Genomic DNA, 55,001 nt, shown 5'->3' with positions numbered 1-55,001 from the left:
TCGGCAGGCACCTGCGATGCTCCTTGCGCAATTTCGGCCAACACTTCCTGGGCCGTTTCGTAGGCCATGCCAGGCACGTCCAGCAGATTGGCCAGCACGCGCAGCACTTTCCAGCCCGGACGTGTGTCTTCGAGCGGACGCACCACGGCGTGGAAGCTCTGGATCAGGCCTTCGGCGTTCACGAACGTGCCCGGAGTTTCCGAGAACGGCGCGATAGGCAGCAGCACGTCGCTGATGTCCATGTTGGCCTTGAAAGGGCTCAACGTGACCACCATCTGCGCACCAGCCAGGCCCTTGGCACCGCCGGCCGCGTCGAACGCGGGTTCGGTGTTGAGCAGCAAAGCCGCCTTGAGGCCGCCTGCAGCCAGCATCTGGCCGGCGTTCAGGCCACCGCGTTGCGGCTGGGCCTTGACCCACTGCGCACCCACGGTGTTCGCGGCTTCGGTCAGGTAGCCGACGGTTGCGCCGGTCTGTTCGCCGATCCACTGCGCCAGGGCCAGCAGGCTAGACGCATGTGCATGGTGGGCAGCGGCATTGCCGAGCAAAATGGCCTTGCGCTCGCCCGACAGCAGCGCCTTGGCGATCGCCTGGGCCTGTTCGTTCGAGGCGGCGACTTGCACCGGAGCGTCCACGCCCTTTTCCTGGGCCACGGCGGCGGCCACATCGGCCAGCGCCTGTTCCCAGTCGGCGGCATTCACCACCGATTGCGCGACGGGCATGGCCCAGTCGTATTCCTGGCCGTTGATCGCGTGCACCTTGCAGCCCTTGCGGGTCGCCTGGCGGATGCGCTGGGCAAACAGCGGATGGTCCTTGCGCAGGTTGGAGCCGACGATCAGCACCGATTGCAGCACCGACAGCGAAGCCATCGTCGTGCCCAGCCACTGCACGCCCGCAGCGGGAGCGAACTCGGCGTGGCGCAGGCGGTGGTCGATGTTGTCGCTGCCCAGGCCGCGCAGCAGTTGGCCCGCGAGGTGCAGCTCTTCGAGCGTGCTGTGCGGGCTCACCAGCGCACCGATGGAGTTCGCGCCGTGGTCCTGCTTGATCTGCTGCAGGCCGTTGGCGACGTATTCGAGGGCGGTCTGCCAGTCGACTTCCTTCCACTCGCCGCCCTGCTTGATCATGGGGCGGGTCAGGCGCTGGTCGCTGTTGAGCGATTCGTACGAGAAGCGGTCGCGGTCGGCGATCCAGCATTCGTTGACGGCGTCGTTCTCGAACGGCAGAACGCGCATCACGCGGTGGTTCTTGACCTGAACGATCAGGTTGGCACCGGTCGAATCATGCGGGCTCACCGACTTGCGGCGCGACAGTTCCCAGGTGCGGGCGCTGTAGCGGAAAGGCTTGCTGGTCAACGCGCCCACGGGGCAGATGTCGATCATGTTGCCCGAGAGCTCGGAGTCGATCGTGTCGCCAGCGACCGTGGTGATTTCGGAGTGCTCGCCGCGGTGGATCATGCCCAGTTCCATGACGCCGGCCACTTCCTGGCCAAAGCGCACGCAACGGGTGCAGTGAATGCAGCGCGTCATTTCCTGCATGGAGATCAGCGGGCCGACGTTCTTGTTGAACACCACGCGCTTTTCTTCTTCATAGCGCGAAGCGCCGCCACCGTAGCCCACGGCCAGATCCTGCAGCTGGCATTCGCCACCTTGGTCGCAGATCGGGCAGTCCAGCGGGTGGTTGATGAGCAGAAACTCCATCACCGACTGCTGGGCCTTGATGGCCTTTTCGCTCTTGGTGCGCACGATCATGCCCTGCGTCACCGGCGTGGCGCACGCGGGCATCGGCTTGGGCGCCTTTTCCACGTCGACCAGGCACATGCGGCAGTTGGCCGCAATGGAAAGCTTCTTGTGATAACAGAAGTGAGGAATGTAGGTACCGGCCTTCTCGGCGGCATGCATGACCATGCTGCCCTCGGTAATCTCTACCTTCTGACCGTCCAGTTCAATTTCAACCATATGCTTGTCTCGCGATCAGGCCGCCGTGGCGGTCTGTTTGGAAGCGCTCTGGATCTTCGCTTCAAACTCTGGGCGGAAATGCTTGATCATGGCGCGCACCGGCATCGCTGCCGCATCGCCCAGCGCACAGATCGTGCGCCCCATGATGTTCACGGACACCGAGTCCAACAGCTCGATATCCTCAGGCCGGCCTTGGCCGTTCTGAATGCGGTGGACCACGCGCCACAGCCAGCCCGTGCCTTCACGGCAAGGCGTGCACTGGCCGCAGGACTCATGCGAATAGAAGTACGACAGGCGCAGCAGGCACTCGACCATGTCGCGCGAGTCGTCCATGACGATCACGGCGCCCGAGCCCAGCATGGAGCCGGCCTTGGCGATCGAGTCGTAATCCATCGTGCACTGCATGATCACGTCGGCAGGCAGCACGGGCGACGACGAGCCGCCGGGGATCACGGCCTTGAGCGTGCGACCCTTGCGCACGCCACCGGCGAGCTCGAGCAGCTTGGAGAACGGCGTGCCCATGGGCACTTCGTAGTTGCCCGGCATCTCGACGTCACCGCTGACCGAATAGATCTTGGTGCCGCCGTTGTTGGGCTTGCCGCATTCGAGGTAGGCCTGACCGCCATTGCGGATGATCCAGGGCACGGCCGCGAAGGTCTCGGTGTTGTTGATGGTCGTCGGCTTGCCGTACAGACCGAAGCTCGCGGGGAACGGCGGCTTGAAGCGGGGCTGGCCCTTCTTGCCTTCGAGCGACTCGAGCAGCGCGGTTTCTTCACCGCAGATGTAGGCGCCGAAACCATGGTGGGCGTGCAGCTCGAAGCTGAACGCGCTGCCCATGATGTTGTCGCCGAGGAAGCCCGCTGCGCGCGCTTCTTCCAGCGCGGCTTCGAAGCGGTCATAGACCTCGAAGATTTCGCCGTGGATGTAGTTGTAACCCAGCGTGATGCCCATGGCATAGGCCGCGATGGCCATGCCTTCGATCACGATGTGCGGGTTGAACATCAGGATGTCGCGGTCCTTGCAGGTACCGGGTTCGCCTTCGTCCGAGTTGCACACCAGGTGCTTCTGACCGGGGAACTGGCGGGGCATGAAGCTCCACTTCAGGCCCGTGGGGAAGCCCGCGCCGCCGCGGCCGCGCAGACCCGATTCCTTCACGGTGGCAATCACCTGGTCCTGGGTCAGGCCTTCGCCGCCGTCCTGGGCCAGGATCTTGCGCAGGGCTTCGTAGCCGCCGCGCGCGACATAGTCCTTGAGCGACCAGTTGCTGCCGTCGAGACCCGCATAGATTTGCGGCTCGATGTGGCGGTCGTGGAAGCAGGTCTCGTTGCCCGACGATGCAAAGCGGGCGAGAACGTCTTGTGCTGCCTGGCTCATGCTTGACCTTCCGCGGCGCGCAGGCCGTCGACCAGCTCGTCGAGCTTGTCGTTGGTCATGAAGCTGCACATGCAGCGGTCATTGACCAGCATTACCGGCGAGTCGGCGCAGGCGCCCAGGCACTCGGACTGCTGCAGCGTGAACATGCCGTCGGACGTGGTCTCGCCCATCTTGATGCCCAGCTTGGATTCGAGGTGGTGCAAGGCCTTGTAGCCATCGCGCAGCTGGCACGGCAGGTTGGTACAAACGTTGAGCTTGTACTTGCCTGTGGGCTGCTGGTTGTACATGTTGTAGAACGTGGTCACTTCATGCACGGCGATCTGGGGCATGCCCAGGTACTCGGCAATGATGGCCTCGTTCTCGGCGCTGACCCAGCCCTCTTCCTGCTGGACGATGGACAGACAGGCCATCACAGCCGATTGTTTCTGGTCGGCCGGGTACTTGGCCACCTCGCGCGCAAAGCGCGCTTTAGTCGCTTCAGTCATCATCGGTCAATCTCTCCGAACACGATATCCATGGTGCCGATGATTGCCACGGCATCGGCAATCATGTGGCCGCGGGCCATCTCATCGAGCGTCGCCAGATGGGCGAAGCCGGGCGCGCGGATCTTCAGGCGGTAGGGCTTGTTGGCGCCGTCACTCACCAGATAGATGCCGAACTCGCCCTTGGGATGCTCGACGCACGCATAGGCTTCGCCTTCGGGTACGTGGAAGCCTTCGGTGAACAGCTTGAAATGGTGGATCAGCTCTTCCATGTTGGACTTCATCGACTCACGCGATGGCGGCGCCACCTTGTGGTTGTCGGTGATGACCGGACCGGGGTTGGCGCGCAGCCAGTCGACGCACTGCTTGATGATGCGGTTGGACTCGCGCATTTCAGCCACGCGCACCAGATAGCGGTCGTAGCAGTCGCCGGTCACGCCCACGGGCACGTCGAAATCCATGTCGGCATAGACTTCGTACGGCTGGGTCTTGCGCAGATCCCAGGCAATGCCCGAACCACGCAGCATGGGGCCGGTCATGCCCAGGTTCAGCGCGCGCTCGGGCGTCACGACGCCGATGCCCACGGTGCGCTGCTTCCAGATGCGGTTCTCGGTCAGCAGGGTTTCGTATTCGTCCACGCACTTGGGGAAGCGCTGCGTGAAGTCGTCGATGAAATCGAGCAGCGAGCCCTGGCGGTTGGTGTTCAGCTGTTCGATCGCCTTGGCGTTCTTGACCTTGCTGACCTTGTATTGCGCCATGCTTTCGGGCAGGTCGCGATAGACGCCACCCGGACGGAAGTAGGCGGCGTGCATGCGCGCGCCCGAGACCGCTTCGTACATGTCCATCAGGTCTTCGCGTTCACGGAACGTGTAGATCAGGATGGTCGAGCTGCCGCAGTCATTGCCGTGCGAACCGAGCCACATCAGGTGGTTCAGCAGGCGCGTGATTTCGGCGAACATCACGCGGATGTACTGCGCGCGCTTGGGCACTTCGAGGCCCAGCAGCTTCTCGATGGCGAGGCAATACGCGTGCTCGTTGGACATCATGGACACGTAATCCAGTCGGTCCATATAGGGCAGCGACTGGATGTAGGTCTTGTGCTCGGCGAGCTTTTCGGTCGCGCGGTGCAGCAGGCCGATGTGCGGATCGGCGCGTTGCACCACTTCGCCGTCGAGCTCAAGCACCAGGCGCAGCACGCCGTGCGCTGCCGGGTGCTGCGGTCCAAAGTTCAGGGAATAATTTTTGATTTCAGCCATGTGCGTCTACTCAAGATGCAAAGCATCTCAATGCAGGCCTCCGTACTTCTCTTCGCGGATGATGCGCGGCGTGATTTCACGCGGCTCGATGCTGACGGGCTGGTACACCACACGGCGCTGTTCGGCGTCGTAGCGCATTTCGACATGGCCGGACAGCGGGAAATCCTTGCGGAACGGGTGACCGATGAAACCGTAGTCGGTCAGGATGCGGCGCAGATCGTTGTGGCCGTCGAAGACGATGCCGAACAGGTCGAAGGCTTCGCGCTCGAACCAGTTGGCGGAATTCCACAGATCGCTGACCGAAGCCACGACCGGGAAATCGTCATCGGGGCAGAACACGCGCACGCGAACGCGCTGGTTCAGGCTCACCGACAGCAGGTGCGACACTGCGGCATAACGCAGGCCGTCGCGGCCGACTTCGGCATAGGCCGAGTAGTCGATGCCACACAGGTCGATCAGCTGCTCGAAACGGCAGTCGGCATGGTCTTTGAGCACCGACATGGCCTGCAGGTAATGCGCTGCGGCCACTTCCACGGTCACTTCACCCAGGGCCACGGTCACGCTGCGGGCGCGATCGCCCAAAGCAGCAGCCACCAGATCCCGAAGTTTTTCGGGCTGAATTGCAATTGCGGTCATCATCGAGCCTTTAAACGCGGGCGATGGTATGGGTGCGGCGAATCTTCTGCTGCAGCTGGATGATCCCGTAGATCAGTGCTTCGGCGGTTGGCGGGCAACCGGGCACATAGACATCCACAGGGACAATGCGGTCGCAACCGCGCACCACGGAATAGCTGTAATGGTAGTAACCACCACCATTTGCGCAAGATCCCATGGAGATGACCCAGCGCGGTTCCGACATCTGGTCGTAAACCTTGCGCAGGGCCGGAGCCATCTTGTTGCACAGCGTACCGGCAACAATCATCAAGTCAGATTGTCGCGGGCTGGCGCGGAACACTTCGGCGCCGAAACGGCCGAGGTCATAGCGCGCCGCGGCGGTATGCATCATTTCAACCGCACAGCAGGCCAGACCAAAGGTCATGGGCCAGAGCGAACCGGTCTTGGCCCAATTCACCACGGAGTCATAGCTCGTGGTGATGAAGCCTTCCTTCATCACGCCTTCGATCATCGTGTTTCCTTATTGAATACCGGTCATTCCCAGTCCAGCGCACCTTTTTTCCACTCGTAGGCAAAGCCGACGACCAGAATGGCCAGAAAGATCACAACAGCGGCGAAACCTGCGAGACCCACTTCTTGAAGCGACACTGCCCAAGGAAGGAGAAAAGCGATTTCCAAATCAAACAGGATGAACAGGATGGCCACGAGGTAGTAGCGCACGTCGAATTTCATTCGCGCGTCTTCAAAGGCCTCGAAGCCACATTCGTAAGGGGAGTTCTTGGCATCGTCCGGACGATTGGGGCCAAGCAGATAGCCCAATGCCAGAGGCAGGATGCCGATGGATGCACCCACCAGGATGAACAGAAGAACGGGGAGATACTGATCGATGTTCATCTGGGGCTCACACCTTCATCAAAGGCACGCCCAGTCACGATCACAGCCTGATCATCTGGGCAGGCTTTTGTATATATTATGGTGCCGTCGGCGAGACTCGAACTCGCACAGCTTTCGCCACTACCCCCTCAAGATAGCGTGTCTACCAATTTCACCACGACGGCTTCGTCTCAATCTTTTTTTCCGGGAAGCTAGAGGTGTCTTGTAAGACTTTGACCTCCCGGACAATCTAAGTATTCTACTCTGAAAAACCCCTAGTAAAAGAGATTTCTCAGATTTTTCAAATTACTTGGTCGGGATCTGCGCCGCGCCTTCAGCCGGGGCTGCGGGCACCACGGCAGGCGCATCGCCGGCCGCAGGAACGGGCACGCTCACGGCCGCGCCTTCGAGCACGCTGCCTGCGGTCGGAGCACGATGGTTGCCGATATAGGCCAGGGCCAGCGTCGCCACGAAGAACACCGCGGCCAGGATGCCGGTGGTGCGCGACAGGAAGTTCGCACTGCCCGAAGCACCGAACAGGCTGCCCGAGCTGCCGCCGCCAAACGACGCGCCCATGTCGGCACCCTTGCCGTGCTGGATCAGGATCAGACCGATCATGGCCAGTGCGGTCAACATCTGGATGGCCAGGATCACGCTTGCAAATGCATTCATTTTTTTCAACTCCTCAACTAAACAATTAAAGTGCAGCGCGCCTCAGTCGGCGGCGGCAATGATCTGCAGAAAATCGGCGGCCTTGAGCGCCGCACCGCCCACCAGACCACCATCGATATCGGGCTGGGCCAGCAGCTGCGCGGCATTGGCCGCGTTCATGCTGCCGCCATACAACAAGGCAATGTCTTGCGCATGGGTCGTCGCCGCAGCCAGCTGGGCGCGCAGCACGGCATGCACTTCCTGTGCCTGCTCGGGCGTTGCCGTGCGACCGGTGCCAATGGCCCAGACGGGCTCGTAAGCCACGACCAGTTCGGTCACGCAATGACCGACCGCGTGCACCACGGCAGCGAGCTGGCGCTTGACCACATTTTCGGTTTCACCGGTTTCACGCTCGGCAAGCGTCTCACCGACGCAGACGATGGGCGTGATGCCCGCGGCCAGCGCACGCTGGGCCTTGGCGGCCACCACGGCATCGGTTTCGCCATGGTACTGGCGGCGTTCGGAATGCCCCACCAGCGTATAGCGCACGCCGAATTCACGCAACATTTCGACCGAAGTCTCGCCGGTATAGGCACCGACCGCATGCTGCGAGACGTCTTGCGACGCGAGCGCGATGCGGCTGCCTTCGACCAGCGCCTGCACCTGCGCCAGATATGGCGCGGGCACGGCGACCGCGACGCCGCAGCCGGCATCTGCCGCCTGCGCCGCCAGGCCGTCCTTGAGCGCGGCGATCAGTGCGGCATTGGCAGCCAGGCTGCCGTTCATTTTCCAGTTTCCGACGATGAGTTTTTTCTTCATGGTTACCATGTCAAAACGATTTTTCCGGTGTGCTCGCTCGATTCCATCAGCGCATGCGACTGCACGGCTTGCTCGGCGGCGAATTGGCGAAAGATCACCGGGCGCACCTTGCCCGATTCCAGCCAGGGCCAGACATTTTCGCGCAAGGCCTTGGCGATTGCGCCCTTGAAGGCCACGGGGCGCGGACGCAGCGTCGAGCCCGTGATCACGAGGCGCCGGCGCAGGACCAGGCTCGCATCGAACTGCGCCTTGACGCCGCCCTGCACTGCAATGATCACCAGACGCCCGTCTTCCGCGAGACAGCCGACTTCACGCGCCACATAGTCGCCACCAACCATGTCGAGGATCACGTCCACGCCCTGGCCTTCGGTGATGCGCATTACTTCGGCCGCGAAGTCCTGGGTGTTGTAGTTGATCGCGTGCTGCGCGCCCAGCGCCAGGCAGTTGTCGCACTTGGCATCGGTGCCCGCAGTGACGATCACTTTCGCACCCCAGGCCAGCGCCAGCTGGATCGCGGTCACGCCTATGCCGCTGCTGCCGCCCTGCACCAGCAGCGTTTCGCCCGGTTGCAGCGCGCCGCGCTGGAACACGTTGCTCCACACCGTGAAGTAGGTTTCGGGCAGCGAAGCGGCCTCGACATCGGACAGTCCCTTGGGCACGGGCAGGCATTGCGCCACGGGAGCGACGCAATACTCGGCGTAACCACCACCGGCGACGAGCGCGCAGACACGGTCGCCGACCGCGATGCCCGCAGCCGCCATGGCCTGGGCATCGCCGCTTTCGACCACGCCAGCGACTTCGAGGCCGGGCAGCTCCGAAGTGCCTGGAGGCGGAGCGTAACGGCCCTTGCGCTGCAGGACGTCGGGGCGGTTGATGCCGCTAGCCGCAACCCGGATCAGCAACTCGCCAGCACCGGCCACAGGGGCCGGATGCTCGGTCAGCCGCAGAACCTCAGGGCCTCCGGGGGATGTGATTTCGACAGCGCGCATGGGAAATCTCACGAAAAAGGGAAAGGAAATCAGGCAGCCAACTGCAGGCCTGGCAGAAACCAAAAAATCGGCCTCCCATTACGGAGGCCGATTTCTCAGCGGAGCAGCGGTTTATTGCTGCTGTTGCTGCTGCTGGTCGTTGGCACGCGGAGCGCGGGGCTCACGCTGTTCGCGCGAATCACCACGGGGTTCGCGCGGCTCGCGGCGCTCGGCGGGAGCCGGACGATCGCTGCGCTGCTCGCCTGCGGGACGCTCGGCCAGGGCCTTCATGGACAGCTTGACGCGGCCCTTTTCGTCGGTTTCCATGACCTTGACCTTGACGATCTGGCCTTCACGCAGGTAGTCATTGACGTTCTCGACGCGCTCGTGGGCGATCTGGCTGATGTGCAGCAGGCCGTCCTTGCCGGGCAGCAGATTGATCAGTGCGCCGAAGTCGAGGATCTTGGTCACGGGACCTTCGTAGACCTTGCCGATTTCGACTTCTGCAGTGATCTGCTCGATGCGCTTCTTGGCTTCGTCGGCCTTGGCGGCTTCGGTCGCGGCGATGGTGATCGTGCCGTCTTCGTCGATGTTGATCTGGCAGCCGGTCTCTTCGGTCAGCGCGCGGATCACCGAACCACCCTTGCCGATCACGTCACGGATCTTCTCGGGGTTGATCTTCATGGTGTACAGCTTGGGAGCGAAGTTCGAGACTTCGGTCTTGGCTTCGCCCATGGCTTCCTGCATTGCGCCCAGGATGTGCATGCGGGCTTCCTTGGCCTGGGCCAGTGCGACCTGCATGATTTCCTTGGTGATGCCCTGGATCTTGATGTCCATCTGCAGCGCGGTGATGCCGTTGGTCGTGCCGGCCACCTTGAAGTCCATGTCACCCAGGTGATCTTCGTCACCCAGGATGTCGGTCAGCACGGCGAAGCGGTTTTCTTCCTTGATCAGACCCATGGCGATGCCGGCCACGTGGGCCTTCATAGGCACACCGGCGTCCATCAGTGCCAGGCAGCCGCCGCAGACCGAAGCCATCGACGAGGAGCCGTTGGACTCGGTGATTTCCGACACCACACGCATGGTGTAGGGGAATTCTTCCTTGGTGGGCAGCACGGCGATCAGCGCGCGCTTGGCCAGACGGCCGTGGCCGATTTCGCGGCGCTTGGTCGAACCCATGCGACCGACTTCGCCGGTGGCGAAGGGAGGCATGTTGTAGTGCATCATGAAGCGGTCTTCGTACTCGCCGGCCAGCGCGTCGATGCGCTGTGCGTCGCGTTCCGTGCCCAGCGTGGCCACGACCAGCGCCTGGGTTTCGCCACGCGTGAACAGGGCCGAACCGTGGGTGCGGGGCAGCAGCGAGTTGCGGATTTCGATGGGACGCACGGTGCGTGTGTCACGGCCGTCGATGCGCGGCTCGCCGGCCAGGATCTGGCTGCGCACGATGCGTGCTTCGATGTCGAACAGCATGCCTTCGACCTTGACTTCGTCGAACACCACGCCTTGCGCCGTGAGACCGGCCTTGACCGTGGCGTAGGCATCGCGGCAAGCGTGCGTGCGGCTTTGCTTGTTGCGGATCTGGTAGGCGCTGCGCAGGGCTTCTTCACCCAGGGCACCGACTTGGGCGATCAGCGGCTCGTCCTTGGCAGGCGCTTGCCAGTCCCAGACGGGCTTGCCGGCGTCGCGCACCAGTTCATGGATGGCGTTGATGGCGATGCGGCTTTGCTCGTGGCCGAAGACCACGGCACCCAGCATCAGTTCTTCCGACAGCTGCTGGGCTTCGGACTCGACCATCAGCACGGCGGCTTCGGTGCCGGCAACGATCAGGTCCATCTGCGAGCCCTTGCGCTGCGTCTGGCCGGGGTTGAGCACGTACTCGCCATTGATGTAACCCACGCGGGCTGCACCGATGGGGCCGCTGAAAGGAATGCCCGAAATGGCCAGCGCGGCCGAAGAGGCGATCAGCGCGGCGATGTCGGCGTCGACTTCAGGGTTCAGCGACACGGTGTGGATCACCACATGCACGTCGTTGTAGAAACCTTCGGGGAACAGCGGACGGATCGGGCGATCGATCAGGCGGCTGGTCAGCGTTTCGTGTTCGCTGGGCTTGGCTTCGCGCTTGAAGAAGCTGCCGGGGATCTTGCCTGCGGCGTATGTCTTCTCAATGTAGTCCACGGTCAGGGGGAAGAAATCCTGGCCCGACTTGGCCTTCTTCGAAGCCACGACCGTCGCCAACACCACGGTGTCGTCGATGTTGACCAGCACCGCGCCGGATGCCTGGCGTGCGATTTCGCCGGTTTCCAGAGTGACCGTGTGCTGGCCCCATTGGAAAGTCTTGGTCACTTTGTTGAAAATGCTCATATTCGCTCCTAGATTAATAGCTAGCTATTCATAGCCAGCAATAGTTTGGAGGACAATTCAGAACACGATGCCATTCCAGCAGACCAGTACCTTGCGGACCCCGCACAGGGCTGTTGGAATGACATAGCTTCGCTCTGTTATCCATCCTCCGAAGTAAAAAACGCCTGAGCTAGCAGGCTAACTCAGGCGTTTTTATCTCTGACTCAATTTACTTACGCAGGCCCAGCTTGGCGATCAGCGCGGTGTAACGGTCTGCATCGCGGGACTTGAGGTAGTCCAGCAGCTTACGACGACGGCTCACCATGCGCAGCAGGCCGCGACGACCGTGGTGGTCCTTGGCGTGTTGCTTGAAGTGGGGGGTCAGTTCGTTGATGCGAGCGGTCAGCAGCGCGACTTGCACTTCTGGGCTGCCAGTGTCGTTTTCAGCACGGGCATTGGCCTTGACAACTTCGGCCTTGATAGAGGATGCGATCATTTGTTTTTTCCTGTATGTGGAGCAGCGCGAACGCGCCCCTTGATGACTTGCGCCGGCGGCTGGAACGGCCATCGGCGTGCGTCTTGCACCATGCAAAACCCCGCGATTATAGCGCGCTGCATTTTCGGCCATCAACGGACTGGTGCTTTGCCCGATGCGGTCAGGGTCGATTGCCCTGAGGCCTGCGGCGGCGGCGCAGAATTTTCGCCGTCCGTTTTTTCCATTGAAAGGCCTGCCATGCCTTCCACGATGATCCTGGGCGCAGTCGCACTGGTGCTGTTCCTGGGCGATGCTGCGGCGGCTGCGCCAGCGACCGGCGCCAGCGCGCAAGATACCGAACGTCGCCAACCGCCAAGCCGGCGCAAGCCCCGCATCCTGCACCTGCCCAGCCCTTCGGAAGAGAGCCAGGCGCAGCGCGACCGGCGCCTCACACGCGAGTGCCGCGGCCTGCCCAATGCGGGCGCCTGCCTGGGTTACGCAGCTGCGGCAGCGGCGCGCCCGCGCGGCGCCGGTCAACGCCGCTGACGCGGGTGGTTCGCTCCGCTGGTCGGATGCATCCTGCCGCCTGTCGTCAATCTGCTGGAAGAGGATGGCTTTGTGTGCTGAAGTGCAAGCATGAAGGTCCGATCTTCCTGCCCAGCAACTGTTTGCCGGCGCCGTGCGGCAGGGCTGACTTTGGTCGAAATTCTCGTGACCCTGTCGATCGTGGCGCTGCTGACGACGCTGGCCGTGCCCTCCTTCAAGCCTTTGCTCGACCGCTGGCGCGTGCGGCAGGCAGAAGGCGCGGTGACCGACGTCATACGGCTGGGGCGCACCGAAGCCATCAAGCGCGGCGGAAACGTGGTGATCCAAAAGATGGATAACACCACCGACAACTGCGTGACCGCTCCCCGGACCATCGACTGGGGCTGCGGCTGGCGGCTGTTTGTCGACAGCGACGGCAACGGCAGATACACCCAGGGAGAGGAAGTGCTGCTCAATGCGCGCGTGCCTGCGGGAATGGGCGTGACGCATGTCCTCGGAGCCGCGGGAAGCGACGCCGACACCATCGCCATCAACCGTTGGGGCAACATGGACGGCATCAACGCCAAGAGCTTCATCGTCTACCCCTACGCGGAAGGAACGGACTCCAAAGCCGCGCGCACGCTGTGCGTTTCCGCAGGCGGGCGCATCAACTGGAAAGCAGGTGCGACATGCTGAAACGCCACCAGCGCGGCATCACGCTCATCGAGTCCCTGGCCGCCATCGTGGTCATGGCGCTGGGCGTGCTCGGCATCCTGGGCGTGCAGATGCGCACGCTGGCCGACAGCCAGACCAGCGTGCGGCGTGCCCAGGCGGTGCGCATGATCGAAGACCTGAGCGAACGCATACGCATGAACCCGCGTGGCCTGGCCGAACTCAACCAATATGTCGTAGCCTGGGACAGCAAGCCGCCCAAGGCCGGCAACTGCGCGGCTGCCGCCTGCACCAGCGCCAATCTGGCGACCGACGACAGAAACCTGTGGCTGGCCAATGTCCAGCAAACGCTGCCGCTGGGCGATGCCACCATATTCCTGGCGGCCGACGAAACCAACAATGCCAACCGCCGACAGCTGGGCGTGATGATCAGCTGGCGCGAGAACGAAAAGCTGCCCTCGGGCAGCTCCGCCGCAGACAAGACCGAGCAGGCCACGTACCGCGCAGTGCTGCAGCCCGTGGCCACGGGCGCCAACAAGCCCGTCTGCCCGCCCGACCGAAGCTGCCATCTGCAGTACATCCAACCCAGCGCGCGCTGCCTGCCTTACAGCGCGGGCGCGGCGAGCGCCAGCCTTGCCATCTGCCCGGGCTGACGCCATGCGCAACCTGCACCACATCCGCCGCCCGCAGCGCCAGTACGGTCTGAGCATGATCGAGCTGCTGGTCGGGCTGACCATAGGCTTGCTGACCATCTCGGTGGCCATAGGCACACTGGTGATATCGCGCCAGGTGTCGGGCACGGTCAACGATGCGAGCCAGCTGCAGCAACAGGCGGCGCAGGCATTTCGCAGCATAGGCCAGCAGGCGCGCCAGGCAGGCTCGGTGCGCCTGAACCTGGCGATCGCCAAGGAGGGCACGCAGCCCATAGACCCCGGCGACAACGTGGCGTTCGAAGTGCCCAAGGGGATCACAACGGTGGGCGGAAAAAGCGCTCCGGGAAAGAACGAATACCAGCTGGTGCTCGGTTACCAGAACTACAACGAAAACGTGGTCGGCAGCGCGACGCAACAGTCGATGTTCCGCGATTGCCTGGGCCAGGCGCCGTCGGCCAGCGCCCTGCGCAGCGGCTTCGTGCTGGAGAAGGCCGCGGGCGCGACCAGCGGCGAGCTGCGCTGCGCGGGCACCAATGACGTGAGCCAGCCCGTGATCGCCAATGTGGCCGATTTCCGCGTGCGCTTCGTTGAACAGCAGGCCAATGTCGCCACCGGCCTTCCCACCATGCAGTACCGCACGGCCGAAGCAGTCGCCGCCGATGCCTGGCCGCGCATCTATGCGGTCGAGATCTGCCTCGAAATGGAAGGCACGGAAAACCAGACCGACACCGGCGCCACCCAGTACGTGAACTGCGCCAACCAGACCGTCGCGCGCGGCAGCCGGCTGCGCATGGTGTTTCGCAATACCTACCAGATCCGCAGCCAGGGCCGCCCCAGCATTCCACCGCCATGACTTCCTTGCGCCAACGCCAGCGCGGCGTCTCCTTGCTGATCGTCATCGTCGTCGTGCTGCTGACGATGCTAATGACCGTCTGGGCGTCCAAGACGGCGCTGCTCAACGAGCTGATCGTCGGCAATGACGCCGACTACCAACGCGCGTTCGAAGCCGCGGAGGCCATGCTGCAGGACGCGGAACAGGACATTCTGGGCCAGAACATCGACGGCAGCGCCTGCGTGCCCACGAGCGACACCAAGATCTGCCGCACTGCGGGCAACATCTGGTTCATTGCCGAGGAAAAGGATTTCGTCGGGCTGCTGACCACGCTCGAAGCCGCGGCCAACGTGCCGTGCATTGACGGCATCTGCGCCAAGCGCATCGACAAACAGGACTTCTGGAACGACAAGGCCCTGCTCGAGAAGATGCGCGCCCAGGGCGCACGCTATGGCATGTACACCGGCGCGCAAAAAGGCAACTACAGCAATCCCATCCTGCAGGCCACGGGCGACGGTAAAGGCGCGTGGTACTGGGTCGAGGTCATGCCCTATGCCAGCAGCGCGGGCGCGCTGATCACCAACAACCCGCGCGCCGAGCAGCTGAATCTCAATCTGAAACCGGCACTGGTCTACCGCATCACGGCCATTGCCCAGGGGCTCAAGTCGGGCACGCAGGTGGTGCTGCAGTCGACGCTGGCGCGGCAGAAAATCAAGGACTGAGGGAGCGCATATGAACAAGACATCCCTTTTGCAAGGCGCCGTCCTGCTGGCAGGCGCCGCATTGCACGGGGCGCCCGCGCTGGCCGCGCAACTGGGCCTGGTGCAATATCCCGCGGGCACCGCAAGCCGCGAGCCCGCCCCCAACGTCATTGTGTCGGTCGATGACTCGGGAAGCATGGGAACCTCGGGCATCAACACGCTCAAGGCCGCGCTGCGCCAGACGTTTGCGCCGGAGAATGTCGCCGACGGCCTGATACGCCTGAGCTGGCAGTCGATGAACAGCGATTGCGACACCATTCCGCTCAACACGACGAACTGCAAGAACGCGCTCAAGAGCCTCAAGGGCACGCACCGGACGAACTTCCTGAGCTGGGTAGAGACGCTCACGCCTGCGGGCGGCACGCCTTCGCATCGCATGGTCAGGAATGCGGGCGACTACCTCAAGCGCACCGATCTGGGCATCAACAGCCCCTGGGCCTCCGACCCCGGCACCAAGGAAGCGCCGCTGATCAGCTGCCGGCGCTCGTACCATATTTTCATGACCGACGGCGCCTGGAACAGCGGCACGGCAACCGTTGCGCAGCACGTAGACGGCGACCGCGACCTGCCGGCCTACCAAGCCATCAACAACATAGGCAACATCGACAATACCGCGATCACCTTGGGCGACGGCAGCACCGCCTACAGTCCGACGGCAGCGACCTCGCGCATCTACAAGGACGACTGGGGCTTCAACACCACCACCACCGTCGAACGCGAGTGCACGCTGCTGCTGTTTTGCAAGGACGTCACCAAGACCACGTACGGTCTCAACACGCTGTCCGATCTGGCTTTCCACTACTGGGCCACCGACCTGCAGCCCGGCATCGCCAACGAAATCAAGCCGCTGATCAAGAAAAGCGGCGAGGAAACCTTTACGTCAGGCTCGGGCAGCAGCCTCAAGACGACGACACTGCCGCAGTTCTGGAATCCCAGGAACAACCCCGCGACCTGGCAGCACATGACGACCTACACCATCGGTTTCGGTGCGGGAGCCTCGGCATGGACCGGCAGCCCGACATTTGGCAGCGACAGCTACTCCGGCGAACTCAACCGCCTGGTCACCGGCGACCTCACCTGGCCTTCGCCGTTGTGCGGCAGCGGCAACACCGGCAGCGGCAACAGCGCCTGCGACGGCAGCACCGGCTATGGCGCAACCGCCAAGGACAACGGCCGGCGCATCGAGCTGTGGCATGCGGCGCTCAACGGCCGCGGCAAGTTCACGCCCGCGCCCACGGCAGACGAGCTGACCAAGGCCTTCAAGGACATCGTCAGCAACATTGTCGAAGACACTTCCACGCCGATCACGAGTTTCACCAGCGCTTCCTCATCGGTGACCCGCACCGGCACCTCGCAATACTCATCGGGTTACAACGCCGACGGCTGGACCGGCTATGTGCGCTCCGACACGCTGGCCCAGGGCACGGCGGCCGTGACGCCCAACACCCTCTGGGGCGTCAAGGCCGGCGTGGCCGCACCCGCCAATGCCATGACGACCGCCGACAAGCTCGATGCCCTGAGCGCCGGCGACATCACGAACCGGCTGATCCTCACCACCGCGACAGCGACCGCGACCAACAACGCCGAAGCGCCCGTGTCATTTACCTGGGCGAATCTGGGCACTGCGCAGAAAGCCGCGATCAAGCTCACCGTGGCCGAAACCGACGCGACCGCAACGGCACGCGTCAACTTCCTGCGCGGCGACCGCAGCACCGAAGGCACAGGCACCGTGCGCGTGCGCAAGTCACGCCAGGGCGACATCGTCAATTCGGCGCTGTGGTACGTGGGCCCACCCGTGAGCAACCTTACCAATGACGGCTATCGCGCTTTCGCCGCCAAGCAGGCCGCACGCATACCCATGGTCTATGTCGGAGGCAACGACGGCATGCTGCATGGCTTCTCGGCCCTCAATGGCGCGGAAAAGATCGCCTATGTGCCCAAAGGCGTGGTCGCCAACCTCAAGGACCTGGCCACGTCCGGCTATACCCACCGCTACTACGTGGACGGCTCGCCGTTCAGCGGCGATGTCGATATCGGATCGAGCGGCACGCCCAACTGGCGCAGCATGCTGGTCGGCACGCTGGGCGCAGGCGGCAAGGGCTATTTCGTGCTCGACATCACCACGCCTGGCAGCACCGCGCCCACGGGCACCACGGCGGTGGCCAGCAATTTCTCCACGGCCAATGCGGCGAGCCTGGTGGTCATGGACAAGACCGCCGTCGCCGGAGATGCCGCCACGGGCGATGCCGCCGACATCGGCCACATCTTCGCCGCGCCCGTCGTCGAGGACAACAACCCGCAGAAATCCACCCAGGTCGTGCGCCTGAACAATGGCCGCTGGGCGGTGATCATGGGCAACGGCTACAACAGCCGCAACGAGCGCCCCGTACTGCTGATCCAGTACCTCGATGGCACCAAGGAACTCAAGACCATCGTGGCCGCAACGACCGGCGACAACGCGGCCAGCAACGGCCTGTCGGCGCCGCGCCTGGTGGATATCGACGGCAACGGCACGCCCGACATCGTCTATGCGGGCGACCTGCGCGGCAATCTGTGGAAGTTCGACATCGGCTCCGCCGACCCGGGACAGTGGAACACGGCGTTCAGCAGCCGTCCGCTGTATTCGGCGGTCTACACCTCGGGAAATTCGAGCAGCGTGCAACCCATCACCGCCGCGCCCGTGGTCAAGCTCAACGACCGCGACGGCCTGGGTCTGATGGTCGCGTTCGGCACCGGCCGCAACGTCACCGAAGGTGACCGCACCGACACGTCGGTGCAGTCCATCTACTCGGTGCTCGACAGCACGGTCTACAAGTTCGTCGACGGCAAGCTCGCCGTCGACTCGGCCAAGGGCGTGGTCCAGCCCGTGGGCACAGGCTGGTCCAATCTAGTGCAGCAGACCATCTCCAACGTCGCGATTCCCGGCACGGGAAGCAGCAGCGCGCGCACCTTCTACACGGTGAGCCAGAACACGGTCGCGTTCTCGGGCACCAATGCGCGCAAGGGCTGGTACCTGCATCTGCCGGTGACCGGAGAACGCCTGCTCAGCAGCCCTTCGTTCTACGACGGCAGCAATATCCTGGAAGTGCTGACCGAAGTGCCGGGCTCGGGCAGCAGCGTGCTCGAGGAAAGCTGCTCGCCGCCGGCCACCTTGCCCAAGGTGTTCCGCACTTTCATCAACATCATGGACGGACGCAAGCCCAGCGTGCAGCTCATGGACACCAACGGCGACGGCATCTACAACAGCACCACGGACAAGGGCACCTCGCGCATGACGGCTTCGGTCAAGGAAAGCAAGTCCAGCAACCAGAACAAGGAAATCCGCACCGGCTCCGACAACATCGTCGATTCGTTCAGCAAGCTGCCCGAACAACCGCTGCGCCCCAGTTGGCGCCAGTTGCGCTGATGCAGCGCCAGCCCTTCAGAAAGGCCAGATTCATGCGACCTGCTTCCTCTCGCGGCTTCACGTTGATCGAAATGTTGATCGTGGTGGCTTTGGTCGGCATCCTGACGGCCGTCGCCATTCCCAGCTACCAGGAATACATGCGCCGCGGTGCACGCTCCGAAGCCAAGGCCGGCCTGTTGCAGGCCGCGCAGTGGATGGAACGCGCCGCAACGGTTTCGGGCGTGTACCCGACCGCCGCCAACACCAACAATGCGAATTTCTTTCCCTCCGGGCTGCGCAGCGTGCCGTCCAACCGCTACGCGATTGCCTTGCCGGCGGCCGACAGCACCAACGTCGCCTTTGTGCTGACCGCCACGCCGCAAAATGCCCAGACCGGCGACAAATGCGGTACGTTCACGCTGGCACAAAATGGCGAGCGCAACAACACCGGTATGAAATCGGGTACCACCTCCGCCGACTGCTGGAACCGCTGAGCACGCGGCAAGCCCTGGCGCTTGTGCGCTAGGATGGCGGCCACATGACGGCCACTCCTGACTTTATGCAACAAGCGCTGGCGCAAGCCGCTCAGGCGCTCTACTCCAGCAACCCCAACCCGCGCGTCGGCTGCGTGATCGTCGCGCCCGACGGCCGCACCGTTGTCGGTCAGGGCCATACCCAGCCGGTAGGCGGCCCCCATGCCGAAGTCATGGCGATGCGCCATGCCGCGGCGCTGGGCAACGATGTGCGCGGCGCGACCGCCTATGTGACGCTGGAGCCCTGCGCCCACCAGGGCCGCACCGGCCCCTGCTGCGACGCGCTGGTCGCGGCCGGCATAGGCCGGGTCGTGGCCGCGCTCGAAGACCCTAACCCGCTGGTCGCGGGCCAGGGCTTTGCGCGGCTGCGCGCCGCGGGCGTGCACGTCGAAGTCGGCGCCGGCGCGAACGAAGCGCGCGAACTGAACATCGGCTTTCTGAGCCGCATGGTGCGCAAGACTCCATGGGTGCGCATGAAAGCCGCGGCCTCGCTCGACGGCACCACGGCGCTGGCCAATGGGCAAAGCCAATGGATCACTTCGCCCGAAGCGCGTGCCGACGGCCACGCCTGGCGCGCCCGGGCCTGCGCCGTGCTCACGGGCATTGGCACGGTGCTGCAGGACAACCCGCGCCTGGACGTGCGCGGCATCGAGACTGCGCGCCAGCCGCATGTGGTGATCGTCGACAGCCGGCTGCAGACGCCACTGGACGCCAAGCTGTTCGTGCCGGGTCGCAACTGCTACATCTACACCGCCAGCGACAGCGCGGCCAAGACCGAAGCCCTGCAGGCACTGGGAGCGATCGTCATTCGCCTGCCCAACGCCCATGGCAAGGTCGACCTCGCGGCCATGCTGCGCGACCTGGGCCGGCGCGCCATCAACGAGCTGCATGTCGAAGCCGGCTTCCAGCTCAACGGCTCGCTGCTGCGCGAAGGGCTGATCGACGAACTGCTGCTGTACCTCGCGCCCAAACTGCTGGGCTCGGGCCGCGGCATCGGCCACATCGGTCCGCTGACGGCGCTGGCCGAAGGACCGGAACTCGCATTCCACGATGTCACCAGCGTGGGCCCGGATATCCGCGTGCTCGCACGTTTTGCGCAGCGGCCCGCATTCTGAACCTTGTCTTTCCCCTACTGCCACAATCAAGCACATGTTTACTGGAATCATCACCGGCATGGGGCGCATTGCCGCCGTGCAGTCGCTTGGCGACACTCCGGCCCACGGCAAGCGCCTGGTCATTGAAACGCCCGCGGGCTACCTCGACGATGTCGGCCTGGGCGACAGCATCGCGCTCAACGGCGCCTGCATGACCGTCACCACGTTCGACAAGTCCACGCACACGTTCACAGTCGACATCTCGGCGGAATCGCTGGACAAGACTTCGGGCCTGGCGCAGACCGGCCCTATCAACCTCGAAAAGGCCTTGCAGGCCCATGACCGTCTCGGCGGCCATCTGGTGTCGGGCCATGTCGACGGCCTGGGACGCGTGACCCACTTCGCGCCGCTGGGCGAAAGCTGGGAACTGCGCATTCATGCGCCGGCCGAACTCGCGCGCTATGTGGCCTACAAGGGCTCGATCACCGTCAACGGCGTGAGCCTCACCGTCAACCAGGTGCGCGATCAGGCCGACGGCTGCGAGCTGAGCATCAACCTGATTCCGCACACCGTCGAAAACACCGCGCTGGGCGTGCTCGCCGCGGATTCTCTGGTCAATCTGGAGATCGACCTGATTGCGCGCTATGTAGGCCGGATGATGGACCGGCCCGCTCCCAGCGCCTGATCCTCGCGCAAGCCAGCCTTGTCTTACAAGAAAGCCTGGCAACTCCAGCTATACCTAGGGCAGCGGGGCCGGCGTGAAGCCAGCCCTCCATCCCACCTCAGCTGCTCCTCTCCTTATGCCTACTGCCCCCGAATACCGGCTGGACAAGCGCCCCCGTGCCAGGAGCCTGCGCTGGCGCGGGGCCTTGTGCACCGTGCTGCTGACCCTGGGCCTGAGTGCCTGCGGCAGTCTTCCCCAGGATGTGGTCCGCCCCGTGTCCCAGGCCTGGGAACAGCCCGCGCAGACCGCGCTCGGGCAATGGGTGCGCCAGCGGCATGCGGCCGACAAGGCACGCCACCCCTCGGCCTTCATGCTGCTTGCCGGCGCGCCAGCGGCCTATGGCAGCCGCCTGGCACTGATCGAAGGCGCGCAAAAAACGCTGGATCTGCAGTACTACGCCATCCATGCCGATGCGAGTTCGGGTCGCCTGCTGCGCGGCCTGGTCACGGCCGCCGAACGCGGCGTGCGCGTGCGCATCCTGCTCGATGACTTCCACAGCGTGGGCAGCAACGCCCAGGTGCTGCGCCTGGCCTATGTGCCGAACATCGAAATGCGGCTGTTCAATCCGGTACCCGGACCCCGCAATTCCACGATGCTCCGTGCGCTCAGCACGCTGACCGACTTTCACCGCGCGCAACAGCGCATGCACAACAAGCTGTTTCTCGCCGACAACGTGATCGGCATCGCGGGCGGACGCAACCTGGGCGATGCCTATTTCGACCAGGACGACAGCGGCAACTTCATCGATCTGGACGTGATGGCCGCCGGCCCCATCGTGCAAGACCTGTCGCGCAGCTTCGACAGCTACTGGAACAACCAGCGCGCCTATCCCGTGCAAGCGTTGATCAGCCGCGAGGAACTCGAACGCATGGAAACGTCGGAGCAGGCCGCGGCGCGCAAAGCCGCGCAGGCCAAGCTGCCGAACGGAAGTGTGGCAGCGGCGGCCGTGCCTGCGGGCGAAACTGGCGACAGCCTGCTGTCCTCGGCCGAGGCGGCGCCCGCCGACAAACCGTCTTCGACCATCTGGGACCAGACGCCGATGGATCTGGACCAGGCGCCCTGGGTCTGGGCCAGGGCCGCGGTGCTGGCCGACAAGCCGACCAAGATCGCGCTCGAAGGCGAAGGCCCTACCCCTACGGCCGCAAGCGCCGCTGCGGCGGCAACGGCCGCCAGCCAGCCCGACCGCGCCCAGGACCCGCCCGAAACAGCGGCGGCGACCAGCGCGCAAGCCCCGGGCCTGCGGCCCGGCACGGGCACCATGGCCGTGCGCTCGGGCGGCAGCCTGGCGGCCGTAGGCCTGCAGGCCGATACCGTGGTCGATGGCCTGCTGACCTTGATTCGCCAGGCACGCCGCGACCTGCTTGTGGTCTCGCCCTACTTCGTTCCCGGCGACGACATGAAGCAGGCATTCGCCGCGGCGCGCAAACGCGGCGTGCGCGTGCGCGTGCTGACCAATTCCCTGGCATCCAATGACGCTCCCGTGGCCCATGCGGGCTATGCGCGCCATCGCAAGGAGCTGCTCGCCATGGGCGTGCAACTCTACGAAATGCGCAGCGAGCGCGCGGGCCTGCGCGACAGTCTGTCGTCAGGCAGCGGCGCCGGCGCCTCGCGCGCCATGCTGCACTCCAAGCTGCTGGTCATCGACGGCGGTCTGGTCGCGGTCGGCTCCATGAATCTCGACATGCGCTCGCAACTGCACAACACCGAGATTGCCTTGCTGATCGCCAGCCAGGCCTTGGGGCGCGTGGCCACCGAGAACATCGAAGCCGGTCTGGCCGAAAGCGCCTGGAATGTGGTGCTGACCGACGACGACCGCCTGCTGTGGCGCGCCCCTCAGGGCAGCGGCCTCGAGGACGCGCACTCCGAGCCCGACGCGAGCCTGCCGCTGCGCTGGATGCTCAAGTTGCTGGGGCCGCTGGCGCCCGATCACCTGCTGTGACGCGGGCCAGGCCTAGCCCCAGCGATTCGGCAGGTCTTCCACCCAGCGCGAGATGTCGCTCTGGTCGGTCTGCACGCGCACTTCCTGGAACGCGATTTCGGCTTCGGGATAACGCCGGCGCAGCAGGTTGAGCCATTGCTTGAGCCGGCCCGCGCGCTGGCGCGGCTCCAGGTCTTCGCAGACCATTTCCCAGAACCGCGCGATCTGCGGCAGCAGCGACGCCCAGCTGACTTCGACCAGCGCCGCCTGGGCCTGCGGCCCTTCGACCGCGGCGCGTATGGCCAGCGCCAGGCCCGGGTCGGCCACAATGCCCCGGCCCAGCATCAAGTCATCGCAGCCCGACTGCGCGCGGCAGCGCAGCGCTTCTTCCACGGTCCAGATTTCGCCGTTGGCGATCACCGGCACGTCAACGGCTTCGCGTATGCGCGGAATCAGCTCCCAGTATGCCGGCGGCCGGTAGCCATCGAGCTTGGTGCGTGCATGCACGACGATTTCGCAGGCCCCGCCCTGGGCCATGGCCTGCGCGCATTCGCGCATCAGCCCGGTGTCGTTGAAGCCCAGGCGCATCTTGGCCGATACCGGCAGATGGGCAGGCACGGCGGCGCGCACCGCGCCCACCACGCGCGCGATATGTTCGGGGTCCTGCAGCAAGGCCGCACCGCCGCCGTGGCGATTGACGACCTTGGCCGGGCAGCCGAAATTGAGGTCTATGCCTTCGGGGCCCAGCCGCGCAAGGTTGGCGGCATTTTCGGCCAGGCTTTCGGGGTCCGAGCCCAGCAGCTGGGCGCGCACCGGCACGCCGGCCAGCGTGCGGCTGCCGTTGCGCAACTCGGGCATGGTGCGCAAATACACCTTGTCGGGCAGCACGCTGCCCGTGATGCGAATGAACTCGCTCACGCAGCGATCGGCGCCGCCGACACGCGTCAGCACATCGCGCAGCACAAAATCCAGCAGCCCTTCCATGGGCGCAAGCAATAGCTTCATCGTTCCACCCTGCGCACCAGAGCCTGGCACAGCCCTCTCACCCGATTCATCATAGAAATTTCCACAGTCACACTGATTTGACCCGCATTGTCGCGCCAGCGCCTATGCCCCGGCGCGCCGCACGTCACAACCGCGTCATCTGCATGGAGTGCAATCAGCGTTTCTCGGATTGATGGTCTGCCCATGCTGCTGTACAAGACGACCAAAGCCCAACAGGAACTGGCACCCGGCTCGCGCAGTCTGAACCTGCGCCAGCGCTCGTTGCTGCTGCTCGCCGAAGGCACGCCGTACATTCAGCTCGCACAGATGTACCACGGCCAGGGCGAAGCCCTGGTGACCCAGTTGCTGGAATCCGGCTATCTGGAATCCCGCGCCATGGAGATGGCCCTGCCGGCGCTCGAGCCCGCAGCCATGCCCGAGCCACCGAGGCCGGCCGAGCCCGCCGCGGCGCCAGCGATGACGCTGGCCGGCACACGCATGTATCTGTTCGACATGGTCGAGCGGCTGTTCGCGAATCGCCAGCAGGCGCTCGCCGATCAGTTGCGCCAGGCCTTGCGCGAAGCGCGCGACGAGCAAGGCCTGCGCGGCGTCTGCGACGCAATGCTCAGCGCCGTCGCCGAACATGCGGGCGCGCAACGCGCGCTGCAGCTGAGCCAGCAGCTCACCCATCTCGTTCCTGACTGGAGCCTGGAATCGCATGATCAAGCACCATGAAAAAAGCCGGGGCTCCCATGGGAACCCCGGCTTTGCGGATGGCATGCAGGCAGTGAATCAACGCACGGCAAGACGCCACAGCGTGGTGACTTCGGCGGCGCGCGCAGCGTGCAGCGCATCGGTGGTGTCCGCCACCTTGCCATGCTGAGCCTTGGCGTCGAGACGACCAACCACCTTGAGGCCGGCGGCATCGATCCAGCCGGTCAGCTCTTCGCGGCTGCGCAGTCCCAGGTGCTCGGCCAGATCCGACAGGATCAGCCAGGCTTCGCCGTCGAGCGTCAAATGCTCGGCGACGCCGCTGAGGAATCCGCGCAGCATCTTGCTGTCCTGATCGTAGATCGCGTGCTCGAGCGCCGAGCTGGGCTTGGCTGGCACCCAAGGTGGGTTGCAGACCACCAGCGGCGCACGGCCTGCGGGGAACAGATCGGTCTGCAGCAGTTCGACCTTGTTCAGGCAGCCCAGCGTCTGCAGGTTCTGGCGCGCGCAGTCGATGGCGCGCGGCGACATGTCGGTGGCGACGATGCGCTTGACACCGCGGCGCGACAGCACGGCCGTGAGCACGCCCGTACCGACACCGATGTCATAGGCCAGCGTCTGTGCGCCCGGCGGCAGCGGCGCTTCGGCGACCAGGCCGACATACTCGGCGCGCACCGGCGAGAACACCGCGTAGTGCGGATGGATGCGGTTGTTCGGTGCAATGCCCAGGGCTTCGACTTCGACGCCCTTCTTGCGCCACTCGTGCGCACCCACCAGGCCCAGCAGTTCACGCAGCGGCGTGACGATGGTCTGGTCGAGCTTGCCGGGCTCACCCCAGCCTTCGATGATGGGCTGGCGCAGATCAGGCGCACGGCGCAGGCTGATCACGTAATCGGGTTGCAGCTCGATCAGAATGCTCGACAGCACGCGCGCGCGCTGGGCCTGCGCCTGACGGTGCAGGTGGAACGCATGCGGAAAAGTCTCTTCGGGCAGGATTTCCTGCTTTTGCGCGGCCTGGCGCTTCTGGTGCCTGGCCTTGGCCGACGACTTGCGCGGATCGCGCTCCTGGCGACGCATCAGCGCCTGCAGCAGCAGACGCGCGTTCTGGAAGTCGCCACGCCACAGCAGCGAGGTTCCTTCACAGGCCAGACGATGGGCCGCATCGGCAGACAGGGTGTCGTCGGCAATGACCACCTTGCGGGGTGCCGCGAGACCACTTTCGGAGCGCCAGACAGCGCTGCGCTCCTTGTTTTTTTCATGCCAATGCAGCATCGGAGCTTTCAGTTCAATGGGCGCTTGAGGCGCACTTCTTCAATCTTGATACCACCAATGACAGCAGTCTTGGCGGTCGACATTTCGCGCTTGAAACCGGCCATTTCGTGGAAGCGCAAGGCGCGTTCATTGCGCAGCGGCACCCAGGCGGTGACATTGGTGCAGCCTTCTTCGGCCAGGCCGTCGCGGGCTGCGTCCCAGAGGGTCACACCCACGCCTTGGCCCCAATGCGAGGGGGCCGCGTAAATGGCCCAGATCTCGCCGGTGGTAGGACGGGACTTCTCATCGCGCGAGCGATCGAAGCCGACAAAGCCCACGATCTTGTCGCCATCGATGGCGACCTGGACCTGGGGCTCACAATATTCAATGGCTTCACGCCAGTACGCCTGGCGCTTTTCAACCGACGACATGGATTTCAACTGATCGTCAGGAACCAGCCCTCGGTATGCCTCCGTAGCGGAAGCGGTATGGATCTGTGCAATGGCCTTGGCATCGCGAAGCGTGGCGGGACGAACCTGGAAACTGGACATGGAAATACCGAAACGAAAACAGGTGAAAATGGGGAAAAGCGGAATTGTCGCCGCAAACGTTTTTTCGCCTACTGGCGCGAATGTGTAGCCATTCACGCAAGTACGGCTGTCTTGATTGCCTTGCCCTGCCAAAGCCGATGTGATAACGCCTGCAAAACAGGCAAACACCGGCGTCGGCCTGACCAACCCGGACAGGCTTCAACGTTCGATGGATGGAGACAAAAAATGCCTTGCTCGGGCCTGAACTCCTGCAGATGACGCAGGCTGTACAGGCGCTATAACCAGCGCCGGAGCAGCCCCATCACCCGGTCAAGCCGAGGCCCGTAGGGAGGATAGAACAACGCTCCCATGGACCAGCGCGACTGCAGCAACACCGACTTCTGGTGGCTGAACCGCAAAAAGCCTTGCTCTCCATGGTACGCCCCCCAGCCGCTGTCGCCAACCCCGCCAAACGGCAGGTTGTCGTGCGCTATGTGCATCAGGGTGTCGTTGACCGTCACCCCGCCGCTGACAGTTCGCCGGAGTATACCGTCCCGGACATTTTCATCGCTGCCGAACCAGTATAGGGCCAATGGCCGGGGTCCGGCATTGAGCGCCGCGACCACGTCATCGAGGCGCTCGTAAGTGATCACGGGCAGGATGGGACCGAAGATTTCTTCCTGCATCAGCTGCATTTCCGAGGTCGCGCCGAACACCAGCGCGGGCGGCATCTGCCGCTCGGCGGCGTCGCTCCACAGACTCGCGGCGGCTTCGCCGGGCTGGGCCTGGGCCGGCCCCATCACGTCGACGCGCGCGCCCAGCGACTGCGCCTGGCGCAGCATCTGGCGCAGCCGCGCCAGATGGCGCTTGGTCAGGATGGACGCGTAATCGGGGTTGCCGATGATGGTCGGGTAAAGCCTTGCGACGGCAGCGCGGTAGGCCTGGGCAAACGCCTGTTCGCGCCCGCGCGGCAGCAGCACATAGTCGGGCGCGATGCAGGTCTGGCCCGCATTGAGCAGCTTGCCGTGGGCGATCTTCAGCGCGGCATCGGCAAGGTCGCAATCCTGCGCAATCAAACAGGGCGATTTGCCGCCCAGCTCAAGTGTCGTGGGAGTCAGGTGCACGGCCGCGGCCTGGGCCACGCGCCGGCCCACGGCCGTCGACCCGGTGAACACCAGGTGGTCGAACGGCAGGCCGGAGAACTGGGTCGCGATGCTCGCATCGCCCTGCACCACGCAAAACTCGTCGGGCGAAAAGAACTGGTCGACCAGCGCCGCGAGCTGGGCCGACGTATGGGGAGTGAGTTCGCTGGGCTTGAGCATCACGCGGTTGCCCGCGGCCAGCGCCGTGATCGCCGGCGCCAGCGCGAGCTGCACCGGGTAGTTCCAGGGCGAGATCACGCCGACCACGCCCAGCGGCTGGCGCTCTATGCGCGCGCGCGCCGGCCGCAGGTACAAGGGGGTGTGCACGCGCTGCGGCCGCATCCAGCGCGCCAGCTTGCGCAGGCACTGGTTGAGCAGGTTGCGCAGCACGAAGAAATCGGCCACCTCGGTCAGGCGCGGCGAGCGCATGCCGAAATCGGCCTGCACCGCGGCAGCGAGCACCGCCCCATGTTCGTCGAGCATCTTGCGAATGCGCAGCAGGCGCTCGCGCCGCACCAGCAACGGTACCTCGACCTGGCTACGACTGGCCTGGTGCTGGGCCTCGAACAAACGATGGAGATCGGCAGGGATCATCAAAATGCGCGCTCACAAAAACAGTAGCCAAAGACATCATCGCTGCGCCCCAAAATTGGGAGCACCGGGCAGAACGCTCAGGCGGCCTCCCCTGCACCACGGGATGCAAGGAAAAAGCCGCGGCCCGCGCACCTGCGTGGACCAGGCCGCGTCAGCGGCTCAGGGCGTGTTCCTGATCTCGCGCGGCTGCACGTCGACGACATCGTCGTTGCCGCGCAGAATGCCGCCGCGGTGGCGCAGGCTGTCGGCAGCGGTGTCCGCGGCGGGTGCCGCGGCGCCCGCCGCCGTCCAGGTGCTGCGCGAACGGTAGACGGTACTCCAGGCCGCACCCGGGCTCACGCCCATGACCCACGGAGTGACCGGTCGACCTGTGAGCTTGGCCCAGAGAGCGCGCGCGCCCCAGACCAGCGCCAGCAAGCTGGCCGCAGCCAACAGGCTGAGGAAGAACACGGTCGCGGCGATGAGCAGGAAAATGCGCACCGACCAGCGAAGCACCAGAGTCACGAATTCATTCAAAGTGAGGCCCCTTTCTCGCCGACCAGGAGGTTTACTCCCGGTCAGCCAATGTAAATTGGAATACGCCCGGCTCGAGCACCGGATCCACCTGCACCGCGATCACGCTCTTTGGCGGAAAACGCCCTTCGAGCAGCAAGCGCGACAGCGGGTTCTCGATGCGCTGCTGTATCGCCCGTTTGAGCGGACGCGCACCGAACACCGGATCGAAGCCGACCTTGGCCAGCTCGTCCACAGCCTGGGGCGAAACCTCGAGCACGAGGTCCATTTTCGCCAGACGCTTCTCGAGCAACTGCAGCTGGATCCGTGCAATCGATGCGATATTTTTCGCATCCAGCGCATGGAACACCACAGTTTCGTCGATGCGGTTCAAGAATTCGGGTCGGAAATGGTTTTTTAGTTCCCCCCACACCGCATCCTTGATGTCGCTCGCGTCTTCACCGGCCATGGCCTGGATCAGCGGCGAGCCGATATTGCTGGTCATCACGATGACGGTGTTCTTGAAATCCACGGTGCGGCCCTGGCCGTCCGTGAGGCGGCCGTCGTCGAGCACCTGCAGCAGCACATTGAACACGTCGGGATGGGCTTTTTCCACCTCGTCGAGCAGCAGCACGCTGTAGGGCTTGCGGCGCACGGCTTCCGTCAGGTAGCCGCCTTCCTCGTAGCCCACATAGCCTGGCGGTGCGCCGATCAGGCGCGCGACCGAGTGCTTTTCCATGAATTCGCTCATGTCGACGCGAATCAGATGGTCTTCGCTGTCGAACAGGAAGCCCGCGAGCGCCTTGCACAGCTCGGTCTTGCCCACGCCCGTGGGGCCCAGGAACAGGAACGAACCGGTGGGACGGTTGGGATCGGACAGCCCCGAGCGCGAGCGCCGGATCGCGTTGGCCACGGCGGCAATCGCCTCTTCCTGGCCGACCACGCGCTCGTGCAGCTTGTCTTCCATCTTCAGCAGCTTGTCTTTCTCGCCCTGCATCATCTTGGCCACGGGAATGCCCGTGGCGCGGCTCACGACTTCGGCGATTTCCTCGGCGCCGACCTGCGTGCGCAGCAACCGGTGCGCGGGCGCACCGCTCGCACCCACGCCGTCTTCATGGTCCTGCGCTTCCTTGAGCTGCTGCTCCAGCGCGGGCAGCCTGCCATATTGCAGCTCGGCGACCTTGTTGAAGTCGCCCTTGCGCTTGAGTTCCTCGATCTGGATGCGGATCTGGTCCACGTCCTTGCGGATCTGCTCCGAACCCTGGGCGCTGGCTTTCTCGCTCTTCCAGATATCTTCCAGATCGGCGTACTCGCGCTCCAGATTCTCGAGCTCTTCCTCGATCAGCGACAGGCGCTTTTGCGAGGCCTCGTCCTTTTCCTTCTTCATCGCTTCGCGCTCGATCTTGAGCTGGATCATGCGCCGGTCGAGCCGGTCCAGCACTTCGGGCTTGGAATCGATTTCGATCTTGATCTTGGCCGCGGCCTCGTCGATCAGGTCGATGGCCTTGTCGGGCAGGAAGCGGTCGGTGATGTAGCGATGGCTCAGCTCGGCCGCGGCGACGATCGCCGGGTCGGTGATGTCCACGCCATGATGCGCTTCGTACTTGACCTGCAGGCCGCGCAGAATGGCAATCGTGTCCTCGACGCTGGGCTCGTTGACCAGCACCTTCTGGAAGCGCCGTTCGAGCGCCGCATCCTTCTCGATGTACTTGCGGTATTCATCGAGCGTGGTCGCGCCTATGCAGTGCAGCTCGCCGCGCGCCAGCGCCGGCTTGAGCATGTTGCCCGCATCCATCGCGCCGTCGGCCTTGCCCGCGCCGACCATGGTGTGGATTTCATCGATGAACAGGATGACCCGGCCCTCTTCCTGGCTGAGTTCCTTGAGCACGGCCTTGAGCCGTTCCTCGAAGTCGCCGCGGTACTTGGCGCCCGCGAGCAGGCCTGCCATGTCGAGCGACAGCACGCGCTTGTTCTTGAGGCTTTCGGGCACTTCGCCGGCCAGGATGCGCTGGGCCAGGCCTTCGACGATGGCGGTCTTGCCCACGCCGGGCTCGCCGATCAGCACGGGATTGTTCTTGGTGCGGCGTTGCAGCACCTGGATCGCACGGCGGATTTCCTCGTCGCGGCCGATCACCGGGTCGAGCTTGCCGCTGCGCGCGCGCTCGGTCAGGTCGAGCGTGTATTTCTTGAGGGCTTCGCGCTGGCCTTCGGCTTCGGCGTTGTCGACGCTGTTGCCGCCGCGCACGGCTTCGATCGCCGACTCCAGGCTCTTGCGCGACAGGCCGTGCTGCTTGAGCAGCTGACCGGCGCGCGTGTTGCTGTCGCTGAGCGCGAGCAGAAACAGCTCGCTGGCGATGAACTGGTCACCGCGCTTGAGCGCTTCCTTTTCGGTGGCCTGCAGCAGCCGGCCCAGGTCGGAGCCGACCTGCACCTGGTCCTGCACCTGCACCTTGGGCAGGTCGTCCACGGCTTTTTGCGTCGCGGTCTGCAAGGCGCTGACATTGGCGCCCGCGCGCGAAAGCAGCGAGCGCGGGCCGTCATCCTGTTGCAGCAGCGCCAGCAGCAGGTGCAAGGGGTCGATGTTCGAATGATCGCTGCCCAGCGCAAGCGTCTGGGCCTCGGACAGGGCTTCCTGGAATTTTGTCGTCAGTTTGTCTATACGCATGGGTGAAATACCTCCGAATTGCTCCACAGGTGGGGGAGATCCCCTCTATTTCAAGCCAAAACCGCCGCGTCCAGCTGCCAGACAAAGGCCCGACCACGCCCGCTGCGGACAGTTCAGCCGCCGTCCGCTGCAGGCGTCCAGCGCGCGAGCGCGGCGTCGTCGGCGCTGCGTGCGTCGACCCAGCGCGCGCCCTGCGGCGTCTGCTCCTTCTTCCAGAACGGCGCCTGGGTCTTGAGATAGTCCATGATGAACTCGCAGGCCTCGAACGACGCGCCGCGGTGGGCCGCGCTCACAGCCACCAGCACGATCTGGTCCAGGGGCTGGAGCAGGCCCACGCGGTGAATCACGCGCGCGCCAAAAATGCCAAAGCGCGCCATCGCCTGCTCGACGATGGCCGCAATCGATGCCTCGGTCATGCCGGGATAATGCTCGAGTTCCATCGACGCCACGGCGTCGCCGTCGTTGCGGTCGCGCACGCAGCCGACAAAGCAGCAGACCGCGCCCACGCGCGCATCGGCGGCGCGCAGCGCGGCGAGCTCGGCGCTGGCGTCAAAATCCTGGGGCTGCACGGCGATATGCACCGCCGCCATATCCTTCATGGCGCACGGTGCAGCCGCGGGGCCGACAATAGCGCCAGTTCCTCTTCCACCACGGTGGCCAGCTGGCGGTTCTCCTTGGTGTTCGGCAAGCCGACCACCAGGGCCTGCAGACGCTGGAGATCACCCACCGTGGGCGCCACCTTGATCTGCGCGTGGGCTGCGCCGGCATTGCCGGCGCGTATCAGGCCAAACACTTTGTTGGCCCATTCATTCTTGTTGTGCGCCATGGCGCCCTCTCATAGTCAAAACGGCAATGCCATTTTCGTTAGCATTGACTCGCACTGTAACCTTCAGACCATGGCCTCTCTCGCAATCACCACCAGTCACTACAAGCTTTTCCCGTCGCCGCGCAATGAACACCGCGTGGTCTTCGAGTATGAAGTCTTCGTTCCCTACCCCTACGCGCTGATCGATCTGCCCAGCTTCGACTTCAAGGGCAAGTACAGCCTGTTCGCGGCCTGCCGCATCAAGGACATGAAGATGGGGCAGCTCGCGACTTTCGAGCAGGTCGACGACGCCATCCATTTCGAGAAGAACTTCACGCCCGATTGAGCCCATGTCCGAAGGCAACCAACTGACCGTGGCGCCGAGCTTTGCCGCGCTTTACGCCGACCGCAGCGGCCGCGTGCGCACGCCCCTGGCCGAAGTGCTGGCGCGCTATGAATTCTGCGAAGACCTGGCCAGCCATCTGGTCGAGCAGGCGCAAATCCTCTATCACCGCGAAGCGCCCTCCGAATCCGGCGTGCTCCAGGGCATGCATGCCGCGCTGCGCGTCGACGACACGCTGCTGAGCGCCGCCGAGGCCGGCTGGGTGGTGCAGCGGCTCGCGGAGCTGCTGGAGTGGAAGTGCCCGGCGCTGGGAGAGGCCGAAGGCGGCAGCGTCCAGGGTTGAGCGGTCGTCAGACCGAATCCGCAAGCCTGTTGAGCATTCTCTGCACCTGACCGTGCGTCCACTCGCCACCACGCGCCGCCGCAATGCCGCGGCGGTTGAGCTCGGCAGCCATGGCGCGGTGAGTCAAGCCTTGCGCCTGAAACTCGGCAAACAGCGGCTGCACCTCGCGCGCAAACGCATCGGCCGTCTGCGTGCGCTTTTCGAGCGTCGCCTGCAGATTGCGCGAACCCGCGCTGCCCAGCACCACGCCGCGCGCCTTGGCGTCGGCCAGCGCGGCGCGCGTGCGCTCGCTGACCGAAAGCGGTGTCGAAGACTCCTTGGTCATGCTCAGCCTCCGGTCACGGGTGGAAAGAACGCGACTTCGTCGCCTGCGGCCAAAGGCGCGGACTCGTCGCTGAGCACCTGGTTGTGCGCCATGCGCACCGCCTTGCCGCGTGCCAGCGCCTGCGCTGCGGCGCCGCCGCGCGCGATCAGTTCGTCGCGCAGCGCACCTAACGTGGCCGCGGCCGTGCAACAGGTTTCGGAGCCCGTGCCCAGCGCTTCCCGAATGGACGCGAAATAACGCACGGTGACCGTGATCGGGGTGCTCATGCCATCAGCTCCGCAAAGGACAGGAAGCGCACGGTATCGCCGCGCGCGATGGTGTTCTCGGGCGGGTTGTCGACCACGCCGTCGCCCCAGGCCGCCGAAGTCAGCAGGTTCGAGGTCTGGTTGCGGAACAGCTCCAGCCCGCCGGCTTCGTTGTAGCGCACGCGCAGGAACTCGCGCCGGCGGTCGCCGCGCGGCCAATCGAAATCGGCGCGCGCCGCAATGCTGCGCGGCGCGACATCGGCCACGCCCTGCAGGCGCAAGAGAAACGGTCGCACCAGCAGCAGGAAAGTCACGAAGCTCGACACCGGGTTGCCCGGCAGTCCCATGAAATGCGTGGCGCCGAGCCGGCCATAGGCAAACGGCTTGCCGGGCTTCATGGCGATTTTCCACAGACCGAGCTCGCCCAGTTGCTCGACCGCGGGCTTGATATGGTCTTCCTCGCCCACCGACACGCCGCCGCTGGTGAGGATCAGATCATGCGCAGTCGCTGCGTCACGCAGCGCATTGACCGTCGCTTCGCGCTGGTCGGGAACAATGCCCAGGTCGGTGACTTCGCAGCCCAGGCGCTGCAGCATGGCGCGCAGAAAGAAACGATTGCTGTTGTAGATGGCGCCGGGCGGCATGTCTTCGGGGCGCACGCTGCCGGGCATGACCAGTTCATCGCCCGTGGAAAACAGCGCCACGCGCGGCCGGCGCGCGACTTGCAGCTGGGCCAGGCCGATGCTGGCCGCCAGACCCAGTTCGGCGGGCGTGAGCCGCGTGCCGGCGTCGAGCACCACGGCGCCGCGCACGATGTCGTCGCCCGCGCGCCGCACCCATTGGCCGGCCTTGGGCGGGGCATTTACGCGCACGCTGCCGTCGGGCTGGGCTTCGCAGTCTTCCTGCATCACCACCGCGTCCGCGCCTTCGGGCAGCGGCGCGCCGGTGAAGATGCGCGCCGCCGTCGCGGGCGCGAGCGGCTGGCCCATCTGGCCCGCGGCTATGCGCTGCGACACCGGCAGCAGCGTGCCCGCGGCGGCGATATCGCTGCTGCGCACGGCGTAACCGTCCATTGCGCTGTTGTCGTGCGGCGGCACCTGCAGCGGCGACACCGCCTGCGCCAGCAGCACGCGGCCGTCGGCGTCGAAGGTGCTGACCTGCTCGCTGCCATCCAGCGTGCGCGCCTGCGCCAGCACGGCGGCCAGCGCTGAATCAAGGGAAGTCAGGGAGTCGCGCATATCAGCTTTCATTCAGGGGACCGGTATTCGAAGCGTGCGCCTTCGGCAATCAGCCAGTCGGCGACGGCATCGGGTCGGTTCAGGTCCAGCAGGGTCAACGGCACGGGCAATGCGGCCGGCAGTTGTCCGGGATCATCGGTGGCCAGCGCCAGCACGCCGGCGTCTTCGGTGCAGCGCAGCGGCCGCTCGGGCGCGCCCGCGTCAGGCGCACGCCAGACTTCGATCTTGGGCAGGTCGCCATGCTTGAAGCCTTCGACCAGCACCCAGTCGACGCCGGCGTCCAACTCCGCGAGCATGACATGGATATCGAGCGCGCCCGGCGCTTCGAACTCGCGCATCAGCGCCAGCCGTTGATCGGAAACCACCAGCACCTCGAAGGCGCCGGCCTGGCGGTGGCGCCAGCTGTCCTTGCCCGGCTGGTCGATATCGAAACGGTGGTGCGCATGCTTGACGACCGACACGCGCAGGCCGCGCAGGCGCAAGGTGGCAATCACCTGTTCGACCAGCGTGGTCTTGCCCGCGCCGGAATAACCGGCAAAGCCGACCACTTTCATGGCCGGCTTTCCATGCACATTGGCATCAAGGATGCACTCAGTCGCAATGCTGAACGATATAGGCCTTGACCTGCTCCACATCGGCGGGCAGACGCTGCACGCGCTTGGGCAGGTCTTCGATGCCGATGAACTTCGCCGGGCGGTCGGGCTGGCGGCCCAGCGCTTCTTGAATGGTCTCGGCGAACTTGATCGGCAGCGCGGTTTCGAGCACGATCATGGGCACCTTGGACGCCTGGTCGCGCGCGACCTTGACGCCGTCGGCGGTATGGGTGTCGATCACCATGCCGAAGCGTTCGGCGACATCGCGAATGGTCGCCAGGCGATCGGCATGCGTGCTCTTGCCGCTGACGAAACCGTAGCGCGTCGCGGCCTCGGCGAACAGCGGATCGGCGCTCAGATCGAAGAAGCCGTCGCGTGCCACGCCCTGGTCGAACAGCGCGCGCGTGCGCTCGCCATCGCGGCCCAGCAGGTCGAACACGAAGCGTTCGAAATTGCTGGCCTTGCTGATGTCCATCGACGGGCTCGAAGTCTCGTACGTATTGGCGCTGCCGCGCACGCGGTAGATGCCGGTGCGGAAGAACTCGTCGAGCACGTCGTTCTCGTTGGTCGCGACCACGAGCTTTTCGATCGGCAGGCCCATCTGGCGCGCCACATGGCCCGCGCAGACATTGCCGAAGTTGCCGCTGGGCACGGCGAAGCTGACCTTCTGGTCATTGCTCTGCGTGGCCTGCAGGTAACCCGCGAAGTAGTACACCACCTGGGCCAGCAGACGCGCCCAGTTGATCGAGTTGACGGTGCCGATCTTGTAGCGCGCCTTGAACGCGTGGTCGTTCGACACCGCCTTGACGATGTCCTGGCAGTCGTCGAACACGCCGTCGATGGCGATGTTGTGGATGTTCTCGTCCTGCAGGCTGAACATCTGCGCCTGCTGGAACGGGCTCATGCGGCCGTGGGGGCTGGTCATGAAGACGCGCACGCCCTTCTTGCCGCGCATCGCGTACTCGGCCGCGCTGCCGGTGTCGCCGCTGGTCGCGCCCAGGATGTTGAGCGTTTCGCCGCGGCGCGCGAGTTCGTATTCGAACAGGTTGCCCAGCAGTTGCATGGCCATGTCCTTGAAGGCCAGCGTCGGGCCATTGGACAGGGCTTCCAGCCACAGGCCGTCTTCGACATGGCGCAGCGGAACGATTTCGCCCGTGCCGAAGACTTCGGCCGTATAGGTCTTGGCGCACAGCGCGCGCAGGTCGTCGGCCGGGATGTCGTCGATGTACAGCGACAGGATGCGGAACGCGAGCTCGGCATAGCCTTGCTCGTGGTAGACGCGGCGCAGCTCGCTCAGCAGCGCGTCATCGATCTGTGGATAGCTTTGCGGCAGGTACAGGCCGCCATCGGGCGCCAGGCCTTCGAGCAGGATGTCGCAAAAGCGCTTGCGTTCGGGGTGACCACGGGTGGAGAGGTACAGCATGGGCGGGGCCTTCAGTTCAGCTCTTCCTTGCGGATGCGGTTGATGGGAGCCAGCACGGTGGGCAGCGCCTGGATCTGCACCAGCGCGGCGTCCATGTCGCCTTCGCGCGTGTCGTGCGTGAGAATGATCAGGTCGGTCTGGGTCGAGCCCTCGCCGCCGATTTCATCGGCTTCGCGCTGCAGCACGGCATCGATGCTGATGCCGGCGCCGGCCAGGATGCCCGTGACCTTGGCCAGCACGCCGGCTTCGTCGGACACGCGCAGACGCAGGTAATAGCTGGTCACGACTTCGCTCATCGGCAGCACGGGCAGGCTGCTCATCGCGCCTTCGAGCGTGTTCGACTGGAAGGCCAGCGGCGGCACGCGGTGGGCGGCGTCGGCATCGGCCAGGCGCGCGATGTCGACCAGGTCGGCGATCACGGCGCTGGCCGTGGGCTCGGAGCCCGCGCCCTTGCCGTAGTACAGCGTGGTGCCGACGGCGTCGCCGTGCACCACCACCGCGTTCATCGCGCCTTCGACATTCGCGATCAGGCGCTTCGATGGCACCAGCGAAGGATGGACGCGCAACTCGATGCCCTTGTCGGTGCGCTTGGTGATACCCAGCAGCTTGATGCGGTAGCCGAGTTGCTCGGCGTAGCGGATGTCGGCCGCGGCCAGGCCCGTGATGCCTTCGATGTAGGCCTTCTCGAACTGCACGGGGATGCCGAACGCGATCGCGCTCATCAGCGTGACCTTGTGCGCTGCGTCCACGCCTTCGATGTCGAAGGTGGGGTCGGCTTCGGCATAGCCCAGACGCTGGGCTTCCTTGAGCACCACGTCGAAGTCCAGGCCCTTGTCGCGCATTTCGGACAGGATGAAGTTGGTCGTGCCGTTGATGATGCCGGCCAGCCACTGGATGGAGTTGGCGGTCAGGCCTTCGCGCAGCGCCTTGATGATGGGAATGCCACCGGCGACCGCGGCTTCATAGGCCACCATCACGCCCTTGTCGGCCGCGGCCTGGAAGATCTCCGTGCCGTGCACGGCCAGCAGCGCCTTGTTGGCGGTGACCACATGCTTGCCCGCGGCAATCGCTTCGAGCACCAGCTGCTTGGCGATGCCGTAGCCGCCGATCAGCTCGACCACGACGTCGATGTCTGGATTGGCAATGACTTCGCGCGCGTCGCCGACCACGCGGACCGCGTCGCCGACCACGCTCTTTGCGCGCTCGGTATCCAAGTCGGCCACCATGGTAATTTCAATCCCGCGACCTGCGCGGCGGCGAATTTCGCCCTGATTGCGCTGCAACACGTTGAAAGTGCCGCTACCCACGGTGCCAATGCCCAGAAGGCCTACTTGGATCGGTTTCATATACAAATTGCCAGTCAAAAAACGCTGCGGTGCGCAGCAATGGGAAAGCAGTGAATCAGTTCGTGCCGAAGCGCAGACGCGCTTTTTCGAGGAACACGGCGACACGGCGAATCGCTTCGCGCAGGTCGGCCTCGTGCGGCAGGAACACGATGCGGAAATGGTCGGGATCGGGCCAATTGAAGCCCGTTCCCTGGACCAGCATGACCTTGGTTTCCTGCAGCATCTCGAGGAAGAACTGCTGGTCGTCCCGGATCGGATAGATCGCGGGATCGAGCTTGGGGAACATGTACAAGGCGGCCTGCGGCTTGACGCAGCTCACGCCCGGAATCGCGGTGATCAGCTCGTGCGCCAGATCGCGCTGCACGCGCAGCCGGCCGCCCGCGCGCACCAGGTCGTCGATGCTCTGATGGCCGCCCAGTGCCGTCTGCACCGCCCACTGGCCGGGCACGTTGGCGCACAGCCGCATGTTCGACAGCATGTTCAGGCCTTCGATGTAGTCGCGTGCGGGCTTCTTGTCGCCCGACACCACCAGCCAGCCCGCGCGGTAGCCGCACGAACGATAGGCCTTGGACAGCGAGTTGAACGTCAGCGTCAGCACATCGGTCGACAGGCTGGCCATGGGCACGTGCACCGCATCGTCGTAGAGCACCTTGTCATAGACTTCGTCGGCGAAGATCACCAGGCCATGCTCGCGCGCGATCTCGACGATGCCCTTGAGCAGGTCGGTCGAATAGAGCGCGCCCGTGGGGTTGTTCGGGTTGATGACCACGATGCCCTTGGTGCGCGGCGTGACCTTGGAGCGGATGTCGTCGAGGTCGGGCATCCAGCCGTTGGCTTCGTCGCAGGTGTAATGCACGGGCGTGCCGCCCGACAGGCTGGCCGCTGCCGTCCACAGCGGATAGTCGGGCGCGGGCAGCAGCAGTTCGTCGCCGTTGTCCAGCAGCGCATTGGTGGCCATCACGATCAGCTCGGATGCGCCATTGCCCAGGTAGATGTCATCGAGCGTCACGCCCTTGATGCCCTGGTGCTGGGTCTCGTGCATCACCGCCTTGCGCGCCGCGAAAATGCCCTTGCTGTCCGAATAGCCCGCGGAATTGGGCAGATTACGGATCATGTCCTGCTGGATTTCCTCGGGCGCATCGAAACCGAACACCGCCAGATTGCCGATGTTGAGCTTGATGATCTTGTGCCCGTCTTCCTCCATCTGCTTGGCCGCGTCCATGATGGGCCCGCGGATGTCATAACAGACGTTGGCAAGTTTGGCGGATTTGAGGACGGTCTTCATGCTGGTAGGGAGTAGTTACTGCAGAACACGCCAAAGGGCAAAGACCCCCTGGTGAAACCTATAATTTGACCACAGTTCCGCACTGCACCATCGCGCCCATGGGCATCCACTTTTCACGCCGGCTGCCCGCGCAGCCACAACCGAGCGCAGCATGAAATTCCAACCCGACCGCTCCGACGCACAGACCATCCGCGGCTACGGCCCCGGATGGATCGCCATCGAACAGGAAAAATTCAGCCACAGCCTGATCATCAGCGCGCAAGGACTGCGCCAGGACTGGAACTGCAAGCGTTTCGAAGACCTCACGCCCGCGCATTTCGCCGAACTGGCGGAAATTCCCGCGGAGCTGGTGCTGTTTGGCAGCGGCGCACGCAACCGCTTCGTGTCGCCCGCCTGGCTGCAGCCGCTGATCGCCAAGGGCATAGGCATGGAGACCATGGACACCCAGGCCGCCTGCCGCACCTACAACATCCTCGCGGGCGAGGGAAGAAACGTGGTCGCAGCGCTGCTGCTGGAGTAAGCCCAGCTTGCGCAAAAAGAAATGTGCCGACACAACCCGGCGGCGGTCAAGACCGCGCAACGACGCCTCAAGGGTTGTGTTTAGGCACTGTAAATCAATTCAGGGTAAAATACGCGGCTGCGGTTGGGGGTTGCACCAAAGCAATAACAGACCTTTGCCCTCAACTATTCAACGACTACACCCGAGAGATAGAAGCGCATGGCGATCGTTGTCAACAAACCACTCCCTGAATTCGAAGCCAATGCAACCGGCGGGCTCAAGGTGTCCAACACCTCCCACAACGGCCAAATTGTGATTCTCTACTTCTATCCTAAAGACAATACGCCCGGTTGTACCACCGAAGCGATGCAGTTTCGGGATAAATACAAGGATTTTGTCAAAGCCGGTGCCGCTGTCTTCGGTGTGTCGCGCGACAACATGAAATCCCATGATGACTTCAAGGAAAAGCTCGAGCTGCCCTTCGAACTCATCGCCGACACCGAAGAGAAGATGTGCCACATGTTCGGCGTGGTCAAGAACAAGATCATGTACGGCAAGAAGGTCAAGGGCATCGAGCGCAGCACGTTCCTGATCGATGCCGACGGCCTGCTGCACCAGGAATGGCGCGGCCTCAAGGTGCCAGGCCACGTCGAGGAAGTGCTCAAGGCCGTCAAGTCCTTGAAGACACTGAAGAAGGAAGCGGCCTGATTTTCAGCCCCTGCCCTTGAATGCCTTTGTCTGTCACAGAGGTATGCATAATGGAACGATGCTCCTGAGCTTCGTTTCATCCTGTGTTTCCAATCCCAAGCCGCCCCGGTCTCCGTGGCGGCTTTGTGCTTTTTGTTCCGCTGTTTTTTGATTGGGCCTGCCGAATATGCCACTGCCTCCTGCACCCAGCCGCCGCGCGGCCACTCTCCCTGCCGAAGCTTTCAGCGTAGTCGCACAACGCAAGGACACGCGCCCGAACATTGCTGACGACGACCTCGACGACGCGCCCGTGGCGGTCGCCGTTGCCGCCCCGGCACGCCGGCGCAGCGCCGGCGTGGAAGCCGCAGCCCCGCTGATCCAGGTTGAAACCACGGCGCGCACGCCCGCGCCCTCCGCCCCTGTGGTCGCTGCTGCGCCCGCCCCGGTCACGGCCGCCGCGCCGCGCGCCCGCCGTGCCAAGCGCGACAGCGCGCCCGCCCCAGTCGTCGAGGCCAAGGCCAAGACACCGGCGACCGCAGCGCCGACAGCGCCCGCCCCAGCTCCCGTGGCCGCAGCCAAGGTCAGCAAGCGCAAATCGCGCTCGGACAACACCACGCTGTTCGTGCTCGACACCAATGTGCTGCTGCACGATCCCACCAGCCTGTTCCGCTTCGAAGAGCACGACATCTTCCTGCCGATGGTGGTGCTGGAAGAGCTCGATGCGCACAAGAAGGGCATGACCGAAGTCGCGCGCAACGGCCGCCAGGTCAGCCGCAGCCTCGACGCGCTGGTCGCCGCCCAGGGCGAAACCAGCCTCGACAAGGGCTTGCGCCTGAGCGCCTCGGGCCACCGCAGCGCGACCGGCCAGCTGTTCTTCCAGACCGAAGCGCTGGAATGCACGCTGCCCTCGAGCCTCCCCCAGGGCAAGGCCGACAACCAGATCCTGGGCGTGGTCGAAGCCCTGCGCCTGCAGCGCAACGGCCGCGACGTGGTGCTGGTGTCCAAGGACATCAACATGCGCGTCAAGGCGCGCGCGCTGGGCCTGGCCGCCGAGGACTACCAGAACGACAAGGTGCTGGAAGACGGCGACCTGCTGTATTCGGGCCTGATGCCGCTGCCCCAGGATTTCTGGACCAAGGCCGGCAAGGGCATGGAAAGCTGGAACGAAGGCCCCTACACCTGCTACCGGGTCACGGGCGCGATCGTCGGTCAGTTCATGATCAACCAGTTCGTCTACTACGAAGCACCGGGCGAGCCGAGCCTTTTCCTGCGCGTGGCCGAAATCCGCGACCGCACGGCCGTGCTCAAGACCTTGCGTGACTATGGCCATGCCAAGAACGCGGTCTGGGGCGTGACCACGCGCAACCGCGAGCAGAACTTCGCGATGAATCTGCTGATGGACCCCGAAATCGACCTCGTGACGCTGACCGGCACGGCCGGCACCGGCAAGACGCTGATGGCGCTGGCCGCGGGCCTGACCCAGGTGCTCGACGAGCGCCGCTACACCGAGATCATCATGACGCGCGCCACGGTGAGCGTGGGCGAAGACATCGGCTTCCTGCCGGGCACGGAAGAGGAAAAGATGGGCCCGTGGATGGGCGCGCTCGACGACAACCTCGAATTCCTCGCCAAGGGCGACGGCGGCAATGCCGGCGAATGGGGCCGTGCCGCGACCAACGAGCTGATCCGCAGCCGCATCAAGATCAAGAGCATGAACTTCATGCGCGGTCGCACCTTCCTCAACAAGTACCTGATCCTGGACGAGGCACAAAACCTCACGCCCAAGCAGATGAAGACGCTGATCACGCGCGCCGGCCCGGGCACGAAGATCGTCTGCATGGGCAACCTGGCACAGATCGATACGCCTTACCTCACCGAAGGCTCGTCGGGCCTGACCTATTCGGTCGACCGCTTCAAGGGCTGGCCACACAGCGGCCACATCACGCTGGCGCGCGGCGAACGCTCGCGCCTGGCCGACTTTGCGAGCGAGGTGCTCTAAGCCATGCCGATCAGCTGGATCACTGCACTGAAGCTCGTGCCCTGGGGCGATGTCATCGAAGCCACGCCCCAGGTGGTCAAGGCCGCCAAGGGTCTGCTGCGCAAGAAGGACGCCGCGGCTGAAGAGGCCGCCACGCCATCGGCGTCGAGCAGGCTGTCGACGCCCCACTCCTCGGGCGAGCAGGCACTGCAGCTGATCCAGTCGCTCGAAGGCCGCATACGCCAGCTGGAGCAAGGCCAGCAGCAATCAGCCGAGCTGATCCAGCAACTGGCCGAGCAGAACGCGCAGGTGATTCGCACCGTCGACCTGCTGCGCACCGGCGCCCAGCGCCTGGCCTGGGCCTGCGTGGCGCTGGGGTTGACCGTGGTCGGACTGGTGATTGCGGTGTGGCGCATGGGTTGAGCGGCACGCCCTCCCCAAAAACAGAAAACGGCCTCAGGGCCGTTTTTTTATTGCGCCGCGCGCCCCAGCTCAGCGGCTACGTCAGAAATCGTCCGCGCCCATTGCAAGATTTTCGAAGCGCGTCTGGTTCTTCTGGAAGAACAGCTTGACCGTGCCCGTAGGGCCGTTACGCTGCTTGCCGATGATGACTTCGGCGATGTTGGGCTCCTTGGAGTCCTTGTTGTAGTAATCGTCGCGGTAGATGAACATGATGATGTCGGCATCCTGCTCGATGGCGCCCGATTCACGCAGATCGGACATCATCGGGCGCTTGTCGGTGCGCTGCTCGACCGAGCGGTTGAGCTGCGACAGCGCGATCACCGGGCATTGCAGTTCCTTGGCCAGCATCTTCAAGCCCCGCGAAATTTCGCCGAGTTCGGTCGCGCGGTTGTCGGAGCTTGCCGCCGAACCCGAGCCGCTCATCAGCTGCAGGTAATCGACCACGATCAGGCCGAGCTTGCCGCATTGGCGTGCCAGGCGGCGCGAGTTGGCGCGCAGCTCGCCAGGCGTCAGGCCCGGGCTTTCGTCGATGTGCAGCGACACCGTGCGCAGGCGCTCGATGGCTTCGGTGAGCCGCGGCCATTCGTCGTCGTTGAGCTTGCCGGTGCGCAGATTGCCCTGGTTCACGCGGCCGATCGAGCCCACGATACGCACGGCGAGTTGAGCGGCGCCCATTTCCATCGAGAAGATCGCGACCGGCAGGCCTTCGTTGAGCGCCACATGCTCGGCGATGTTCACCGCCAGCGCGGTCTTGCCCATCGAAGGACGCGCGGCCAGCACCACCAGGTCGCCGGCCTGCATGCCCGAAGTCATGCGGTCCAGGTCGGCAAAGCCCGTGGGCACGCCGGTCACATCCATCGGGTTGTCGGCCATTTCCTGGACGCGGTCCAGCAGGTCGACGACCAGCGTGTCCAGCGACTGGAAGCCCTGCTTGTTGCGCGCGCCCTCTTCGCCGATCGCGAAGATCTTCTGCTCGGCCTCGTCGAGCACGCGCTCCACGGTCTTGCCCTGGGGGTTGAACGCGTTGGTGGCGATGTCGTCGCTGGCCGTGATCAGCTTGCGCAGGATGGAGCGGTCGCGCACGATTTCCGCATAGCGGCGGATATTGGTCGCGCTGGGCACGTACTGGGCCAGCTGGTTCAGATACATCAGGCCGCCGATTTCCTCGGCCTTGCCCATGGTCTGCAGGTGCTCGTAGACCGTGATCACGTCGGCGGGCTTGCTGCCGTTGATCAGCTTGCCTATCGCTTCGTAGATCAGCTGGTGCTCGTGGCGGTAGAAGTCGCTGTGCGACAGCAGGTCGCCCACGCGGTCCCAGGCGTTGTTGTCCAGCAGCAGGCCCCCCAGCACGCTCGATTCGGACTCCATCGAATGCGGCGGCACGCGCAGCTGCGCGACCTGGCGATCCGGGGGAGAAAAAGCATCATCGAGCTCGAGCGGGGGCATAACAGAGGACATGAATTTCCTTGGGGGCAAGCCCTCCATCCTAGCCGCAGCCGGCGCCGGCGTCATCCGCGATGCGCGTTGTACGCACGGCAGATGCGGCTATGGCTTGCAAAGAGGGGGCCAAAGAGAAAGCAAAAAACACAAAAGCCGCCCGAAGGCGGCTTTGTTTCAGAGCCGAGGCGCTGAATTAGGCAGTTTCGCCGTAGACCGAAACGGTCACGTCGACAACCACGTCGGTGTGCAGGGACACGCTGACGGTGGTATCGCCAATGGTCTTGATAGGACCGTTGGGCAGGCGCACTTGCGACTTCACAACCTTGTAGCCTTGCTTGTTCAGCTCAGCCGAGATGTCGTGGTTGGTCACCGAGCCGAACAGACGGCCGTCAACGCCAGCCTTTTGCGACAGCTTGACATTGCTGCCGGCGAGCTTTTCGCCTTCAGCTTGTGCAGCAGCCAGCTTTTCAGCAGCAGCCTTTTCCAGTTCAACGCGCTTGGCTTCGAACTGGGCCTTGTTGGCTTCAGTCGCGCGGCGTGCGGAGCCGGTAGGGATCAGGAAGTTACGGGCGTAGCCGTCTTTGACCTTGACGATATCGCCCAGGTTACCCAGGTTTACAACCTTTTCGAGCAGAATGATTTGCATGGTTCGTGCTCCTTAGATCTTGTGCTGGTCGCTGTAAGGCACCAGGGCCAGGAAGCGCGCGCGCTTGATGGCGGTGTTCAGCTGACGCTGATAGATGGCGCGGGTGCCGGTCAGACGTGCGGGCACGATCTTGCCGTTTTCGCCGATGAAATCGCGCAGCGTGTCGACGTCTTTGTAGTCGATTTCTTCAACGCCAGCCACGGTGAAGCGGCAGAAGCGCTTGCGCTTGAACAGCAGCGACTGGGTGTTGCGCTTGGGGCGCTTGTCTTTGTTGAATTTCTTGAACGTGGCCATTGCTGGACCTCTTGAAAATTAATTTTGTTGAATATCCTGGATGTGCATCACCACTGTCTTGCTGTTGCGCGGGGTAGCGAGGAAGCCTTGAAACTTCCAGCTGCTGCCGGGGGCCTGGCGAGCCAGACGCTCTGCCAGTGCCCCAAAGGCCACCGCTTTGACAGCTGCCTTGACATTCCGCTGGGTACCTGCCTCTTGCTGCTGCGATTCGTGTTCGATTCGCAGATCCAGCGCTGGCAGTCCGGCGGGCGTGTAGCGCAAGGGTTCAACCTCGGCGATACAGGCAGTCAGGACAACGTGGTTTTCCACTCCGTGGGCGTGATGTGACGCTGAGTTCAGGCCTGTTCGGCTTGGTTAGCCTTGCGGGCTTCTTCGCGCTCGACAGTCTTCATCATCGAAGAAGGTGCAGTATCAGCCTTCTTCTTTTGCACGGTCAGGTGACGCAGCACGGCGTCGTTGAACTTGAACGCGTGTTCCAGTTCAGCCATCACGGCTTGATCAGCTTCGATGTTCAGGCACAGGTAGTGGGCCTTGGCAAGCTTGTTGATCATGTAGGCCAGTTGACGACGGCCCCAGTCTTCTTCACGGTGCACCTTACCGCCGCCGGCGGTAATCATGCCCTTGTAGCGCTCCAGCATGGCTGGAACTTGTTCGCTTTGATCCGGGTGGATCAACAAAATGATTTCGTAATGACGCATGTAAACTCCCTTTTGGGTTGGGCCCCCCGCTGCGTCTGTAGCGGTGTGGCAAGGCAAAGCAGGCAATTATAGCGTCGCTTCTTCAGGCTTGTACACTCCATGCCTGAGATGCCCTTGCCAGGTGGCGGTTTACCAGCCCAATGACGCGCCGCGCCGGCCGGTCTTGAAATCTTCCGGCAGGTGCCCCATCTGCGCAGCAGTTGTTTATTTCCTCTTATTCTTTAAGCCTTAACCCATGTCTGAACAGAATCCTACAGCCCACCCTGCCCCGGCAGATGCCTCGCCTGAAGAAGTGGAAGCCGCAATGGCCGCCCACAGCGCGGACGAAATCGCCCGCCTGCAGGCCGAGCTCGCGGAGATCAAGACCAAGAGCGCCGAACTGGCAGACCAGTTCCTGCGCGCCAAGGCCGAAGCGGAAAATGCGCGTCGCCGCGCCGAGGACGAAGTGTCCAAGGCCCGCAAGTTCAGCATTGAAAGCTTCGCCGAGAGCCTGTTGCCTATCTGCGACAGCCTCGACGCCGCGCTGGCCATCCAGTCGGCCACGACCGAGCAGCTGCGCGAAGGCGCCGACGCCACGCGCCGCCAACTGGTTTCGGCGCTGGAACGCAACAAGGTCCAGCCCATAGACCCCGCCGCCGGCGAAAAATTCGACCCCCATCTGCACCAGGCTATCAGCGTGGTGCCCGCCGAGCAGGCGCCCAATACCGTGGTTGCCGTGCTGCAAAAGGGTTATCTGATCTCCGACCGCATCCTGCGTCCGGCGCTCGTGACCGTCACGGCCCCTAACTAGCTGAAAAATTTCGGCGTGACGGCTTGAAGCAAGACCGCACGCCACAAGTTATCAGCCATTCATATATTTAATATTTCGGAGAAGAACATGGGAAAAATCATCGGTATCGATCTGGGCACCACCAACAGCTGCGTGGCTGTGATGGAAGGCAACACCATCCGCGTGATCGAGAACAGCGAAGGTGCGCGCACCACGCCGTCGATCATTGCCTACCAGGAAGACGGCGAGATCCTCGTCGGCGCCTCGGCCAAGCGCCAGGCTGTGACCAACCCACGCAACACGATTTACGCTTCCAAGCGCCTGATCGGCCGCAAGTTCGCCGAGAAGGAAGTGCAGAAGGACATCGACCTGATGCCCTACACGATCACCAAGGCTGACAACGGCGACGCCTGGATCGAAGTGCGCGGCCAGAAGATGGCACCGCCACAAATCAGCGCCGAAGTGCTGCGCAAGATGAAGAAGACCGCCGAGGACTTCCTGGGCGAGCCCGTGACCGAGGCCGTGATCACGGTGCCGGCCTACTTCAACGACGCCCAGCGCCAGGCCACCAAGGATGCAGGCCGCATCGCCGGTCTGGATGTCAAGCGCATCATCAACGAGCCTACCGCTGCAGCCCTGGCCTTCGGCCTGGACAAGACCGACAAGGCCGATCGCAAGATCGCCGTGTATGACCTGGGTGGCGGCACGTTCGACGTCTCGATCATCGAAATCGCCGACGTGGACGGCGAAAAGCAGTTCGAAGTGCTGTCGACCAATGGCGACACCTTCCTGGGCGGCGAAGATTTCGACCAGCGCATCATCGACTACATCATCAGCGAGTTCAAGAAGGAACAAGGCGTTGATCTGTCCAAGGACGTGCTCGCGCTGCAACGCCTGAAGGAAGCCGCCGAAAAGGCCAAGATTGAACTGTCGAACTCGGCCCAGACCGACATCAACCTGCCTTACGTCACCGCCGACGCTTCGGGACCCAAGCACCTGAACATCAAGCTGACGCGCGCCAAGCTCGAAAGCCTGGTCGACGAACTGATCGAGCGCACCATCGCTCCCTGCCGCATGGCCATCAAGGACGCCGGCATCTCCGTGTCCGACATCCATGACGTGATCCTGGTCGGCGGCATGACCCGCATGCCCAAGGTACAGGAAAAGGTCAAGGAATTCTTCGGCAAGGAACCCCGCAAGGACGTGAACCCCGATGAAGCCGTGGCTGTCGGCGCCGCCGTGCAAGGCCAGGTGCTGTCGGGCGACCGCAAGGACGTGCTGCTGCTGGACGTGACGCCGCTGTCGCTGGGCATCGAAACGCTGGGTGGCGTGATGACCAAGATGATCACCAAGAACACGACCATCCCGACCAAGTTCGCACAGACGTTCTCGACGGCTGACGACAATCAGCCGGCCGTGACCATCAAGGTGTTCCAGGGCGAGCGCGAAATCGCTGCCGGCAACAAGGCGCTGGGCGAGTTCAACCTCGAAGGCATTCCACCAGCAGGCCGCGGCGTGCCGCAGATCGAAGTGACCTTCGACATCGACGCCAACGGTATCCTGAACGTGTCCGCCAAGGACAAGGCGTCGGGCAAGGAAAACAAGATCACCATCAAGGCGAACTCGGGTCTGTCGGAAGAAGAGATCCAGCAAATGGTCAAGGACGCGGAACTCAACGCGGCCGATGACAAGAAGAAGCTGGAACTCGTGCAGTCCAAGAACCAGGGCGAAGCCGCGGTGCACAGCGTGACCAAGAGCCTGGCCGAACACGGCGACAAGCTCGACGCCGCCGAGAAGGCCTCGATCGAAGCTGCCGTCAAGGAAGTCGAAGAAGCCCTCAAGGCCGACGACAAGGACGCCATCGACGCCAAGACCACGGCGCTGATGACCGTGAGCCAGAAGCTCGGCGAGAAGATGTACGCCGACGCGCAGGCTGCAGGCGGTGCTGAAGCGGCGGCTGCCGCCGGTGCGGCAGGCGCAGCAGGCGCGGCCCAGGGTGCCTCGGCACCCCATGACGACAATGTGGTCGACGCCGAAGTCAAGGAAGTCAAGAAGGACTGATGCGTCAGGTCCTCAGTGACTGACCGCCGCCGCGTCGTCCCGTTTTCGGGGTGACGCGGCGTTCCTGTTCCAACCGGCCCCAAAAATCAACATGTCCAAACGCGACTATTACGAAGTCCTAGGCGTTGCCAAGAACGCTTCGGACGAAGAAATCAAGAAGGCTTATCGCAAGCTCGCGATGAAGCACCACCCTGACCGCAACCAGGGCGATACCGCCGTCAAGGCCGAAGAGAATTTCAAGGAGGCCAAGGAGGCCTACGAAATGCTCTCCGACGCCCAGAAGCGCGCGGCCTATGACCAGTACGGCCATGCAGGCGTGGACCCGAACCGCGGCATGGGCGGCGGCGAAGGCTACGGCGGTTTCGCCGAAGCCTTCGGCGACATCTTTGGCGACATGTTCAGCCAGGGCCAGGGACGCGGCGGACGCGGCGCCGGTCGCCAGGTGTACCGTGGCAACGACCTCAGCTATGCGATGGAAATCACGCTCGAGGAAGCCGCCAAGGGCAAGGACGCGCAGATCCGCATCCCGTCCTGGGACAGCTGCGACACCTGCCACGGCTCGGGCGCCAAGCCCGGCACCAGCGCCAAGACCTGCACCACCTGTGCGGGCCAGGGCTCGGTGCAGATGCGCCAGGGCTTCTTCAGCGTGCAGCAGACCTGCCCGCATTGCCGCGGCACGGGCAAGATCATTCCCGAACCCTGCACCAGCTGCCAGGGCCAGGGCAAGGTCAAGCACCAGAAGACGCTCGAAGTCAAGATTCCCGCAGGCATCGACGATGGCATGCGCATCCGCTCCACCGGCAACGGCGAGCCAGGCACCAACGGCGGCCCTGCGGGCGATCTGTACATCGAGATCCGCATCCGCAAGCACGACATCTTCGAGCGCGAAGGTGACGACCTGCATTGCCAGGTGCCCGTGAGCTTCATCACCGCGGCCCTGGGCGGCGAGATCGAAGTGCCCACGCTGGCCGGCAAGGCCGCGATCGACATTCCCGAAGGCACGCAGGCCGGCAAGCAGTTCCGTCTGCGCGGCAAGGGCATCAAGGGAATCCGCGCGAGCTACCCTGGCGACCTCTACTGCCACATCGTGGTCGAGACGCCCGTCAAGCTGACCGAGTACCAGCGCAAGCTGCTGCGCGAGCTCGAGGAATCGCTGCAAAAGGGTGGCGGCCGCCACTCGCCCAGCGGCGAAAGCTGGACCGACAAGCTGAAGAAGTTCTTCAGCTGATCAACCCAGCCATCTCCCCATCCCCGCCGCGTGCGGGGATTTTTTTGCCTGCGCCACGCGCCATGTTCGCTGAAAGACATTCACGCCATCGCCGTTTACGATGGCAAGGCGTTAATATTGAGGGAAAATACGCCCAACTTCTCTTTTCGAGAAGCATATAAAACCCATGAAGAATTCCGAGCGCAGTTTTGCGCGCCGCATCGACCTCACTTCCCTGCAGCTGTTCGTCGCCGTCTGCGAGCTGGGCAGCATAGGGCGCGCGGCCGAGCGCGAGTTCATCGCTGCTTCGGCCGTCAGCAAGCGCCTGTCCGACCTCGAAGCCGCGGTCGATACCGCCCTGCTGTACCGCCACAGCCGCGGCGTCACGCTGACGCCGGCCGGCGAAAGCCTGCTGCACCATGCGCGCACCGTGCTGTTCGGGCTCGAGCGCATGCAGGGCGAACTCAGCGAATACGCCGAAGGCGTGCGCGGCCATGTGCGCATGCACGCCAACATGTCGGCCATCCTGCAGTTCCTGCCAGAAGACCTGGGCCGGTTCGCGCGCACCCACAGCCAGATCAAGATCGACCTGCAAGAGCGCCTGAGCGCCGAAGTGCTGCACGCGGTGCAGGAAGGCACGGCCGACATCGGCATCTGCACGCTGGGCACGGGCGGCGCGGGCGACCTGCAGACCCGACCCTACCGCAGCGACCGCCTGGTCGTCGTCGTGCCCGAAGCCCATCCGCTGGCAACCACGCCCAGCGTGGCTTTTGCCCAGGTGCTCGACTGGGACATCGTCGGTCTCAAGGCCGACTCCAGCATAGGCCTGGCGATGCAGGCCGCGGCCGCGCATGCAGGCAAGCCGCTGCGCCAGCGCATTCAGGTCACCAGCCTCGACGCCATGTGCCGCATGATCGACAACGGCCTGGGCCTGGGCCTGCTGCCCGACCGCGCGTTCGCGCTGATGCATGGCGTAGGCCACCTGCGCGCCGTGGTCCTGACCGACGACTGGGCCGCGCGCGAAGTACTGCTCGTGGCCCGCGATTTCGAGACCCTGCCGATGACTTCGCGGCTGCTGGTAGAGCACCTGGCCGCCGCCTAAAATCACCCACCCACCTGAAACCATAAAGCCGAGAGAACGCCATGGGACGCACCCTGTACGACAAGATCTGGGACGAGCACGTCGTCCACACCGAAGAAGATGGCACGTCCATCCTCTACATCGACCGCCATCTGGTGCATGAAGTGACCAGTCCCCAGGCGTTCGAAGGCCTGCGCGTCGCGGGCCGCAAGCTCTGGCGCATCAGCTCGGTGGTCGCCACGGCCGACCACAACACGCCGACCACCGGCTGGGAACTGGGCTACGACGGCATTGCCGACCCGATCAGCAAGGAACAGATCACCACGCTCAACGACAACATCGGCGAGTTCGGCTCGGCGGCGTTCTTCCCGTTCATGGACAAGGGCCAGGGCATCGTCCACGTGATGGGCCCCGAGCAGGGCGCGACCCTGCCCGGCATGACCGTGGTCTGCGGCGACAGCCACACGTCGACGCACGGTGCATTCGGTGCGCTCGCGCACGGCATAGGCACCTCGGAAGTCGAGCACGTGATGGCCACGCAGACGCTGCTCGCCAAGAAAGCCAAGAACCTGCTGGTGCGCGTGGACGGCAAGGCCGCGCCCGGCGTCACCGCCAAGGACCTGGTGCTGGCCATCATCGGCAAGATCGGCACGGCCGGCGGCACGGGCTACACCATCGAGTTCGCGGGCCAGGCGATCCGCGACCTGTCCATGGAAGGCCGCATGACGGTCTGCAACATGGCGATCGAAGCCGGCGCGCGCGCCGGACTGGTGGCCGTGGATGAGAAAACCATACGCTACGTCAAGGGCCGCCCGCTCGCGCCCACGGGCGTCGAATGGGACCAGGCCGTGGCCTACTGGCAGACGCTGCAGTCGGACGCCGACGCGCAGTTCGACCTCGTGGTCACGCTGGACGCCACGCAGATCGTGCCGCAGGTCACCTGGGGCACTTCGCCCGAAATGGTGCTGGGCATTGACGCCGTCGTGCCCGATCCCGACAAGGAAAAGGACAGCAACAAGCGCGGCGCGATCGAGCGCGCGCTGGTCTACATGAACCTCGAGCCGGGCAAGGCGATCGACGACATCAGCATCGACAAGGTGTTCATCGGTTCGTGCACCAACAGCCGCATCGAAGACATGCGCGAAGCCGCGGCCATGGTGCAAAAGCTCGGCCGCAAGGTCGCGAAGAACGTCAAGCTGGCGATGGTCGTTCCCGGTTCGGGCCTGGTCAAGGAACAGGCCGAGCGCGAAGGCCTGGACCTGATCTTCAAGGCCGCGGGCTTCGAATGGCGCGAACCCGGCTGCTCCATGTGCCTGGCCATGAACGCCGACCGGCTCGAGCCCGGCGAGCGCTGCGCTTCGACCTCGAACCGCAACTTCGAAGGCCGTCAGGGCGCGGGCGGACGCACCCATCTGGTCAGCCCATCGATGGCCGCGGCAGCTGCCGTGCACGGCCATTTTGTCGACGTGCGCCGCTTTGTCTGAACGGCAACGCTGAGCTCCCCCTTCGAGGAATACCTTCCATGCAAAAATTCACCGTACAAAAAGGCCTCGTGGCCCCGATGGACCGCGAGAACGTCGACACCGACGCCATCATTCCCAAGCAGTTTCTCAAGTCGATCAAGAAGACCGGCTTCGGCGTGAACCTGTTCGACGAATGGCGCTATCTGGACCACGGCGAACCCGGCCAGGACCCGGCCAGCCGCAAGCCCAACCCCGACTTCGTGCTGAACCAGCCGCGCTACCAGGGTGCGTCCATCCTGATCGCGCGCAAGAACTTCGGCTGCGGCTCGAGCCGCGAGCATGCGCCCTGGGCGCTCGACCAGTTCGGCTTCCGTGCCGTGATCGCGCCCAGCTTCGCCGACATCTTCTTCAACAACTGCTTCAAGAACGGCCTGCTGCCCATCGTGCTGCCCGAAGCCACGGTCGCCGCGCTGTTCGATGAAGTCGCGGCCTTCCCGGGCTACGAGTTGACCATCGACCTCGAGCGCCAGGTCATCGTGCGCCCCCAGGGCGAGGAAATTCCGTTCGACGTGAACGCGTTTCGCAAGTACTGTCTGCTCAACGGCTTCGACGACATCGGCCTGACCCTGCGCCAGTCCGACAAGATCAAGGCCTTCGAGGCCCAGCGCCTGGCGACCAAGCCCTGGCTCGCCCATACCCTGGTCCAGGGCTGATCGCCTGACCCGCTGCGCGCGCACCGGCGAACGCCGGTGGCCGCAGTCCCCATTTTTTACTTCGACAGAGAATTCCCATGAAAATTGCAGTCTTGCCCGGTGACGGCATCGGCCCGGAAATCGTCGCGGAAGCCGTCAAGGTGCTCAATGCCCTCGACCTCGACTTCGAAATGGAATCGGCCCCGGTCGGCGGCGCGGCCTATGCGCTCACCGGCCATCCGCTGCCCGAAGCCACGCTCAAGCTGGCGATGGAAGCCGATGCCGTGCTGTTCGGCGCCGTCGGCGACTGGAAGTACGACACGCTGGACCGCCCGCTGCGCCCCGAGCAAGCCATTTTGGGCCTGCGCAAGCACATGGGCCTGTTCGCCAACTTCCGTCCGGCCATCTGCTACAAGGAACTGACGCACGCTTCCAGCCTCAAGCCCGAGCTGGTCGCCGGCCTCGACATCCTGATCATCCGTGAACTCACGGGCGACATCTACTTCGGCCAGCCGCGCGGTCGCCGCATCGCCACCGACGGCCACTTCCCTGGTGCCGAGGAAGCCTTCGACACCATGCGCTATTCGCGTCCCGAGATCGAGCGCATCGCGCATGTGGCCTTCCAGGCCGCGCAAAAGCGCAGCAAGCGCGTGACCAGCGTCGACAAGGCCAACGTGCTCGAGACTTTCCAGTTCTGGAAGGACGTGGTCACCGAAGTCGGCAAGGAATACCCGGATGTGCAGCTGGACCATATGTATGTGGACAACGCCGCCATGCAGCTGGTCAAGGAACCCAAGCGCTTCGACGTGGTGGTCACGGGCAACATGTTCGGCGACATCCTCTCGGATGAAGCCTCCATGCTCACCGGCTCCATCGGCATGCTGCCTTCGGCCAGCCTGAACTCCAAGGGCCAGGGCCTGTACGAGCCCAGCCATGGCAGCGCGCCCGACATCGCGGGCAAGAACGTCGCGAATCCGCTGGCGACCATTCTGTCGGCCGCGATGATGCTGCGCTTCAGCCTGAACCAGGAAGCCGCTGCCCAGCGCATCGAAGATGCGGTGCAAGCCGTGCTGGCCCAGGGCTTGCGCACGCCCGATATCTGGAGCGAAGGCACGACCCGCGTCGGCACCGCCGAGATGGGCGACGCGGTGGTGGCCGCGCTGCGCTGAACTGCAGCCTGCCGCGCGACAAAGCAGCCAGCAATGGCTGCTTTTTTATGCCTGTTGCTGTCGCGCGTGTGCCATGCGTAGGCACTGTAGGAGCATCACTCGAAATAGATAAAAGCTATTGATATAAAAATTCTATTGCATGAGAATTTAAATACTTTCCTGCTATCAGGGCGGCAGCACACGCAGGAAAGCCGTTGGGCAATGCCATATGGCATCCCTGTATCAACCTTTCATCTATTTCCATGTATATCTTCAACAGTCTCTGGAACAGCACCGTCGCCTACTTTCAACCCGCAGTGAAGTATTGCGAAGAGCACAAAATCAACCGCACCACAATCGGCAACGTGGCCAACGACATCGGCTTCATCGTGGTCGAAGGCACCAAGCTGGCCGTGAGCAATGCTCCACCCATGGCCTTTCAAGCGCTGGCTACGGGAGGCCGGGCCATGCTGGACCTCAGCCATGCCGCGCTCACGAGCGTGCATGCATGGCAATTCGGCAGCGCGGGGCAGAACCCGCAAAAAAGCAGTGCCACCATGGTCATCGATCTCGCAAGTGCGGCGGGCGAAAAGCTCACCGAGCTCCCGGGCGCGGCGGGCGAAAAGCTGCAGGACTTGAGCCACAGCGCGCTCAAGAGC

57 protein-coding genes and 1 tRNA gene (1 of these 58 running past the window's edge) are annotated in these 55,001 nt (G+C 64.1%); 25 read left to right on the top strand and 33 right to left on the bottom strand.

Annotated elements, in window-relative coordinates; translation table 11 throughout:
* The 13 genes from nuoG to rpsO all read right to left on the bottom strand — a co-directional run.
* Window positions 1-1,952 carry the 5' portion of an NADH-quinone oxidoreductase subunit NuoG gene (nuoG, locus tag KHY18_RS07220; protein ID WP_213296771.1) on the bottom strand. 163 nt of this gene lie to the left of the window's left edge, so 1,952 of the gene's 2,115 nt are visible here — the first part of the coding sequence; its start codon is at window positions 1,950-1,952; its stop codon lies beyond the left edge, outside the window.
* A 15-nt stretch (window positions 1,953-1,967) separates the two neighbouring features.
* Complete coding sequence (nuoF, locus tag KHY18_RS07215; protein WP_213296768.1) at window positions 1,968-3,326, bottom strand: NADH-quinone oxidoreductase subunit NuoF; 1,359 nt, start codon at window positions 3,324-3,326, stop codon at window positions 1,968-1,970.
* Window positions 3,323-3,814, bottom strand: coding sequence for an NADH-quinone oxidoreductase subunit NuoE (gene nuoE, locus KHY18_RS07210; protein WP_213296765.1), 492 nt, complete (start codon window positions 3,812-3,814; stop codon window positions 3,323-3,325). The genes nuoF and nuoE overlap by 4 nt, the downstream gene beginning before the upstream one ends.
* Window positions 3,811-5,064, bottom strand: a complete 1,254-nt coding sequence (locus KHY18_RS07205; protein ID WP_213296762.1) for an NADH-quinone oxidoreductase subunit D — start codon at window positions 5,062-5,064, stop codon at window positions 3,811-3,813. Before KHY18_RS07205 ends, nuoE begins: the two co-directional genes overlap by 4 nt.
* Window positions 5,065-5,091: 27 nt before the next feature.
* Window positions 5,092-5,700, bottom strand: coding sequence for an NADH-quinone oxidoreductase subunit C (locus tag KHY18_RS07200; protein WP_213296759.1), 609 nt, complete (start codon window positions 5,698-5,700; stop codon window positions 5,092-5,094).
* 10 nt (window positions 5,701-5,710) lie between these two features.
* On the bottom strand, window positions 5,711-6,190 hold the full coding sequence (locus KHY18_RS07195) for a NuoB/complex I 20 kDa subunit family protein (protein ID WP_175504774.1): 480 nt from the start codon (window positions 6,188-6,190) through the stop codon (window positions 5,711-5,713).
* 23 nt (window positions 6,191-6,213) lie between these two features.
* The gene (locus tag KHY18_RS07190) at window positions 6,214-6,573 is read right to left on the bottom strand and encodes an NADH-quinone oxidoreductase subunit A (protein WP_213296745.1); all 360 of its coding nucleotides are present in this window, start codon (window positions 6,571-6,573) and stop codon (window positions 6,214-6,216) included.
* A 79-nt stretch (window positions 6,574-6,652) separates the two neighbouring features.
* Window positions 6,653-6,737 (bottom strand) — tRNA-Leu (locus tag KHY18_RS07185).
* Window positions 6,738-6,858: 121 nt separating this feature from the next.
* Window positions 6,859-7,224, bottom strand: a complete 366-nt coding sequence (gene secG, locus KHY18_RS07180; RefSeq protein WP_213296742.1) for a preprotein translocase subunit SecG — start codon at window positions 7,222-7,224, stop codon at window positions 6,859-6,861.
* A gap of 42 nt (window positions 7,225-7,266) precedes the next feature.
* Window positions 7,267-8,022 (bottom strand): triose-phosphate isomerase, encoded by a 756-nt coding sequence (gene tpiA / locus KHY18_RS07175; RefSeq protein WP_213296739.1) that lies wholly within the window; start codon window positions 8,020-8,022, stop codon window positions 7,267-7,269.
* Window positions 8,023-8,024: 2 nt separating this feature from the next.
* Window positions 8,025-9,011 (bottom strand): NAD(P)H-quinone oxidoreductase, encoded by a 987-nt coding sequence (locus tag KHY18_RS07170; RefSeq protein WP_213296736.1) that lies wholly within the window; start codon window positions 9,009-9,011, stop codon window positions 8,025-8,027.
* A gap of 111 nt (window positions 9,012-9,122) precedes the next feature.
* Window positions 9,123-11,351, bottom strand: a complete 2,229-nt coding sequence (gene pnp, locus KHY18_RS07165) for a polyribonucleotide nucleotidyltransferase (RefSeq protein ID WP_213296733.1) — start codon at window positions 11,349-11,351, stop codon at window positions 9,123-9,125.
* A 208-nt stretch (window positions 11,352-11,559) separates the two neighbouring features.
* Window positions 11,560-11,826 (bottom strand): 30S ribosomal protein S15, encoded by a 267-nt coding sequence (rpsO, locus tag KHY18_RS07160; protein ID WP_159914338.1) that lies wholly within the window; start codon window positions 11,824-11,826, stop codon window positions 11,560-11,562.
* 237 nt (window positions 11,827-12,063) lie between these two features.
* Between rpsO and KHY18_RS07155 the strand changes: the two genes are divergently transcribed.
* From KHY18_RS07155 to KHY18_RS07110, 10 genes are all read left to right on the top strand, one after another.
* Window positions 12,064-12,351 (top strand): hypothetical protein, encoded by a 288-nt coding sequence (locus KHY18_RS07155; RefSeq protein ID WP_213296719.1) that lies wholly within the window; start codon window positions 12,064-12,066, stop codon window positions 12,349-12,351.
* 90 nt (window positions 12,352-12,441) lie between these two features.
* Window positions 12,442-13,026: a GspH/FimT family pseudopilin gene (locus KHY18_RS07150; RefSeq protein ID WP_283771298.1), complete on the top strand. Its 585-nt coding sequence runs from the start codon at window positions 12,442-12,444 to the stop codon at window positions 13,024-13,026.
* Window positions 13,020-13,655 carry a type IV pilus modification protein PilV gene (gene pilV / locus KHY18_RS07145; protein ID WP_213296700.1) on the top strand — a complete coding sequence of 212 codons (636 nt, stop codon included), beginning with the start codon at window positions 13,020-13,022 and terminating at the stop codon, window positions 13,653-13,655. The genes KHY18_RS07150 and pilV overlap by 7 nt, the downstream gene beginning before the upstream one ends.
* A 4-nt stretch (window positions 13,656-13,659) precedes the next feature.
* Window positions 13,660-14,508, top strand: coding sequence for a PilW family protein (locus KHY18_RS07140; protein ID WP_213296696.1), 849 nt, complete (start codon window positions 13,660-13,662; stop codon window positions 14,506-14,508).
* A complete protein-coding gene (locus KHY18_RS07135) occupies window positions 14,505-15,209 on the top strand; it encodes a pilus assembly PilX family protein (protein WP_213296681.1) in 705 nt (234 codons plus the stop codon). The genes KHY18_RS07140 and KHY18_RS07135 overlap by 4 nt, the downstream gene beginning before the upstream one ends.
* Window positions 15,210-15,219: 10 nt before the next feature.
* A complete protein-coding gene (locus tag KHY18_RS07130; RefSeq protein ID WP_213296678.1) occupies window positions 15,220-18,654 on the top strand; it encodes a PilC/PilY family type IV pilus protein in 3,435 nt (1,144 codons plus the stop codon).
* A 32-nt stretch (window positions 18,655-18,686) separates the two neighbouring features.
* Window positions 18,687-19,127, top strand: coding sequence for a type IV pilin protein (locus tag KHY18_RS07125; RefSeq protein WP_213296675.1), 441 nt, complete (start codon window positions 18,687-18,689; stop codon window positions 19,125-19,127).
* A gap of 44 nt (window positions 19,128-19,171) precedes the next feature.
* Window positions 19,172-20,281 (top strand): bifunctional diaminohydroxyphosphoribosylaminopyrimidine deaminase/5-amino-6-(5-phosphoribosylamino)uracil reductase RibD, encoded by a 1,110-nt coding sequence (gene ribD, locus KHY18_RS07120; RefSeq protein ID WP_213296672.1) that lies wholly within the window; start codon window positions 19,172-19,174, stop codon window positions 20,279-20,281.
* 34 nt (window positions 20,282-20,315) lie between these two features.
* Window positions 20,316-20,945 carry a riboflavin synthase gene (locus tag KHY18_RS07115; protein WP_213296644.1) on the top strand — a complete coding sequence of 210 codons (630 nt, stop codon included), beginning with the start codon at window positions 20,316-20,318 and terminating at the stop codon, window positions 20,943-20,945.
* Window positions 20,946-21,060: 115 nt separating this feature from the next.
* Window positions 21,061-22,923 carry a phospholipase D family protein gene (locus KHY18_RS07110; RefSeq protein WP_213296641.1) on the top strand — a complete coding sequence of 621 codons (1,863 nt, stop codon included), beginning with the start codon at window positions 21,061-21,063 and terminating at the stop codon, window positions 22,921-22,923.
* A gap of 12 nt (window positions 22,924-22,935) precedes the next feature.
* Here KHY18_RS07110 and KHY18_RS07105 read toward each other — a convergent pair whose 3' ends face one another.
* The gene (locus tag KHY18_RS07105) at window positions 22,936-23,907 is read right to left on the bottom strand and encodes a tRNA dihydrouridine synthase (protein ID WP_213296639.1); all 972 of its coding nucleotides are present in this window, start codon (window positions 23,905-23,907) and stop codon (window positions 22,936-22,938) included.
* 183 nt (window positions 23,908-24,090) lie between these two features.
* On the opposite strand from KHY18_RS07105, the gene KHY18_RS07100 reads away from it, so the two are divergent.
* The gene (locus KHY18_RS07100) at window positions 24,091-24,621 is read left to right on the top strand and encodes a hypothetical protein (RefSeq protein ID WP_213296636.1); all 531 of its coding nucleotides are present in this window, start codon (window positions 24,091-24,093) and stop codon (window positions 24,619-24,621) included.
* A 57-nt stretch (window positions 24,622-24,678) separates the two neighbouring features.
* On the opposite strand, the gene KHY18_RS07095 is transcribed toward KHY18_RS07100, so the two are convergent.
* The 7 genes from KHY18_RS07095 to KHY18_RS07065 form a co-directional block, all read right to left on the bottom strand.
* Window positions 24,679-25,869: a methyltransferase gene (locus KHY18_RS07095; protein ID WP_213296620.1), complete on the bottom strand. Its 1,191-nt coding sequence runs from the start codon at window positions 25,867-25,869 to the stop codon at window positions 24,679-24,681.
* Window positions 25,870-25,877: 8 nt separating this feature from the next.
* Window positions 25,878-26,399, bottom strand: a complete 522-nt coding sequence (locus KHY18_RS07090) for a GNAT family N-acetyltransferase (protein WP_159914499.1) — start codon at window positions 26,397-26,399, stop codon at window positions 25,878-25,880.
* A 275-nt stretch (window positions 26,400-26,674) separates the two neighbouring features.
* The gene (locus KHY18_RS07085) at window positions 26,675-28,114 is read right to left on the bottom strand and encodes a coniferyl aldehyde dehydrogenase (RefSeq protein ID WP_213296617.1); all 1,440 of its coding nucleotides are present in this window, start codon (window positions 28,112-28,114) and stop codon (window positions 26,675-26,677) included.
* A 159-nt stretch (window positions 28,115-28,273) separates the two neighbouring features.
* Window positions 28,274-28,618, bottom strand: a complete 345-nt coding sequence (locus KHY18_RS07080; protein WP_502768434.1) for a hypothetical protein — start codon at window positions 28,616-28,618, stop codon at window positions 28,274-28,276.
* 43 nt (window positions 28,619-28,661) lie between these two features.
* A complete protein-coding gene (gene clpB / locus KHY18_RS07075; RefSeq protein WP_213296553.1) occupies window positions 28,662-31,271 on the bottom strand; it encodes an ATP-dependent chaperone ClpB in 2,610 nt (869 codons plus the stop codon).
* A 113-nt stretch (window positions 31,272-31,384) separates the two neighbouring features.
* Window positions 31,385-31,870 carry a molybdenum cofactor biosynthesis protein MoaE gene (locus tag KHY18_RS07070; RefSeq protein WP_213296550.1) on the bottom strand — a complete coding sequence of 162 codons (486 nt, stop codon included), beginning with the start codon at window positions 31,868-31,870 and terminating at the stop codon, window positions 31,385-31,387.
* Entirely contained in the window at window positions 31,867-32,097 is a 231-nt protein-coding gene (locus tag KHY18_RS07065; protein WP_213296524.1) for a hypothetical protein, read from the bottom strand. Before KHY18_RS07065 ends, KHY18_RS07070 begins: the two co-directional genes overlap by 4 nt.
* 70 nt (window positions 32,098-32,167) lie before the next feature.
* On the opposite strand from KHY18_RS07065, the gene KHY18_RS07060 reads away from it, so the two are divergent.
* The gene (locus KHY18_RS07060) at window positions 32,168-32,422 is read left to right on the top strand and encodes a hypothetical protein (protein WP_213296509.1); all 255 of its coding nucleotides are present in this window, start codon (window positions 32,168-32,170) and stop codon (window positions 32,420-32,422) included.
* Between the two features lie 4 nt (window positions 32,423-32,426).
* Window positions 32,427-32,762, top strand: a complete 336-nt coding sequence (locus KHY18_RS07055; RefSeq protein ID WP_213296506.1) for a hypothetical protein — start codon at window positions 32,427-32,429, stop codon at window positions 32,760-32,762.
* 7 nt (window positions 32,763-32,769) lie between these two features.
* Here the strand turns inward: KHY18_RS07055 and KHY18_RS07050 are convergent, their stop codons facing one another.
* The 7 genes from KHY18_RS07050 to KHY18_RS07020 are packed head-to-tail and all read right to left on the bottom strand — an operon-like array spanning window position 32,770 to window position 39,217.
* Window positions 32,770-33,087: a recombinase family protein gene (locus KHY18_RS07050; protein ID WP_213296503.1), complete on the bottom strand. Its 318-nt coding sequence runs from the start codon at window positions 33,085-33,087 to the stop codon at window positions 32,770-32,772.
* A gap of 2 nt (window positions 33,088-33,089) precedes the next feature.
* Window positions 33,090-33,353, bottom strand: a complete 264-nt coding sequence (gene moaD, locus KHY18_RS07045) for a molybdopterin converting factor subunit 1 (protein ID WP_213296500.1) — start codon at window positions 33,351-33,353, stop codon at window positions 33,090-33,092.
* Complete coding sequence (locus tag KHY18_RS07040) at window positions 33,350-34,570, bottom strand: molybdopterin molybdotransferase MoeA (protein WP_213296497.1); 1,221 nt, start codon at window positions 34,568-34,570, stop codon at window positions 33,350-33,352. The genes moaD and KHY18_RS07040 overlap by 4 nt, the downstream gene beginning before the upstream one ends.
* 8 nt (window positions 34,571-34,578) lie before the next feature.
* A complete protein-coding gene (gene mobB, locus KHY18_RS07035) occupies window positions 34,579-35,124 on the bottom strand; it encodes a molybdopterin-guanine dinucleotide biosynthesis protein B (RefSeq protein WP_213296494.1) in 546 nt (181 codons plus the stop codon).
* Between the two features lie 37 nt (window positions 35,125-35,161).
* Entirely contained in the window at window positions 35,162-36,586 is a 1,425-nt protein-coding gene (gene thrC / locus KHY18_RS07030) for a threonine synthase (protein ID WP_213296491.1), read from the bottom strand.
* An 11-nt stretch (window positions 36,587-36,597) separates the two neighbouring features.
* Complete coding sequence (locus tag KHY18_RS07025) at window positions 36,598-37,932, bottom strand: homoserine dehydrogenase (RefSeq protein WP_213296476.1); 1,335 nt, start codon at window positions 37,930-37,932, stop codon at window positions 36,598-36,600.
* Between the two features lie 55 nt (window positions 37,933-37,987).
* Window positions 37,988-39,217: a pyridoxal phosphate-dependent aminotransferase gene (locus KHY18_RS07020; RefSeq protein ID WP_213296473.1), complete on the bottom strand. Its 1,230-nt coding sequence runs from the start codon at window positions 39,215-39,217 to the stop codon at window positions 37,988-37,990.
* Window positions 39,218-39,368: 151 nt separating this feature from the next.
* Here KHY18_RS07020 and KHY18_RS07015 point away from each other — a divergent pair, with 151 nt between their 5' ends.
* The 4 genes from KHY18_RS07015 (at window position 39,369) to KHY18_RS07000 (ending at window position 42,804) form a co-directional block, all read left to right on the top strand.
* Entirely contained in the window at window positions 39,369-39,737 is a 369-nt protein-coding gene (locus KHY18_RS07015; RefSeq protein ID WP_213296470.1) for an Mth938-like domain-containing protein, read from the top strand.
* 198 nt (window positions 39,738-39,935) lie between these two features.
* The gene (locus KHY18_RS07010) at window positions 39,936-40,424 is read left to right on the top strand and encodes a peroxiredoxin (protein WP_159914397.1); all 489 of its coding nucleotides are present in this window, start codon (window positions 39,936-39,938) and stop codon (window positions 40,422-40,424) included.
* 166 nt (window positions 40,425-40,590) lie between these two features.
* Entirely contained in the window at window positions 40,591-42,402 is a 1,812-nt protein-coding gene (locus tag KHY18_RS07005) for a PhoH family protein (protein ID WP_213296467.1), read from the top strand.
* Window positions 42,403-42,405: 3 nt separating this feature from the next.
* The gene (locus KHY18_RS07000) at window positions 42,406-42,804 is read left to right on the top strand and encodes a hypothetical protein (RefSeq protein ID WP_213296464.1); all 399 of its coding nucleotides are present in this window, start codon (window positions 42,406-42,408) and stop codon (window positions 42,802-42,804) included.
* An 81-nt stretch (window positions 42,805-42,885) separates the two neighbouring features.
* Here KHY18_RS07000 and dnaB read toward each other — a convergent pair whose 3' ends face one another.
* The 5 genes from dnaB to rpsF all read right to left on the bottom strand — a co-directional run bounded on the left by dnaB (window position 42,886) and on the right by rpsF (window position 45,921).
* On the bottom strand, window positions 42,886-44,301 hold the full coding sequence (gene dnaB, locus KHY18_RS06995; protein ID WP_213296450.1) for a replicative DNA helicase: 1,416 nt from the start codon (window positions 44,299-44,301) through the stop codon (window positions 42,886-42,888).
* A 175-nt stretch (window positions 44,302-44,476) separates the two neighbouring features.
* Window positions 44,477-44,929: a 50S ribosomal protein L9 gene (gene rplI, locus KHY18_RS06990; protein ID WP_213296447.1), complete on the bottom strand. Its 453-nt coding sequence runs from the start codon at window positions 44,927-44,929 to the stop codon at window positions 44,477-44,479.
* Between the two features lie 12 nt (window positions 44,930-44,941).
* Window positions 44,942-45,223 carry a 30S ribosomal protein S18 gene (rpsR, locus tag KHY18_RS06985; RefSeq protein WP_012207026.1) on the bottom strand — a complete coding sequence of 94 codons (282 nt, stop codon included), beginning with the start codon at window positions 45,221-45,223 and terminating at the stop codon, window positions 44,942-44,944.
* 18 nt (window positions 45,224-45,241) lie between these two features.
* Window positions 45,242-45,532, bottom strand: a complete 291-nt coding sequence (gene priB / locus KHY18_RS06980; RefSeq protein ID WP_213296444.1) for a primosomal replication protein N — start codon at window positions 45,530-45,532, stop codon at window positions 45,242-45,244.
* Window positions 45,533-45,558: 26 nt separating this feature from the next.
* A complete protein-coding gene (gene rpsF, locus KHY18_RS06975; RefSeq protein WP_159914409.1) occupies window positions 45,559-45,921 on the bottom strand; it encodes a 30S ribosomal protein S6 in 363 nt (120 codons plus the stop codon).
* A gap of 235 nt (window positions 45,922-46,156) precedes the next feature.
* Here rpsF and grpE point away from each other — a divergent pair, with 235 nt between their 5' ends.
* From grpE to KHY18_RS06935, 8 genes are all read left to right on the top strand, one after another.
* Window positions 46,157-46,711 (top strand): nucleotide exchange factor GrpE, encoded by a 555-nt coding sequence (grpE, locus tag KHY18_RS06970; RefSeq protein ID WP_213296441.1) that lies wholly within the window; start codon window positions 46,157-46,159, stop codon window positions 46,709-46,711.
* An 87-nt stretch (window positions 46,712-46,798) separates the two neighbouring features.
* Complete coding sequence (gene dnaK, locus KHY18_RS06965; protein WP_213296438.1) at window positions 46,799-48,751, top strand: molecular chaperone DnaK; 1,953 nt, start codon at window positions 46,799-46,801, stop codon at window positions 48,749-48,751.
* Window positions 48,752-48,842: 91 nt separating this feature from the next.
* Window positions 48,843-49,979 carry a molecular chaperone DnaJ gene (dnaJ, locus tag KHY18_RS06960; protein WP_213296435.1) on the top strand — a complete coding sequence of 379 codons (1,137 nt, stop codon included), beginning with the start codon at window positions 48,843-48,845 and terminating at the stop codon, window positions 49,977-49,979.
* Window positions 49,980-50,145: 166 nt separating this feature from the next.
* The gene (locus KHY18_RS06955; RefSeq protein ID WP_213296432.1) at window positions 50,146-51,060 is read left to right on the top strand and encodes a LysR family transcriptional regulator; all 915 of its coding nucleotides are present in this window, start codon (window positions 50,146-50,148) and stop codon (window positions 51,058-51,060) included.
* Between the two features lie 41 nt (window positions 51,061-51,101).
* Window positions 51,102-52,523, top strand: a complete 1,422-nt coding sequence (gene leuC / locus KHY18_RS06950) for a 3-isopropylmalate dehydratase large subunit (RefSeq protein WP_213296429.1) — start codon at window positions 51,102-51,104, stop codon at window positions 52,521-52,523.
* A 38-nt stretch (window positions 52,524-52,561) separates the two neighbouring features.
* A complete protein-coding gene (gene leuD / locus KHY18_RS06945; RefSeq protein ID WP_213296426.1) occupies window positions 52,562-53,215 on the top strand; it encodes a 3-isopropylmalate dehydratase small subunit in 654 nt (217 codons plus the stop codon).
* A gap of 77 nt (window positions 53,216-53,292) precedes the next feature.
* Window positions 53,293-54,363 carry a 3-isopropylmalate dehydrogenase gene (gene leuB / locus KHY18_RS06940; RefSeq protein ID WP_213296423.1) on the top strand — a complete coding sequence of 357 codons (1,071 nt, stop codon included), beginning with the start codon at window positions 53,293-53,295 and terminating at the stop codon, window positions 54,361-54,363.
* A 194-nt stretch (window positions 54,364-54,557) separates the two neighbouring features.
* The coding region (locus tag KHY18_RS06935) for a hypothetical protein (RefSeq protein WP_213296420.1) at window positions 54,558-55,001 on the top strand (444 nt) is incomplete at its 3' end.

Source organism: Acidovorax sp. CCYZU-2555 (genome assembly GCF_018413525.1).
In the GTDB taxonomy this organism is placed as follows: Bacteria; Pseudomonadota; Gammaproteobacteria; order Burkholderiales; family Burkholderiaceae_C; genus Comamonas.
The sequence above is the reverse complement of the archived record's forward strand: the minus strand, read 5'-3'. Positions and strand labels throughout refer to the sequence as shown.

What these genes read in the sequence shown, in the direction of transcription:
- nuoF (WP_213296768.1), bottom strand. Translation starts at nt 3,326, where the DNA reads ATGAGCCAGGCAGCACAAGACGTTCTCGCCCGCTTTGCATCGTCGGGC.
- nuoE (WP_213296765.1), bottom strand. Translation starts at nt 3,814, where the DNA reads ATGATGACTGAAGCGACTAAAGCGCGCTTTGCGCGCGAGGTGGCCAAG.
- KHY18_RS07205 (WP_213296762.1), bottom strand. Translation starts at nt 5,064, where the DNA reads ATGGCTGAAATCAAAAATTATTCCCTGAACTTTGGACCGCAGCACCCG.
- KHY18_RS07200 (WP_213296759.1), bottom strand. Translation starts at nt 5,700, where the DNA reads ATGACCGCAATTGCAATTCAGCCCGAAAAACTTCGGGATCTGGTGGCT.
- KHY18_RS07195 (WP_175504774.1), bottom strand. Translation starts at nt 6,190, where the DNA reads ATGATCGAAGGCGTGATGAAGGAAGGCTTCATCACCACGAGCTATGAC.
- KHY18_RS07190 (WP_213296745.1), bottom strand. Translation starts at nt 6,573, where the DNA reads ATGAACATCGATCAGTATCTCCCCGTTCTTCTGTTCATCCTGGTGGGT.
- secG (WP_213296742.1), bottom strand. Translation starts at nt 7,224, where the DNA reads ATGAATGCATTTGCAAGCGTGATCCTGGCCATCCAGATGTTGACCGCA.
- tpiA (WP_213296739.1), bottom strand. Translation starts at nt 8,022, where the DNA reads ATGAAGAAAAAACTCATCGTCGGAAACTGGAAAATGAACGGCAGCCTG.
- KHY18_RS07170 (WP_213296736.1), bottom strand. Translation starts at nt 9,011, where the DNA reads ATGCGCGCTGTCGAAATCACATCCCCCGGAGGCCCTGAGGTTCTGCGG.
- pnp (WP_213296733.1), bottom strand. Translation starts at nt 11,351, where the DNA reads ATGAGCATTTTCAACAAAGTGACCAAGACTTTCCAATGGGGCCAGCAC.
- rpsO (WP_159914338.1), bottom strand. Translation starts at nt 11,826, where the DNA reads ATGATCGCATCCTCTATCAAGGCCGAAGTTGTCAAGGCCAATGCCCGT.
- KHY18_RS07155 (WP_213296719.1), top strand. Translation starts at nt 12,064, where the DNA reads ATGCCTTCCACGATGATCCTGGGCGCAGTCGCACTGGTGCTGTTCCTG.
- KHY18_RS07150 (WP_283771298.1), top strand. Translation starts at nt 12,442, where the DNA reads ATGAAGGTCCGATCTTCCTGCCCAGCAACTGTTTGCCGGCGCCGTGCG.
- pilV (WP_213296700.1), top strand. Translation starts at nt 13,020, where the DNA reads ATGCTGAAACGCCACCAGCGCGGCATCACGCTCATCGAGTCCCTGGCC.
- KHY18_RS07140 (WP_213296696.1), top strand. Translation starts at nt 13,660, where the DNA reads ATGCGCAACCTGCACCACATCCGCCGCCCGCAGCGCCAGTACGGTCTG.
- KHY18_RS07135 (WP_213296681.1), top strand. Translation starts at nt 14,505, where the DNA reads ATGACTTCCTTGCGCCAACGCCAGCGCGGCGTCTCCTTGCTGATCGTC.
- KHY18_RS07130 (WP_213296678.1), top strand. Translation starts at nt 15,220, where the DNA reads ATGAACAAGACATCCCTTTTGCAAGGCGCCGTCCTGCTGGCAGGCGCC.
- KHY18_RS07125 (WP_213296675.1), top strand. Translation starts at nt 18,687, where the DNA reads ATGCGACCTGCTTCCTCTCGCGGCTTCACGTTGATCGAAATGTTGATC.
- ribD (WP_213296672.1), top strand. Translation starts at nt 19,172, where the DNA reads ATGACGGCCACTCCTGACTTTATGCAACAAGCGCTGGCGCAAGCCGCT.
- KHY18_RS07115 (WP_213296644.1), top strand. Translation starts at nt 20,316, where the DNA reads ATGTTTACTGGAATCATCACCGGCATGGGGCGCATTGCCGCCGTGCAG.
- KHY18_RS07110 (WP_213296641.1), top strand. Translation starts at nt 21,061, where the DNA reads ATGCCTACTGCCCCCGAATACCGGCTGGACAAGCGCCCCCGTGCCAGG.
- KHY18_RS07105 (WP_213296639.1), bottom strand. Translation starts at nt 23,907, where the DNA reads ATGAAGCTATTGCTTGCGCCCATGGAAGGGCTGCTGGATTTTGTGCTG.
- KHY18_RS07100 (WP_213296636.1), top strand. Translation starts at nt 24,091, where the DNA reads ATGCTGCTGTACAAGACGACCAAAGCCCAACAGGAACTGGCACCCGGC.
- KHY18_RS07095 (WP_213296620.1), bottom strand. Translation starts at nt 25,869, where the DNA reads ATGCTGCATTGGCATGAAAAAAACAAGGAGCGCAGCGCTGTCTGGCGC.
- KHY18_RS07090 (WP_159914499.1), bottom strand. Translation starts at nt 26,399, where the DNA reads ATGTCCAGTTTCCAGGTTCGTCCCGCCACGCTTCGCGATGCCAAGGCC.
- KHY18_RS07085 (WP_213296617.1), bottom strand. Translation starts at nt 28,114, where the DNA reads ATGATCCCTGCCGATCTCCATCGTTTGTTCGAGGCCCAGCACCAGGCC.
- clpB (WP_213296553.1), bottom strand. Translation starts at nt 31,271, where the DNA reads ATGCGTATAGACAAACTGACGACAAAATTCCAGGAAGCCCTGTCCGAG.
- KHY18_RS07070 (WP_213296550.1), bottom strand. Translation starts at nt 31,870, where the DNA reads ATGAAGGATATGGCGGCGGTGCATATCGCCGTGCAGCCCCAGGATTTT.
- KHY18_RS07065 (WP_213296524.1), bottom strand. Translation starts at nt 32,097, where the DNA reads ATGGCGCACAACAAGAATGAATGGGCCAACAAAGTGTTTGGCCTGATA.
- KHY18_RS07060 (WP_213296509.1), top strand. Translation starts at nt 32,168, where the DNA reads ATGGCCTCTCTCGCAATCACCACCAGTCACTACAAGCTTTTCCCGTCG.
- KHY18_RS07055 (WP_213296506.1), top strand. Translation starts at nt 32,427, where the DNA reads ATGTCCGAAGGCAACCAACTGACCGTGGCGCCGAGCTTTGCCGCGCTT.
- KHY18_RS07050 (WP_213296503.1), bottom strand. Translation starts at nt 33,087, where the DNA reads ATGACCAAGGAGTCTTCGACACCGCTTTCGGTCAGCGAGCGCACGCGC.
- moaD (WP_213296500.1), bottom strand. Translation starts at nt 33,353, where the DNA reads ATGAGCACCCCGATCACGGTCACCGTGCGTTATTTCGCGTCCATTCGG.
- KHY18_RS07040 (WP_213296497.1), bottom strand. Translation starts at nt 34,570, where the DNA reads ATGCGCGACTCCCTGACTTCCCTTGATTCAGCGCTGGCCGCCGTGCTG.
- mobB (WP_213296494.1), bottom strand. Translation starts at nt 35,124, where the DNA reads ATGAAAGTGGTCGGCTTTGCCGGTTATTCCGGCGCGGGCAAGACCACG.
- thrC (WP_213296491.1), bottom strand. Translation starts at nt 36,586, where the DNA reads ATGCTGTACCTCTCCACCCGTGGTCACCCCGAACGCAAGCGCTTTTGC.
- KHY18_RS07025 (WP_213296476.1), bottom strand. Translation starts at nt 37,932, where the DNA reads ATGAAACCGATCCAAGTAGGCCTTCTGGGCATTGGCACCGTGGGTAGC.
- KHY18_RS07020 (WP_213296473.1), bottom strand. Translation starts at nt 39,217, where the DNA reads ATGAAGACCGTCCTCAAATCCGCCAAACTTGCCAACGTCTGTTATGAC.
- KHY18_RS07015 (WP_213296470.1), top strand. Translation starts at nt 39,369, where the DNA reads ATGAAATTCCAACCCGACCGCTCCGACGCACAGACCATCCGCGGCTAC.
- KHY18_RS07010 (WP_159914397.1), top strand. Translation starts at nt 39,936, where the DNA reads ATGGCGATCGTTGTCAACAAACCACTCCCTGAATTCGAAGCCAATGCA.
- KHY18_RS07005 (WP_213296467.1), top strand. Translation starts at nt 40,591, where the DNA reads ATGCCACTGCCTCCTGCACCCAGCCGCCGCGCGGCCACTCTCCCTGCC.
- KHY18_RS07000 (WP_213296464.1), top strand. Translation starts at nt 42,406, where the DNA reads ATGCCGATCAGCTGGATCACTGCACTGAAGCTCGTGCCCTGGGGCGAT.
- dnaB (WP_213296450.1), bottom strand. Translation starts at nt 44,301, where the DNA reads ATGTCCTCTGTTATGCCCCCGCTCGAGCTCGATGATGCTTTTTCTCCC.
- rplI (WP_213296447.1), bottom strand. Translation starts at nt 44,929, where the DNA reads ATGCAAATCATTCTGCTCGAAAAGGTTGTAAACCTGGGTAACCTGGGC.
- rpsR (WP_012207026.1), bottom strand. Translation starts at nt 45,223, where the DNA reads ATGGCCACGTTCAAGAAATTCAACAAAGACAAGCGCCCCAAGCGCAAC.
- rpsF (WP_159914409.1), bottom strand. Translation starts at nt 45,921, where the DNA reads ATGCGTCATTACGAAATCATTTTGTTGATCCACCCGGATCAAAGCGAA.
- grpE (WP_213296441.1), top strand. Translation starts at nt 46,157, where the DNA reads ATGTCTGAACAGAATCCTACAGCCCACCCTGCCCCGGCAGATGCCTCG.
- dnaK (WP_213296438.1), top strand. Translation starts at nt 46,799, where the DNA reads ATGGGAAAAATCATCGGTATCGATCTGGGCACCACCAACAGCTGCGTG.
- dnaJ (WP_213296435.1), top strand. Translation starts at nt 48,843, where the DNA reads ATGTCCAAACGCGACTATTACGAAGTCCTAGGCGTTGCCAAGAACGCT.
- KHY18_RS06955 (WP_213296432.1), top strand. Translation starts at nt 50,146, where the DNA reads ATGAAGAATTCCGAGCGCAGTTTTGCGCGCCGCATCGACCTCACTTCC.
- leuC (WP_213296429.1), top strand. Translation starts at nt 51,102, where the DNA reads ATGGGACGCACCCTGTACGACAAGATCTGGGACGAGCACGTCGTCCAC.
- leuD (WP_213296426.1), top strand. Translation starts at nt 52,562, where the DNA reads ATGCAAAAATTCACCGTACAAAAAGGCCTCGTGGCCCCGATGGACCGC.
- leuB (WP_213296423.1), top strand. Translation starts at nt 53,293, where the DNA reads ATGAAAATTGCAGTCTTGCCCGGTGACGGCATCGGCCCGGAAATCGTC.